Origin of the sequence: Burkholderia sp. 8Y, assembly GCF_902506145.1 — a bacterium.
Classification (GTDB): Bacteria; Pseudomonadota; Gammaproteobacteria; order Burkholderiales; family Burkholderiaceae; genus Caballeronia.
In genome coordinates, this window is sequence record NZ_LR733519.1 from 229156 (window position 1) to 286826 (window position 57671).

Annotated in this window: 52 protein-coding genes (2 of these 52 only partly in view); 39 read left to right on the forward strand and 13 right to left on the reverse strand. The window is 64.0% G+C overall.

All coding sequences use genetic code 11. The annotated features are described in order from the left end of the window. The 19 genes from panS to GV035_RS01100 form a co-directional block, all read left to right on the forward strand. Nucleotides 1-332 carry the 3' portion of a ketopantoate/pantoate/pantothenate transporter PanS gene (gene panS, locus GV035_RS01010; protein WP_159832689.1) on the forward strand. Its footprint begins 634 nt before the window's first position, so the window shows 332 of its 966 coding nt (coding positions 635-966); the start codon falls outside the window, past its left edge; it ends in the stop codon at nt 330-332. A gap of 125 nt (nt 333-457) precedes the next feature. Continuing rightward, nucleotides 458-1711 (forward strand): multidrug effflux MFS transporter, encoded by a 1254-nt coding sequence (locus tag GV035_RS01015; RefSeq protein ID WP_159832690.1) that lies wholly within the window; start codon nt 458-460, stop codon nt 1709-1711. Between the two features lie 608 nt (nt 1712-2319). Next, nucleotides 2320-2538: a hypothetical protein gene (locus tag GV035_RS01020; protein WP_159832691.1), complete on the forward strand. Its 219-nt coding sequence runs from the start codon at nt 2320-2322 to the stop codon at nt 2536-2538. Further along, nucleotides 2535-4343: a serine aminopeptidase domain-containing protein gene (locus GV035_RS01025; RefSeq protein WP_159832692.1), complete on the forward strand. Its 1809-nt coding sequence runs from the start codon at nt 2535-2537 to the stop codon at nt 4341-4343. The genes GV035_RS01020 and GV035_RS01025 overlap by 4 nt, the downstream gene beginning before the upstream one ends. A gap of 403 nt (nt 4344-4746) precedes the next feature. Continuing rightward, nucleotides 4747-6048, forward strand: coding sequence for a gallate dioxygenase (locus GV035_RS01030; protein WP_159832693.1), 1302 nt, complete (start codon nt 4747-4749; stop codon nt 6046-6048). 27 nt (nt 6049-6075) lie between these two features. Continuing rightward, nucleotides 6076-7425: an MFS transporter gene (locus GV035_RS01035; protein ID WP_159832694.1), complete on the forward strand. Its 1350-nt coding sequence runs from the start codon at nt 6076-6078 to the stop codon at nt 7423-7425. A 12-nt stretch (nt 7426-7437) separates the two neighbouring features. Next, a complete protein-coding gene (locus tag GV035_RS01040; protein WP_159832695.1) occupies nt 7438-8463 on the forward strand; it encodes an amidohydrolase family protein in 1026 nt (341 codons plus the stop codon). A gap of 2 nt (nt 8464-8465) precedes the next feature. Further along, nucleotides 8466-9149, forward strand: a complete 684-nt coding sequence (gene ligK, locus GV035_RS01045; protein ID WP_159832696.1) for a 4-carboxy-4-hydroxy-2-oxoadipate aldolase/oxaloacetate decarboxylase — start codon at nt 8466-8468, stop codon at nt 9147-9149. 14 nt (nt 9150-9163) lie between these two features. Then, nucleotides 9164-9865, forward strand: a complete 702-nt coding sequence (locus GV035_RS01050) for a substrate-binding domain-containing protein (protein ID WP_159832697.1) — start codon at nt 9164-9166, stop codon at nt 9863-9865. A 594-nt stretch (nt 9866-10459) separates the two neighbouring features. Continuing rightward, on the forward strand, nt 10460-11740 hold the full coding sequence (locus tag GV035_RS01055; protein ID WP_201303881.1) for a nucleotide sugar dehydrogenase: 1281 nt from the start codon (nt 10460-10462) through the stop codon (nt 11738-11740). Between the two features lie 31 nt (nt 11741-11771). Next, a complete protein-coding gene (locus GV035_RS01060) occupies nt 11772-14282 on the forward strand; it encodes a tetratricopeptide repeat protein (protein ID WP_159832698.1) in 2511 nt (836 codons plus the stop codon). Nucleotides 14283-14337: 55 nt separating this feature from the next. After that, the gene (locus GV035_RS01065; RefSeq protein WP_236572376.1) at nt 14338-16449 is read left to right on the forward strand and encodes a glycosyltransferase; all 2112 of its coding nucleotides are present in this window, start codon (nt 14338-14340) and stop codon (nt 16447-16449) included. 177 nt (nt 16450-16626) lie between these two features. After that, a complete protein-coding gene (locus GV035_RS01070) occupies nt 16627-17637 on the forward strand; it encodes a polysaccharide biosynthesis/export family protein (RefSeq protein WP_159832699.1) in 1011 nt (336 codons plus the stop codon). A 9-nt stretch (nt 17638-17646) separates the two neighbouring features. Continuing rightward, nucleotides 17647-18972, forward strand: a complete 1326-nt coding sequence (locus tag GV035_RS01075; protein WP_159832700.1) for an ABC transporter permease — start codon at nt 17647-17649, stop codon at nt 18970-18972. Beyond that, nucleotides 18951-19697, forward strand: coding sequence for an ATPase (locus GV035_RS01080; protein ID WP_442859509.1), 747 nt, complete (start codon nt 18951-18953; stop codon nt 19695-19697). Before GV035_RS01075 ends, GV035_RS01080 begins: the two co-directional genes overlap by 22 nt. Further along, nucleotides 19690-20850, forward strand: a complete 1161-nt coding sequence (locus tag GV035_RS01085; protein WP_236572377.1) for a sugar ABC transporter — start codon at nt 19690-19692, stop codon at nt 20848-20850. Before GV035_RS01080 ends, GV035_RS01085 begins: the two co-directional genes overlap by 8 nt. Then, nucleotides 20843-22891, forward strand: coding sequence for a tetratricopeptide repeat protein (locus GV035_RS01090; RefSeq protein ID WP_159832701.1), 2049 nt, complete (start codon nt 20843-20845; stop codon nt 22889-22891). The genes GV035_RS01085 and GV035_RS01090 overlap by 8 nt, the downstream gene beginning before the upstream one ends. Nucleotides 22892-22902: 11 nt before the next feature. Beyond that, nucleotides 22903-23997, forward strand: a complete 1095-nt coding sequence (locus GV035_RS01095; protein WP_159832702.1) for an SDR family oxidoreductase — start codon at nt 22903-22905, stop codon at nt 23995-23997. A gap of 77 nt (nt 23998-24074) precedes the next feature. Beyond that, on the forward strand, nt 24075-25211 hold the full coding sequence (locus GV035_RS01100; protein WP_159834903.1) for a polysaccharide lyase family 1 protein: 1137 nt from the start codon (nt 24075-24077) through the stop codon (nt 25209-25211). A gap of 27 nt (nt 25212-25238) precedes the next feature. On the opposite strand, the gene GV035_RS01105 is transcribed toward GV035_RS01100, so the two are convergent. The 3 genes from GV035_RS01105 to GV035_RS01115 form a co-directional block, all read right to left on the reverse strand. After that, nucleotides 25239-26795, reverse strand: coding sequence for a methyl-accepting chemotaxis protein (locus tag GV035_RS01105; RefSeq protein ID WP_159832703.1), 1557 nt, complete (start codon nt 26793-26795; stop codon nt 25239-25241). Between the two features lie 174 nt (nt 26796-26969). After that, complete coding sequence (locus tag GV035_RS01110) at nt 26970-27698, reverse strand: DUF2182 domain-containing protein (RefSeq protein WP_159832704.1); 729 nt, start codon at nt 27696-27698, stop codon at nt 26970-26972. Further along, nucleotides 27679-28440: a DUF899 domain-containing protein gene (locus GV035_RS01115; protein ID WP_159832705.1), complete on the reverse strand. Its 762-nt coding sequence runs from the start codon at nt 28438-28440 to the stop codon at nt 27679-27681. The genes GV035_RS01110 and GV035_RS01115 overlap by 20 nt, the downstream gene beginning before the upstream one ends. A 128-nt stretch (nt 28441-28568) precedes the next feature. Between GV035_RS01115 and GV035_RS01120 the strand changes: the two genes are divergently transcribed. The 4 genes from GV035_RS01120 (at nt 28569) to GV035_RS01135 (ending at nt 35151) form a co-directional block, all read left to right on the forward strand. Beyond that, on the forward strand, nt 28569-29789 hold the full coding sequence (locus tag GV035_RS01120; RefSeq protein ID WP_159832706.1) for a helix-turn-helix domain-containing protein: 1221 nt from the start codon (nt 28569-28571) through the stop codon (nt 29787-29789). A gap of 45 nt (nt 29790-29834) precedes the next feature. Continuing rightward, nucleotides 29835-30473, forward strand: coding sequence for a Vgb family protein (locus GV035_RS01125; protein WP_159832707.1), 639 nt, complete (start codon nt 29835-29837; stop codon nt 30471-30473). A 144-nt stretch (nt 30474-30617) separates the two neighbouring features. Further along, nucleotides 30618-32747: a hybrid sensor histidine kinase/response regulator gene (locus GV035_RS01130; RefSeq protein WP_201303882.1), complete on the forward strand. Its 2130-nt coding sequence runs from the start codon at nt 30618-30620 to the stop codon at nt 32745-32747. A 121-nt stretch (nt 32748-32868) separates the two neighbouring features. After that, nucleotides 32869-35151 (forward strand): putative bifunctional diguanylate cyclase/phosphodiesterase, encoded by a 2283-nt coding sequence (locus tag GV035_RS01135; RefSeq protein WP_159832708.1) that lies wholly within the window; start codon nt 32869-32871, stop codon nt 35149-35151. Nucleotides 35152-35173: 22 nt separating this feature from the next. Here GV035_RS01135 and GV035_RS01140 read toward each other — a convergent pair whose 3' ends face one another. Then, complete coding sequence (locus GV035_RS01140) at nt 35174-36115, reverse strand: LysR family transcriptional regulator (protein ID WP_159834905.1); 942 nt, start codon at nt 36113-36115, stop codon at nt 35174-35176. Between the two features lie 122 nt (nt 36116-36237). On the opposite strand from GV035_RS01140, the gene GV035_RS01145 reads away from it, so the two are divergent. Further along, nucleotides 36238-37260, forward strand: coding sequence for an alpha/beta fold hydrolase (locus tag GV035_RS01145; protein ID WP_159832709.1), 1023 nt, complete (start codon nt 36238-36240; stop codon nt 37258-37260). Between the two features lie 26 nt (nt 37261-37286). On the opposite strand, the gene GV035_RS01150 is transcribed toward GV035_RS01145, so the two are convergent. Then, nucleotides 37287-37466 carry a hypothetical protein gene (locus GV035_RS01150; RefSeq protein WP_159832710.1) on the reverse strand — a complete coding sequence of 60 codons (180 nt, stop codon included), beginning with the start codon at nt 37464-37466 and terminating at the stop codon, nt 37287-37289. A 428-nt stretch (nt 37467-37894) separates the two neighbouring features. Between GV035_RS01150 and GV035_RS01155 the strand changes: the two genes are divergently transcribed. From GV035_RS01155 to GV035_RS01180, 6 genes are all read left to right on the forward strand, one after another. Then, on the forward strand, nt 37895-38557 hold the full coding sequence (locus tag GV035_RS01155) for a CsgE family curli-type amyloid fiber assembly protein (protein WP_159832711.1): 663 nt from the start codon (nt 37895-37897) through the stop codon (nt 38555-38557). Between the two features lie 32 nt (nt 38558-38589). After that, nucleotides 38590-39036, forward strand: coding sequence for a curli assembly protein CsgF (locus tag GV035_RS01160; RefSeq protein ID WP_159832712.1), 447 nt, complete (start codon nt 38590-38592; stop codon nt 39034-39036). An 18-nt stretch (nt 39037-39054) separates the two neighbouring features. After that, nucleotides 39055-39975 (forward strand): CsgG/HfaB family protein, encoded by a 921-nt coding sequence (locus tag GV035_RS01165; protein ID WP_159832713.1) that lies wholly within the window; start codon nt 39055-39057, stop codon nt 39973-39975. 4 nt (nt 39976-39979) lie between these two features. After that, a complete protein-coding gene (locus tag GV035_RS01170) occupies nt 39980-40537 on the forward strand; it encodes a hypothetical protein (protein ID WP_159832714.1) in 558 nt (185 codons plus the stop codon). A 166-nt stretch (nt 40538-40703) separates the two neighbouring features. Beyond that, complete coding sequence (locus tag GV035_RS01175; RefSeq protein ID WP_159832715.1) at nt 40704-41693, forward strand: hypothetical protein; 990 nt, start codon at nt 40704-40706, stop codon at nt 41691-41693. 352 nt (nt 41694-42045) lie between these two features. Further along, the gene (locus GV035_RS01180) at nt 42046-42378 is read left to right on the forward strand and encodes a DUF2322 family protein (protein WP_159832716.1); all 333 of its coding nucleotides are present in this window, start codon (nt 42046-42048) and stop codon (nt 42376-42378) included. Between the two features lie 69 nt (nt 42379-42447). On the opposite strand, the gene kdgD is transcribed toward GV035_RS01180, so the two are convergent. Next, nucleotides 42448-43365, reverse strand: coding sequence for a 5-dehydro-4-deoxyglucarate dehydratase (kdgD, locus tag GV035_RS01185; protein WP_159832717.1), 918 nt, complete (start codon nt 43363-43365; stop codon nt 42448-42450). A gap of 196 nt (nt 43366-43561) precedes the next feature. Between kdgD and garD the strand changes: the two genes are divergently transcribed. The 4 genes from garD to GV035_RS01205 all read left to right on the forward strand — a co-directional run bounded on the left by garD (nt 43562) and on the right by GV035_RS01205 (nt 47607). Then, complete coding sequence (garD, locus tag GV035_RS01190; protein WP_159832718.1) at nt 43562-45151, forward strand: galactarate dehydratase; 1590 nt, start codon at nt 43562-43564, stop codon at nt 45149-45151. A 185-nt stretch (nt 45152-45336) separates the two neighbouring features. Beyond that, entirely contained in the window at nt 45337-46194 is an 858-nt protein-coding gene (locus GV035_RS01195; RefSeq protein ID WP_159832719.1) for an NmrA family NAD(P)-binding protein, read from the forward strand. Nucleotides 46195-46269: 75 nt separating this feature from the next. Then, entirely contained in the window at nt 46270-46974 is a 705-nt protein-coding gene (locus tag GV035_RS01200) for a glutathione S-transferase family protein (RefSeq protein ID WP_159832720.1), read from the forward strand. A 15-nt stretch (nt 46975-46989) separates the two neighbouring features. Next, the gene (locus GV035_RS01205; protein WP_159832721.1) at nt 46990-47607 is read left to right on the forward strand and encodes a TetR/AcrR family transcriptional regulator; all 618 of its coding nucleotides are present in this window, start codon (nt 46990-46992) and stop codon (nt 47605-47607) included. Nucleotides 47608-47609: 2 nt separating this feature from the next. Here the strand turns inward: GV035_RS01205 and GV035_RS01210 are convergent, their stop codons facing one another. Beyond that, nucleotides 47610-48251: a DUF1109 domain-containing protein gene (locus GV035_RS01210; RefSeq protein WP_159832722.1), complete on the reverse strand. Its 642-nt coding sequence runs from the start codon at nt 48249-48251 to the stop codon at nt 47610-47612. Continuing rightward, a complete protein-coding gene (locus GV035_RS01215; RefSeq protein WP_159834906.1) occupies nt 48238-48807 on the reverse strand; it encodes a sigma-70 family RNA polymerase sigma factor in 570 nt (189 codons plus the stop codon). The genes GV035_RS01210 and GV035_RS01215 overlap by 14 nt, the downstream gene beginning before the upstream one ends. 347 nt (nt 48808-49154) lie before the next feature. On the opposite strand from GV035_RS01215, the gene GV035_RS01220 reads away from it, so the two are divergent. From GV035_RS01220 to GV035_RS01235, 4 genes are all read left to right on the forward strand, one after another. After that, a complete protein-coding gene (locus GV035_RS01220) occupies nt 49155-49784 on the forward strand; it encodes a cytochrome b/b6 domain-containing protein (RefSeq protein ID WP_159832723.1) in 630 nt (209 codons plus the stop codon). A gap of 17 nt (nt 49785-49801) precedes the next feature. Next, a complete protein-coding gene (locus GV035_RS01225) occupies nt 49802-50578 on the forward strand; it encodes a molybdopterin-dependent oxidoreductase (protein ID WP_159832724.1) in 777 nt (258 codons plus the stop codon). A gap of 54 nt (nt 50579-50632) precedes the next feature. Then, the gene (locus GV035_RS01230; RefSeq protein ID WP_159832725.1) at nt 50633-50863 is read left to right on the forward strand and encodes a pentapeptide MXKDX repeat protein; all 231 of its coding nucleotides are present in this window, start codon (nt 50633-50635) and stop codon (nt 50861-50863) included. A 134-nt stretch (nt 50864-50997) separates the two neighbouring features. Continuing rightward, nucleotides 50998-52176 (forward strand): L-dopachrome tautomerase-related protein, encoded by a 1179-nt coding sequence (locus GV035_RS01235; protein WP_159832726.1) that lies wholly within the window; start codon nt 50998-51000, stop codon nt 52174-52176. 10 nt (nt 52177-52186) lie between these two features. Here GV035_RS01235 and GV035_RS01240 read toward each other — a convergent pair whose 3' ends face one another. From GV035_RS01240 to GV035_RS01260, 5 genes are read right to left on the reverse strand one after another with little or no spacing between them, the layout of a single operon-like run. Further along, entirely contained in the window at nt 52187-53638 is a 1452-nt protein-coding gene (locus GV035_RS01240) for an efflux transporter outer membrane subunit (RefSeq protein WP_159832727.1), read from the reverse strand. 23 nt (nt 53639-53661) lie between these two features. Next, a complete protein-coding gene (locus GV035_RS01245) occupies nt 53662-54633 on the reverse strand; it encodes an efflux RND transporter periplasmic adaptor subunit (RefSeq protein WP_159832728.1) in 972 nt (323 codons plus the stop codon). Continuing rightward, complete coding sequence (locus GV035_RS01250; RefSeq protein ID WP_159832729.1) at nt 54630-54839, reverse strand: DUF1656 domain-containing protein; 210 nt, start codon at nt 54837-54839, stop codon at nt 54630-54632. The genes GV035_RS01245 and GV035_RS01250 overlap by 4 nt, the downstream gene beginning before the upstream one ends. A 34-nt stretch (nt 54840-54873) precedes the next feature. Continuing rightward, nucleotides 54874-56985: an FUSC family protein gene (locus tag GV035_RS01255; protein ID WP_159832730.1), complete on the reverse strand. Its 2112-nt coding sequence runs from the start codon at nt 56983-56985 to the stop codon at nt 54874-54876. Beyond that, nucleotides 56982-57479 (reverse strand): MarR family winged helix-turn-helix transcriptional regulator, encoded by a 498-nt coding sequence (locus GV035_RS01260; RefSeq protein WP_159832731.1) that lies wholly within the window; start codon nt 57477-57479, stop codon nt 56982-56984. The genes GV035_RS01255 and GV035_RS01260 overlap by 4 nt, the downstream gene beginning before the upstream one ends. Before the next feature lie 155 nt (nt 57480-57634). Between GV035_RS01260 and GV035_RS01265 the strand changes: the two genes are divergently transcribed. Further along, nucleotides 57635-57671, forward strand: partial view of a YoaK family protein gene (locus GV035_RS01265; protein ID WP_159832732.1) — the 5' end (the start) only. Its footprint extends 737 nt past the window's final position; 37 of the gene's 774 nt are visible here — the first part of the coding sequence; its start codon is at nt 57635-57637; its stop codon lies beyond the right edge, outside the window.

Genomic DNA, 57671 nt, shown 5'->3' on the forward strand with positions numbered 1-57671 from the left:
TTGCGTCGGTCGGCCTGGTCGTCGCATTGGGCGTCGTCCTGCATAACGGCATCGGTTTGCTCGGCGGATACTGGGGCGGGCGTCTGCTCGGCTTCGACGAAGCCGTCTGCCGCACGCTCGCCATCGAAGTCGGCATGCAGAACTCGGGCCTCGCCGCGACGCTCGGCAAGCTTTACTTCACGCCGATTGCGGCGCTCCCCGGCGCGCTGTTCTCGGTGTGGCACAACCTGTCAGGTTCCATGCTCGCGGGCCATTGGGCGGGGCGTCCAGCAAAAGGATCGACGCGCGATGCGAACACGCAAGGCGTCGCCGCGAACCGGGGCGGTGCCTGACGGCCGTGGCCGCTTCGGCGTCATTGCGCGATGACAGGCAGAATACGCGCTGACGCCGCTTCCCAGCTTCATTCCACCTGGACCGGCGGGCGCCTCGTCACGGCGTCCGCCTTACCGTTGCTTCCATGAATCCTGCTCAACCCGACGGCACGTTCATTGCCGCGCGCCCCGCGAATTCCCCGCGCTTCTTGCTGTTTCTCGTGTGCCTCTTCGCATCGGCCGGGCAGCTCGCCATCGACATCTATGTGCCCGCGCTGCCCGCGATGGCGCGCTTTTTCGCAACATCGCCGCAAGCGATCCAGTCGAGCGTGTCGGGCTACATGGCGGCCTACGCGCTCGGGCAACTGACGCTCGGACCCGTCGCCGATGCTTATGGCCGCAAACGCGTGCTGGCCTTCGGGCTCGTGGTCTTCACGCTCGGCTGCCTGCTGTCGCTCGCCGCGACGAATCTGGAAACGTTCCTTATCGCGCGTTGTCTGCAAGGCTTCGGCATCGCAGCGACCAATCTGCTTGCCAAGGCCATCATCACCGATTCATTCTCGGGCCATGCGTTGATCCACGCGTTCACGTACATGTCGATCGCGTGGGGCCTCGCGCCGATTGTCGCGCCCGTGATCGGCGCGCATCTGCAAACCCTGTTCGGCTGGAAGGCGTGCCTCGTTTTCCTGCTCGTCTACTCCATCGTGATGTGGGCGCTTGTCTGGCGTTATCGCGAAACCCTGCGACGGCCAGTGCGGCTGGAGCCGCGCACGCTGATGGCGAACGCGGGCAAGGTGCTGGCGAGTCCCGTGTTTCAGAGCTGCTTTCTCGCGCAGGGCCTGTGCTACAGCATTTTGCTCGTGTTCAATATCGTCGGACCGTTCATGGTGCAGAACACGCTGCATAAGCCGCCGACGTACTTCGGCTATCTCGCGCTCGGCATCGGCATGATGTACTTCTTCGGCGGCCTGTCGAACCGCGTGCATGGCCCGCGTCTGCCGAGCGCGGAAGAACGGCTTCGCATCGGCTCGTGGGCGATGGCGGCATCGGCGGTCGCGATGCTTCTGCTTGCGTTGATCGTCGGCCTTCGCGTGTGGACGCTCGCCCTGCCGGTGCTCGTGATGGGCTTCTGCGCGGGCGCGATGTATCCGACGCTCATGGCGAAGGGCAATTCGCTGTTCCCGCACATCGCGGGTCTGACGAGCGCGATTCTGGGTTGCGCGCTCTTGCTCGTGTCGTCGGCCATGATGGGACTTGCGGGCTTCGTCTCCGTGCAAGTCTTGACGCCGCTTGCCGCGTTTTTCCTGCTCGTGGGGCTTACCGTCGTGTGGATGGTGGGAAAGCTGCTGCGATATCTCGAGGCGCAGAACAGCGCAGAGCCAGCGGGGCGGGGCCATTGAGCCGGTGCTAACCCGGCTGATTGAGTGCGGTCGATCAGGTATCCGAACTAAATGACGACGGCGAGTTCACTTTGGGCTCGTGCACTCGCCGATAAGCGGCTATGACGCGTCCAGGGACTTCGTCGCGATTCTGATCGTGGCAGTGTGAGAAACGGGAAGTCTGGCAGGTTCAGTGCTTGACCTTACTTGTTGAAACGCCTGCTGCTGACTTGGCGTGAGCCCGCCCATTGCGATAATCGTCAGGCAATACCTTCGATTTTTTCGAGCAAAAAAAATTCAATTTCGCGTTGCTACGAACGATCGTTTCCCTTACTTTGCGGATAACGCGTGCCGGTACATCGCTCACTGGCAAGTAGAAACCCTACAAGATCGGAGATACGTCATGCACCGCAATCATCGACCGTTGTTCTAGACAGCCCCTTCCGTCCACGGCTTCCAACAGACGCACTGACAGGGCGCGAAAATTGCACGCGTCATATCGACGGTAGCCCGCATTTCATTCCATCGCCACGTGGAGCGCGATGTAATCGCTGACCGAAGCAAAAGACCTCGGCGGCTTCGTCCCGGCTCGCAAGGGACGCTTCATTGGTAGAGACACGGTGCGTAACATGTACTACGTTGATTTGACCCACGAAGCCGCGCTGGACCGGTCCAGCGGCGACGAGCAGGCGTCGCGATACATGCGGCTCTTCACGGTGATTCCTCCCTTCGGCACATTGGTGTGCGGATACGACACCCGTGGCGTGAACAATGCGCTGACTGACATCAAGCACGCCATCGCCCTCACGCCGATGTCTGTCGTTTCGAGCGGCCGGTTCGACTCATGACGCCCATCGCCTTCAAAGGACGTTTCGGTTGGCTCCATGTCGGCCATGCTGAACGCGGCGTCGTGTTATGCAACCCCTTCGGGCATGAGTGCGCGTGGGCCCACAAGGCCATGCGTTATCTGGCCGATGAACTGTCTTATCAGGGTTTCCCGGTCTTGCGCTTCGACTATCTCGCAACGGGAGATTCCGCCGGCCTCGATGACGACAACGACAGACTCGACCATTTCGTGGCGGATATCGGTGAGGCGATCGACTGCCTATGTAAAGAGACGGGCGCAACGAAAGTCACCTTGTGCGGCCTGCGTCTCGGTGCATCGCTGGCGGCGCTGGCGTCGCATGATCCCCGGGTGGATTCGCTTGCAATGCTCGCACCGGTAACGAGTGGGCGCCGCTATCTGCGCGAGCTTACGGCCTTGCGGAAAGCGTGGATCGAGCATCAGCCCGTCGCCGTACGCACCTTGCAGATCGGCGCGCCCTTCAACGTACTGGGGCAGTCTTATAACGAAGCGTTTCGCAGCCGCTTGGCCGCGTTTGATCTTGCTAGGGCCATGAACAGCCTGCCCGCGATGCTCAAGCGCGTTTTCGTGGCCGATGCGCCCCCCGGCGCCAGCCAGTCGCTATGCGCCGTGTTGCTGGACCGAGGTGTCGACGTCCGGACGGACACGTTCGATGACTACTACGATTTCATGCAGGACACGGCATGGTCCGCTCTCCCCGAGAGAACGCTCAAAGGGACCGCGCAGTGGATAGCGGAAGGCGCGGCGGAAAGCATTTCCGAGAGTCTCGCGCCGGATCTGGTGAGCAAGGCCACGCGGCCCCGCATGTTGAACGATGTGGTCATCAAAACGCCGGAGGCGATCGAGCGTCCAGTGCTGTTCAGTACAGCCGGGCTCTTCGGCATCCTGTGCGAGCCCCGTGAGCGGCCCAGGCGCGGCCCGGTGGTCCTGATCACCAACACGGCGGCCACCGCGCATCAGGGCGACAGCCGCATCTCGGTGCGGATCGCGCGGGAATTGGCGCGGCGTGGCATTGCGTCGATGCGTATCGACGCTCGCGGCATCGGCGATAGCCCGCCGCTCTCGCCAGATGCGGCATCCGACGCCACGCTGTCGATTCATGCGGCAAGCATCATCGAAGATGTTTCGTCAGCGGCTGCATGGCTCAAACGCAAGGGCTACGATACGGTCGTCGCGTTCGGCATCTGTTCGGGTGCGTATAGCGCGTTGCGCGCTTCGCTTGCAGAGCCGGCCATCTCGGCGGTCATCGCGCTCAATCTCCAGCGCTTCTACATACCTGAACAGATGACGCTGCCAGAGCTGAGGGATGAGATGAGCAACACGATGGCGCGCCTCGCGCCTGCAATCCTGAAGCCGGCGAAGTGGTGGCTGGTGCTGAACGGAAAGCGTGAGCTCAAGCCAATCGCCAAGGCGTTCGCATCGCATGCGGCGGCGCGGCTGAATGCTCAGGTGATCGGTGTGAGCCGGCAGGCGGCGCCTGACGTCGACGCAAGATTGCTCGAACATCCGCATGATGTCATTCAGAGGCTCGAACAGAAGGGTGTTGACACGCTTCTGCTGTACGGCGTGGGCGACGACGGTCTCGATCAACTCAACGCGCACTTCGGCAGGCACGGAAAAAAGCTATCGCGCCTTGCAAGAGTGAAGGCTATGGTCTGCAACGATATCGATCACTCGCTTTACGATCCGCGTGCGCTGGCGAAGGTGATTTCGCTGTCCGCGACGTTCATCGGGGAGCTGCACTGCGACGGCTCGCCCTTCGAGGAAGCGGTTTCGAACGGTGATTGACATCACGGATACCGCACCTTGATCAAGGTCAGTCGTGAACGGTGTCGCGCAGTTCAACGATCGCGGCGATAACGAGCGACGGCAGTGCGTCGAGATGTCCTGTCGATCTCTTTCTCTTACTTGCCAACACCACGCCCCGGCAATCACCCTTGCGTCCTTTTTGTCGGGCCATCGATTTTGTTTATGGGCCCGCATGTTTGATGACGGCGAAACCAAGCCCGCAAACCCGCGCCGGCTGGCGCTCCATCATCTTCGCTGCGCCGGACCGCTTCGCGACTCATGGTTTACGCGCAGTACCGTGCGTGCCTCGCGGGCCGTATCGTCGGCTTCGTTCTCGCCACACACCGGGCCGCGTGCATTCGACGAGCGCCTGACTGCCCGGCACCTCACGGAGCACCTCGACATGGCCCGCATCATCGGTGGCATCGCCGCCTCCCACACGCCCACTATCGGTTTCGCGTTCGACAAGAACAAGCGCGACGATCCGGTCTGGGCGCCGATCTTCGAAAACTTCGCGCCGCTCGCCAACTGGCTGGAAGAAAAGCGCCCCGATGTGATCCTGACCATCTATAACGATCACGTCACCTCGTTCTTCTTCGACCACTACTCGGCTTTCGCGCTGGGCGTCGGCCCGGAATGGCACGTCGCGGACGAGGGCGGCGGCGCGCGCGATCTTCCGCCGATCAAGGGAGATCCCGCGCTTGCCGCGCACATCGGTAGCTCGCTGATGACCGACGAGTTCGACATGTCGTTCTTTCAGAACAAGGCGCTCGATCACGGCTGCTTCTCGCCGCTTTCCATGCTGTGCCCGCACAAACCCGAGTGGCCCGTGAAGATCGTGCCGCTGCAAATGGGCGTGCTGCAATTGCCGGTGCCGAGCGCGCGACGCTTCTACAAGCTCGGTCAGGCGCTGCGCCGCGCGATCGAAAGCTATCCGGAGGACATCAAGGTCGCGATTCTCGCGACGGGCGGTCTTTCGCATCAGGTGCATGGCGAACGCGCCGGCTTCAACAACACCGAATGGGATCAGCGTTTCCTCGATCTCTTCGAACGCGATCCCGAGCAGCTCGCGGAGATGACGATCGCCGAGTATGCGGAACTGGGCGGCTACGAAGGCGCGGAAGTCATCATGTGGCTCACCATGCGCGGCGCGCTGTCGTCGAACGTGGTCTGCAAGCATCGCAGTTACTACCTGCCTTCGATGGCCGGCATCGCAACCGCTATCTACGAAGGCGAGGACAGCGAGACGAAGCCCGCGATCATCGAGCGGCATCGTCAGCGCATGGCGGTCGAATTGACCGATGTGGAGAAGCTGCAAGGCACCTATCCGTTCAGCATCGAAACGGCCGTGCGTGCGTATCGCATCAACGATTATCTGCATCGCATGGTCGAGCCCGCGCATCGCGAGTCTTTTCAGCGCGATCCCGAAGCAAGCTTCGAAGCCGCCGGTCTCAGCGATGAAGAACGCGACATGATTCGCCGCCGCGACTGGCGCGCTCTGCTGCATTACGGCGTCATCTTCTTCATGCTCGAAAAGCTCGGCGCGGTAACGGGCGTGTCGAATCTGCACATCTATGCGGCGATGCGCGGCCAGACGCTCGAAGAGTTCCAGAAGACGCGCAATGCGCCGGGCGCGCTGTATTCGGTGGCGGGCAAGAGCGGCGGCAAGCTCGACTGGGACAAGGCGGAGCAGGGCAAGCAATAAAACGACATAGACGCACGGAGACAACACATGACTAGCGGCAAAACCATCGACATCAAGGGCTTCATCGACGAGCGCCCCATTTCTGCCTACCAGTGGCTACTGGTGGCGCTGTGCTTTCTCGTCGTGACCGCCGACGGCATGGACGTCGCCATCATGGGCTTCGTTGCGCCGTCGATCATCGCGGACTGGCATATCTCGCGGCCAGCGTTCGGGCTCGTGATGAGTGCCGCGCCCATCGGACTCGTGATCGGCGCGCTGGCCGCGGGGCCGGCGTCGGATCGGATCGGAAGAAAAGGAGTGCTGATTACATCGGTGTTTCTGTTCGGCGTGTTCACCATCGCCACGGCCTTCACCAATTCGCCGACGAGCATGGCCCTGCTGCGCGTGCTGACGGGCATTGGTCTCGGCGCAGCAATGCCCAATACCACGACGCTGCTCTCCGAATACGCGCCGCAACGCAAGCGCGCGCTGCTCATCACCATCATGTTCACGGGCTTCAATCTCGGCTCGGCGCTGATCGGCTTCGTCGCGGGCTGGCTCATTCCGACGCATGGCTGGCGCTCGGTGCTGGTTTTCGGCGGCGGGCTTCCGCTGGTGCTGATTCCGCTGCAAATCTGGCTGCTGCCCGAATCGGCGCGTCTGCTCGCGGTGCGCGGCGCGACGCAGCAAAAGATCGGCAAGGTGCTGGGCCGTGTCTGCGGCGTGCGCTTCACGGGCGATGAAACGTTCGTCTCGACCGAGCCGCCGCTGCCGACGAAGCGGCCGATCGGCGTGCTGTTCTCGCACGGCTACGGGCTCCTGACGGCGGCGCTGTGGGTCACGTATTTCATGGGCTTGCTCGTGATCTATCTGCTCACCGGCTGGCTGCCAACGTTGATGAAGGACGCGGGCCTGACCGTATCGGCGGCTGCGAACATCACGGCGATGTTTCAGATCGGCGGCACCATCGGCGCGATTCTCGTCGGCTGGATCATGGACCGCGTGCGGCCCGCGCCCGTCATCAGCGCGGCCTATCTCGGCGGCGCGGTGTGCGTGCTGGGTCTTGCGTGGATCGGCGCGCTGTCGTCGTCGCTCGCGATTCTTGTGTTCGCCGCGGGTTTTTGCATGAGCGGCGCGCAGACGGGTCTCAACGCGTTCGCGCCGGGCCGCTATCCGACCGTCGCGCGTGCCACCGGCGTGAGCTGGATGCTCGGCATGGGCCGCTTCGGCAGCATCTTCGGTTCCGCGTTCGGCGGCGCGTTGCTGGGCCTCGGCTGGCAGTTCGGCGCGATCCTCGCGATGCTCGCCGTTCCCGCGACGCTCGCCGCCATCGCCATTCTCGTCGCGCAGCGGGGCCGCACGGCCGATGCCGCTCCTCAGACCACCGCCGCACATTAGTACGGAGTCACGATGATTATCGACATACACGGCCACTACACGACCGCGCCCAAGGCGCTGGAGGCATGGCGCAACCGGCAGATCGCCGGCATCAACAGTCCGTCGGAGATGCCGCGTCCGTCTGAACTGCATATCAGCGACGACGAATTGCGCGAGTCCATCGAAAGCAATCAGTTGCGGCTGATGCGCGAGCGCGGGCTCGACCTGACCATCTTCAGTCCGCGTGCGAGCTTCATGGCGCATCACATCGGCGACTTCGACGTGTCGAGCACGTGGGCCGCCATCTGCAACGAGCTGTGTTATCGCGTAAGCCAGCTCTTTCCCGACAGCTTCGTTCCAGCGGCGATGCTGCCGCAAAGTCCCGGCGTCGATATCGCGACATGCATTCCCGAACTCGTGAAGTGCGTCGAGCAGTATGGCAACGTGGCGATCAACCTGAATCCGGACCCTTCCGGCGGGCACTGGACGAGTCCGCCGCTTTCGGACCGCTACTGGTACCCGATCTACGAGAAGATGGTCGAGTACGACATTCCCGCGATGATCCATGTGAGCACGAGCTGCAACGCGTGCTTCCATACCACGGGCGCGCATTATCTGAACGCCGATACGACCGCGTTCATGCAGTGCCTCACGTCCGACCTGTTCCGCGATTTCCCGACGCTGCGCTTCGTGATTCCGCATGGCGGCGGCGCGGTGCCGTATCATTGGGGACGCTTTCGAGGCCTCGCGCAGGAACTCAAAAAGCCCTTGCTTAAGGACCATTTGCTGCACAACGTGTTCTTCGACACGTGCGTCTATCATCAGCCGGGCATCGACCTGCTCACGCGTGTGATACCGGTCGACAACATCCTCTTCGCCAGTGAAATGATCGGCGCGGTGCGTGGCATCGACCCGGAAACGGGGCATTATTTCGACGATACGAAACGTTATATCGAAGCCGCGTCCATGCAGCCGGATGCGCGCTACAAGATCTACGAAGGCAACGCACGCCGCGTGTATCCGCGCCTCGATGCCGCGCTCAAAGCAAAGGGACAATGAACATGGTTGAACTCGGAGTGGTGTATCGCAATATCGATCGCGCGAATGGCGACGCGGCAACGAAGCTGGGCGCACTCGGCTCGGCGACGGTTCACGAAGCAATGGGCCGTGTCGGCCTGATGAAGCCGTATATGCGCCCGATCTACGCGGGCGCGCAAGCGAGCGGCACAGCCGTGACGGTGCTCCTGCAGCCGGGCGATAACTGGATGCTGCACGTCGCGGCCGAACAGATACAGCCGGGCGATATCGTCGTGGCCGCCTGCACCGCCGATAACACCGATGGCTTCTTCGGCGACTTGCTTGCCACGAGCTTCAAGGCGCGTGGCGCGCGGGCGCTCATCATCGACGGCGGCGTGCGCGACGTGCGCGTGCTGACCGAGATGGGCTTTCCGGTATGGAGCAAGGCGATCTCCGCGAAGGGCACGGTGAAGGCGACGCTCGGCTCGGTCAACATTCCGGTCGTGTGCGCGGGCGCGCTGATCACGCCGGGCGATGTGATCGTCGCGGACGATGACGGCGTTGTCGTCGTGCCGTCGGCATCGGCGCAAAAGGTGTTGGAAAAGGCCACGGCGCGCGAGGCGCTCGAAGGCGAGAAGCGCGCGAAGCTGGCGGACGGCGTGCTCGGTCTCGACATGTACAACATGCGCGAGCCGCTGCAACGCGCTGGCCTGCGTTATATCGACTGATGCAAGAGCTCGCGATGAACGACACCGCCACGCCGATCGCGGTCATTTCCTCGATGGCGACACGCCAGGTCCTGAACGATCTCGCCGACGCCTACATGCGGCGCTCCGGGCAGCACGTGGCGGTCGAATCGGTCGGCGGCGTGGCGGCGGCGCGGCGTATTGAGGAACACGAAGCATTCGATGTCGTGGTGCTTGCCTCGGACGTGATCGCGCGGCTGGCGGCAGCGGGGCTTGTCGATGCGGCGAGCCGCGTGGGCATCGCGCGTTCCGGCATTGCGGTGGCCGTGGCGGCGGGCGCGGCGCGTCCTTCGATCGACAGCGGCGCGGCCGTGCGTGAGGCGGTGCTCGCCGCGCGCAGCATCGGCTATTCGACCGGGCCGAGCGGCGCGCATCTGATACGTCTGTTCGAAGACTGGGGCATCGCGGAGCTGATCGGTCCGCGCATCGTGCAAGCGCCGCCAGGCGTCCCCGTCGGTGCGCTGATCGCGCGTGGCGAAGTCGAGCTGGGGTTTCAGCAGATGAGCGAGCTGATCGGCGTGGCGGGCGTGGACATCATCGGTCCGTTGCCGGAAGACATTCAGGCGATGACCGTCTTCGAAGGCGCCGTGTGCGCGAAACCGCGTGCGCCCGTTGAATCGAGGGCGTTGCTGGCGTTCATGGACTCGCCTGAGAGTGGTGAAATCAAGCGACGGTATGGGATGGAGCCTGCGCGGTAGGGGGGGCGTTTCTTTGGCGACGATCCGCCGCGCTAGGGCACTGCTCGCGCCAGGCTGTAAATCGTCCCGGCGGCGCTCACGCCCATCGAGCAATGCCATTCCAATATCTGTCGACTCGCAATACACAAAACAAACCCGCTCGTCTGCTCTTTACTCATTTAGGGATGCATTTCGAGAGCGATTGATATTGGCCGAAGAATCTAATAAGTCAACAAACGGTCTGAAACGGCGTCTCGCTTTTAAGTCGCGTCCTATTTACGGTGCGACTAATTCCGCGCTCGGCGAGTGCATGTGACTAGACGCCGCTTCGCAGAAGCTCTCTCAATAGCAGCCGCAGAGTCCAAAAAGATACCTCAATCGTAATTTAATGTTATCTGAAACATTGTTTCGAACATTATCTATATCCCTTGCGCCATAGTTGCCACCTCGTTAGGATTCGCTGCCAAATCGCTGCGGTCGAAATACTCACTGTGAGTTATTCAGATCCACGGCGAATATCAGTCTCAAAAGGCAGTTATCTGCCGACGGTGATGTTGCAACAAGGCATTCAGGTGCCGCAGTCCGCGCTGATTAGCCGGGCGTCAGGGGAATTTCGTGTCAGTCAGAAAAATTGCAGTATGTGGTCTGGGCTATGTGGGCCTTCCCGTGGCGGTCGCGTTCGCGCGCCGCTACGACGTAATCGGATTCGACGTCGACCGGCGTCGTATCGAGCATCTCAAATCGGGCGAAGACTGGACGGGCGAAATCGAGCGCGACGTGTTGCGCGCGTCGACGATGCGCTTCACGGACAACGCAGCGGATGTCGCCGACTGCGACTTCTTCGTGGTCGCGGTGCCGACGCCCGTCGATGAAAAGTGCATCCCCGATTTCTCGCTTCTCGTGAGTGCCTGCCGCACCATCGGCCCCGTGCTGCGCCCCGGCAGCATCGTCGTGTTCGAGTCCACCGTTCACCCCGGCGCGACGGAAGAAATATGCGGGCCGGAGCTGGAAAAGGCATCGGGCTTGCGCTGCGGCATCGACTTCAAGCTGGGTTACAGTCCCGAGCGGATCAATCCGGGCGACCGCGAGCATCCGCTCGAGCGGATCGTGAAGATCGTGTCCGGCCAGGACGCCGAAAGCGCCGACATCATCGCTGAAGTGTATGGCGGCATCATCGACGCGGGCGTGCATCGCGCTTCGTCTATCAAGGTGGCCGAAGCGGCGAAGGTGCTCGAAAACACGCAGCGGGATATCAACATCGCGCTGATGAACGAGATGTCGAAGATCTGTGATCTGGCCGGCATCTCCACAACCGAGGTGCTCGAAGCCGCGGGCACGAAGTGGAACTTCCTGCGCTTCACGCCGGGCCTCGTGGGCGGCCACTGCATCGGCGTGGACCCGTACTACCTGACGTCCAAAGCGCAGGAGATGGGTTATCACCCTGAAGTCATTCTGGCGGGGCGCCGCATCAACGATGGCATGGCGCAGCACGTCGCCGCACGCATCGTTCAGATGCTCGCGCGCAAGCACCGTCTGGCGGGATCGACGCGCGTCGGCATCCTCGGCATGACGTTCAAGGAGAACGTGCCCGACATCCGCAATTCGAAGGTGGTCGACCTGTACCGGGCGTTGCAGGACTACGGCATCGCGCCGCTCGCGTTCGATCCGATGGCGGACAAGAGTCAGATGGAGCACGAGTACGGCATCACGCTCGTCGACAAATCGCAGCTCTCGAATTTGGATGTCGTCATTCTGGCCGTGCCGCACCGCGACATCATGGCCACGATCTGGCAGGACTTGCCGCACATGTTGAAGGACGGCGCCTTGCTGTGCGATCTGAAGTCGTCGCTGGACAAGACGCGCCTGCCCGCGAGCGTCGAGTACTGGGCGCTGTGAGACGGCTCGTCCACGCCAATCAAGATTCAGCATGAGCCAATCCAAGCTGCTGGTCAGTCCCATCGGGACATGCCGCATCCATACGCCGTTGCGCAAGGGCACCGCGCGCTATCCGATCCAGGCGCAGAGCGCGCGCAACTACGGGTTCGTCCATACGAGCGCGGAGGCGCTTCAGCAACTGCGCTTCATGTGCGGCCAGCAGTCGATTCCGGCCGAGATCGAAACGCTCGTGTTCCGGCCCGGCGTCGCGTCGGCGACTTATGAAAAGCCGTGGGTGCCCGCGGACCTGTACATCGTGGAGTTGTCGTCACGCAAGTTGTTGACGGTGGACGGCTATCCGATCCAGATCAACTACATGGGCCGATACTTCGCGGATTTCTTCGCGGACCGTGCGCGCTCGCGGATGTTCTGGTCGATGGCATCGGCGAAGAAGATGGCCGAACGCCGCGCCTGGCTGGATCAGGAGCCCAACTTCAGGCGCCTGACGACGGCCGATCAGGCGTTGCTCGCGCGCATTGTGCGCAGCGAGCAATCGGACGAGGCTATCGAACGCGACATGCGGGAGATTGCCGCACTCGCCGGCAGCGACAAGCTCGTCTTCGTCACGCACGTGGACGCCGCCCCGCCCGATAGTCCGGTGATCGAACAGCGGCACCGCCTGATCGAAGCCGTGTCTGCCATCTCGCGGCGCATGAACGTGCCGTGCTACGACCCGACGCTGCTGATGCATGAAGCCGGACAGGCGAACGCGATGGAGCAGGGCGGACTCGACCTCACGCACTTCACGGATGCGTTCGCCGATCGCCTGGTCGATGACTGGCATCGGCGCTTCCTCGCGGCTCGGATCGCCGCATCGGGCCTGCGCGACGGCGGCGCACGGTTGCAGAAAGAGGCGGAGCCGGTCGATGAAGCCGCGAACATCGAATCGGCGTGGAACGAAGGGCGGCTGTGCGAGGCGTCCCGGCGCGTGCGCGCGGTACTGCGCGCCGACAAGACGCGCACGGACCACGGACTGCTTCTCGCGCGCATGCAATGCGAACTGGGCGACTACGAAGGCGCGATCAGCGCGCTCAAGGCAATCGACGCTGATAATGGTCCCAACGACCACGCAGATCGGCTGCTGATGCGCTGCTGCTTCGAACTCGGCGACTTTCAGCAAGCGTTGGCGCTATCGACCGCAATGCTGGGCGATGAGGTCGAAACGCCGGAGCTTTTGCGCATCAGCGCGAGTGCCGCGACGCGCCTTGGCGATGTCAAAACCGCGCTCGCAAGCTGGAAACGCCTGTTCCGCATCAGCAACGACAACGCCGAGGCGGCGAGCGCCGTGCTTTCGCTGCTGGAATCGGCAGGCGATCTCGATGGCGCCGAAGGCTGGGCGGAAGAAGTCCGCGCCACGCTGCCGGGTCACGCGCCGAGTCATGCGCTGCTTTGGAACCGGAAGCTCGATGCGGGCGATCGCGCGGCGCTGATGCGGCTCGCCAATGAGCCGCTGCGCCTGCATGCGCGTGAGGCGCTGGCGCTCGCGGAACGCGCGGCAGCGGAGGGCTTCGCCGCGCCTGCGGCCGCACTGGCCGTATCGCAGGCATTCGCCCGGAACGAGGATTCCGACGTTGCCGGCTGGCTGACACGCCAGGTCACGCAATGGCTCGCCGAAGGGCAAGCGGCAGTGGCGGCAGGCGAGTTGCGCGTCGCTGCCGACCGAATCCAGGCGGCCTCGTCAGCCGAGCCGGACAATCAGGACGCGCTGCGTGCGCGCCGCGCGCTGGAGCGGCATATGCGCCAGGCGGCTCGCGCGGGCATCGTCGCGCAGGACTTTGATGCGACGGTCGGGATCATCGACATCGCATTGCAGACGGGCATCGCGTTCCCCGACCTCGACAGTCTGCGCGGACGCGCCGCAGAAGCACTCGGCGATACCGCCACGGCGCTTCGTCATCTGCGCCTAGCCGCGGACGAACCCGGCGCGCCGGTCGCGGCACGCCTTCATCTCGCGCGCGTGGCCGTGCGGGCCGAACGCTATACCGAAGCGATCGAGGCTTTCTGGCAGATCGCCACGAACGACGAGACGGAGCCGTCCATGCGCGACGACGCCGCGCGTCAGATTTCGATGTTGCGAGGCCGCGCGATCCGCGCCGCCCGCGACATGCTGGCTCGTCAGGAGTATGACGCGGCGTGGGCGCTGCTCGGTCTCATCGAAAGGGCCGACCCGTCGAACGCCGATGTCGCCGTCGAAAAGAAGCGGGTCATCACGGCGCTGCGGGCTCAGCTGCGAGGGCTCGACTCCGCGAGCGGCGAAGAACGGATGGCGCTCGGCGAAGCGATTCTCGGCCTCATGCCGGACGATCCGGTCGGCTTGAAGGCGGCAGCATCGGGCGCCATGCGTCTGCATCGCTTCGCGCATGCGCTGCCGTACTGGGACGCGCTTCGCAAGCAGTCGGGCGATGTCGAGCAGATCGACGCCAACATCCGCAAGTGCCTGCTGTGGATCGAACGCGACAAGCGCAAGACCTCGACGTCACCGGATCCTGCAAAGACCGCATGACACGGCATTCGCTCCCCACGCGCTCGCGTTCTACAAGATGGTGGCAGTCCTAACGATGAACGAAACAAAGCACGCAGGCACCGCAGCGGCGGCCGCGTCGGTGGCATACGCCGCTGGAATCGAACCCATACCGGCTCAACGCGGGATGAGCGTGGCCGCGCCGTGCAGCCAGGATGCCGACGCCGTGCGAGCCGAACTCGCCCGGCTTGTCGTCCAAGCGAAGACCGCCCGCCTTGCGCAGGACGCGCTCGCCGAGGCGCGAACCCTCGCGGGCGATGGCGCCCAAGACGCCGAGACGCGCTTCCTGCTCTTGCAGCTGATGGAGATGTCCGGCCAGACTGAAGGCATGCTGGACGCATGGCATGCGCTGTCGGCGGATTGGCCGGGGCACGCGGGCATCACGCGCGGTTACGCGTTGCGGCTCGTCAAGGAGAAGAAAGCCGACGCAGCGTTGGCGCTTATCGACCGATGCATGCCGGACACGCCCGACGACGCGTCGGCGGGTCTCGCACGCGCCGAAGTGCTCGCGGATGTGCGAGCGCACGAGGCGTCGGATGCGTTGTTCGAGCGCCTCATCGCGCGGCACGACCGGCGGGATATTCGCATCGCTTTCGCCAAGCGGCTGAAGAAGCGCGGGCGGCTGGCACAGGCGGTCGCCGTGCTGCAACCGATCGCCGCGTCGCTGGCGCCGGGCAGCAAGGCGGCCCAACTCGCGGCGGCACTCGCGAGCGACCATGCGTTCTTTCGCCAGTATGAAACCGAGGCGGCGCTGGCGGGCGCTGACATCAAGATTGTCGCGATGAAGCACGCGATCCTCTCGTTCCGTGAGCGCGTGTTGCCGAAGACGGACGGTGGGCGCGCGAAAGCCATCGCGCTCGTGACTGGAAGCCTCGGACCAGGCGGCGCCGAGCGCCAGTTGACGCGGCTCGCCTGCCATCTGCACAAGCCTCAGGGTCAGGGTGCGGCAGCCGTCAGCCGCGTCGAAGTGCTCGTCAGGCAACACACGGAGACCGCGGGCTCGCCGAGCGGTCAGCGGCTCGACTTCTATCTCGGCGCGTTGAACGAAGCGGGCGTCCCTGTCACCGAGATCAATGACTTGCCCGTTGTCGCCGCAAGCCATCAGAGCGTCGCGGACGCCGATCTGTCGCGCATGCTCGGGCATCTGCCGCCGCCGGTCCATTACGGCGTGGGGCGCCTCGCACCGTACTTTCGCGAGGGCCGCTTCGATGTCGTCAGCCTGTGGCAGGACGGGACGTGTCTCTTCGGCGCGCTCGCCGCGCTGCTCGCGGGCGTGCCGGTGATTCATCTTGTGTTCCGCGGCTTGCCGCCGAATATCCGCCGCGAGCGTGACCGGCCCGAATACGCCGTGCTCTACAAGGCGCTCGCCGAGGTGCCGGGCATCCACTTCGTCTGTAACAGCCGCGCCGGAGCGCAGGCTTACGCGTCATGGCTCGATTTGCCGCTCGCGCGGTTTCATATCCTCTATAACGGCGTGCCCGAGCTCGACACGGCCGGCTCTCACGAAGACGTGCAACGCTGGGAGGCGTTCGCGAAGACGACTGCCGACGCATCCGAGACGATCGGCGGCGTGTTTCGCTTCGAGCCGGACAAGCGGCCGTCTTCGTGGATCAGGCTCGCCGCGAAGTACCTGAAGAAGCGGCCGCTCGCGCGCTTCGTGATCGTCGGCGACGGGCGGTTGCAGCAGAGCGCAGTGGAACTCGCGAACGAATTGGGCATTTCGAGCCGGCTTCTGTTCGCGGGTTTGTCGTCGCATGTGGGCTACTGGTATTCGAAGATGGACGCCAAGGTCTTGCTGTCCCGTTTCGAAGGACTGCCAAACGTGCTGATCGAAGCGCAGATGCTGGGCGTCGCGACCCTTTCGACGCCGGCGGGCGGCGCGGGCGAGTGCTTCGTGGATGGCGTGACCGGGCACTTGCTCGAATGCGCCGATCAGCCGGACTTGCAGTCGGCGTGCGACAAGCTCGCCAATCTGGTGGAGCACTACAAGGCACATGAGGCGACGCGCGAACATGCGCGTCAGCGGGCGCGCATGCTGTTTTCGGTCAACGCGATGATCGGGAAGTTCACGGACTTGTGCTGTTCGACGGTATCGGGAGTCGAGTCGATCAGGCAAACCGGCGAGCACGAAAACTCGCTCGTTGCCTGATGCATCCATGAAATCAGGCGCGCATAGGCCGATCGTTAAGAGAAGGAAGCGATGAAATCGTTGGCTCGTGGATTATCCCCGGCAAACATCAGCCGCTCGCGACAGTGTGCGGCGTTGCTGCTTGGCGTCGCTTGCGCGTGCCTTTTACAGGGCTGCGGCTTGCCGCGCAGTGGGCCGATGGTGAGCGAGATCAACGCATCGGACGCGAGCGGAGAGATCGTGCTCGTCCCGGCGACGGCGGACATCGTGCGTGCCGGCCGGGCCGCGCGTCATGCGACGCTGCCGGTGGCATTCACGCACGCGCCCGCATTCGATTCCGAGCGCCTCGCGCCGGGCGATGGCATCGACGTGACCGTGTGGGAGCGCGACGGACTCGCCGTCTTTCCCGCCGGGCAGAACGGCGCCTCGGATCTAGGCGAGATGATCGTGGACCGCGCAGGCGACATCTACTTCCCCTATGCCGGCAGAATCCGGGCGGAAGGGCTGACCGTCGCCCAGATGCGCGACGCGATCATGCGCCGCCTGAGCCGGCTCATGACGGCGTCAGATGTCGTCGTGCGGCCCACGACGCGCCGCGGTCAGACAGTCACGGTCCAGGGCGATCTGCAGAAGCCCGGCGTGTATCCGCTTGGCCGCGACATGTCGCGCCTGAGCGATCTCCTCAGCCTCGCCGCGCCCAGCCAGGTCAATCCCGAACAGTTGGCTATTTCGGTTCGACGTCAAGGCACGGAAGCCACGATACGGCTTGCCGACGTGTATCGCCACAGTGCTAACGACATCCCGTTGCGGGCGGGAGACTCCATCGTCGCGCACAATGTGGTCGAGCAAGTGGTGGTGCTGGGCGCAGCGGGCGTGCAAGGGCGTGTGAAGGTGCCCAAGCGCGACTACACGCTTCTCGATGCGCTCGGCGATTCGCGCGGTCTGAACGACGCGCTCGCGAATCCACGCGGCGTCTATCTCTTGCGCCAGGCCGAAACGAGCGAGCGTGAGCGGCGCGACGCGCGGCCCGTCGTCTATCAGTTCGATTTCACGCGGCCCGAGCAGATCGCGCTCGCGGGCCAGTTCGTCGTGCATGACGGCGATGCCGTGCTGGTATCCGACGCTCCGTTCACGCAAGTTCAGAAGCTGTTGTCCACGTTCAGCGCCTCACTCGGCACCGCGCGTTCGGTCAGCGCGCTGGCGGATTAGCGCCGCGTCATGAGCAATCAGGGCAGGATAAACAACTGGCGAGCGCGTCGGCGGGCCGATGGCTACGAGATCGGCGCGGGCATGTCGCGCGAGGCCGCCGCGTCGTCCAGCACGCCGACCGCGCCCGCGACCACGCTCGACCACATTCTCGCGGCGTTGCGCCGGTCGCCGCGCGAGACACCCGTGCAGCGCCGGCAAGTGTACGAGGCGCTACAGGCGCGTCTCGACAGCGACACCTTCGGCGCGGACGACGAAACGCTCGACTTGCTGCGGCGTCGACTGCGCACGGCGATTCGTCTTGTCGAACAGGACATCCGCGCGGGCGTCGACGTTTTCGCTCCCGGCTATGCACCCGCGACGCTCGCGCGTGACGAAGCGCATCTCGCCGATGCACACGAGAAGCGCGTGCGCCGCCGTCGCGAAGAAGAAGCGCGCGACGCTCGCCGCCATGCGTCGCGGCAGGACCGCGCGCTGACATCGGAACTGGCCGCCGGCGAAGCCAACGACCTGGCCACGCTCAGGGCGAACATCGCTTCGCTTCATGCGACACAACGGCTGCGGACCACGAAAGCAGGCCGCTCGAATGTTTGCGCGCTCTTACCGATGCTGGTCCTTCAGTTGCACACGATTCAGGGCGAGAGCCGCTTCGCGCTCGCCTGGGCGCTTTTCGGACCGGCGGTGCTGCTTTCGCTGATTTCCTCGCTGTACTTGCTGACGGGAACCCAGTTCATCCTGGGAATGGACGTGCCGACGTTTTCGCTGCTCGGCGCGACGACGTGGATCATGTTCCGGCAGATCATTTTTCGCAGCAGCACGAGCTATATCTCCGCTCGCGGATTGCTGAACCTGCAGGGCATCACGCCGCTTTTGTGCGCAAGCGTGCAGGCCGTTCTGTATCAAGCCATATTCGTTCTCGTCTTCGCGACGTTGATTGTCGTCGGTCACGCGTTCGATCTGATCAGCCTGCCGACGAGCTGGCCCGCGTTCCTCGTCTATGTGATCGCGATGGGATTCGGCGGCGCGTCGATGGGCGTGCTCTTCGGCGCGATCGCGAGCAAATGGCGCTTCTTTCTGCGGCTCGCGACCGCCATCGAACGCTTGCTCGAAATTTTCAGCAGCGTGTTCTTCGTTTCGGAACAGTTGCCGGAGCAGTATCGCGCATGGTTCTTGTGGTCGCCGTTTGCGCACGGCATGCAGTTATTGCGCTCGGCGTACTTCGAAAGTTATCGCTCGACCGATGCCCGTCTGTCGTACTTCGTCACCTCGCTCGTCCTGCTTGCGGGCGTGGCCCTCTGCGCAGACCGATTCGCCCGATGCAACGTTCAGCCGATGTGACCGACATGATCCGCCTGCACGCCGTCACTTGTTCATCGACGATCTCCGGCTCGCGCACGCCGCTTCTGTCGAGCGCCGACCTCGACATCGAACAGGGACGCTACGCGCTGCTGTCGCGAACGCCCGAAGCGCACCGCGCGTTGATCGACGTGCTGGCCGGGCTGCGCAGGCCGGACCGCGGCTTTGTGGAGCATCGCGGCCGCGTGTCGTGGCCGCTTGGCCGGCAGGGCTTTATTCGCGGCAAGGCGAACGGCGTGCGCATGATCGAGTTCGTGTGCGCGCTGCATGGTCTCGAGGTCAAGGCGGCTGTCGAACTCGTGGCCGACCTGATCACGAACCCCGATCATCTCGAACTGCCGATGGAACACTGGCCGCTTGCGACGCGCCAGGAAGTGTCGTTCGCGCTCGCGCTCGCGCCCGACTTCGATGTGTATGTGATCGACGGTTCCATGCCGTTCGAAGCCAGCCGCTTCGCACGCCTGTGGCGCGCGCTCTTCGACGAACGTCTCGTCGGGCGCACGCTCATCCTTTCAACTTACCGTCGTCAACACATGGCGGACTATTGCGCCAAGGGTTTGGTCTATGAAGGAAGTCGCCTTCGAATCGACGCCGATATCGACGAATGCATCCGTCGATTCCCTCCACGCCGGTCGAGCAGCGACATTGTCGCAAGCGCCGATGACAACGGATTCGACGCCGGCCCCGGCGGGCCGTTCGATGTCTGAGCCTGCATCGGTCATCGACGCGCGTCGCCGTGAACGCGAGACGGCCAGGACAGCACGGCGGCGGTCGCGCTGGATCATGCTCGCGCTGGTTCTCGCGCCCGTCGCGTTGAGCGCGGCGTATTCGATGTTCATCGCGAAACCGCGCTATTCCGCCGAAGCGCGCTTTTCGGTGCGCGCCAGTTCTAGCGCCGGACCGCTGGCGGGCGGCGCGGCGAGCCTGTTTTCGACCGGGGGAAATCCGGGCGTGGCCGCCGGTTTCGTGGATGGCTGGGCCGTCAGCGACTTTCTCGCCTCACGCGACTGCATGCGGCAGCTCGAAGAGAGAATAGGCTTGCGCCACCGGCTCACGCTGAACAGTCTTGATTTGCCCAATCGCTTGCCGTCGAATGCGTCCGAGGACGATCTATACCGCGCGTACCGTTCGTCCGTGAAAGTGTCGTACAACATCATGGAGCAGGTGGACGTCATGCAGGTGAGCGCCTACTCGCCCGCTGACGCGGAATTGATCTCCGAAGCATTGATCGACCTCGCGCAAAACTTCGTACAACGAATGGATGAAAAGGGCGTGACCGATGCGCTGAAAGTGAGCCGGCAGGCGGTTGCGCTCGCGCAGAAAGAGGCGCAGTCCGCACGCGCCGCACTGACGAAGTGGCGAATCGTCAATCAAAACCTCGATCCCGCCGCGAACGCGACGATGCTGCTCAATCTCTCCGCGCAACTGGAGACCGAGCTCAACACGGCACAGATCAATCTCGACAAGATTCGCGCGCTCGGCAATCCGCAGCATCCAATGCTGGCTCCAGCAGCGGCACAGGTGCAGGCATTGACGGAGCGGCTTGCGCAGACGCGCGAGCGCATCAACGGCAAAGGGAAGACGCAGGCGAGTCAGCTGGGCGACTACGAGTCGTTGAAAAATGCCGAGGCGTTCGCGGATGCCAATCTCACCGCGACCCAGCAGAGCTATCAGCAGGCATTCACGGATACGCTCAAGCTTCAGCGATATCTGACCGTCATCACGCGGCCCTTGCCGACGGACCGGCCGACCAGCCCAAATACGCCGCTGCTGTTGCTGGAGGCGTTCGCCGTGGGCCTCGCGCTCGCGCTTTCCGTGCGCGTGGCCATGTCGATCGGCCGTGAGTTCTTCAATGGATAAGCCGACGCTTGGGCCGCAATGCGACGCGAAAGGCGCGGCGCTGTTCGATGCGTGCAAGTCGCTCGTCAGGAAGGGCGAGTGGAATGCAGCTCTTGCCGCGTATGCCAGCGCGGTCGAAGCCGGCGCGACGCCCGACGCTGCCGCGCGCGTGTATCGCGCCATCGCGCAGATGCGCTCCGGCTCCGATGCGGCAGCCGCGATCACGACACTGGATGCGTCCCTTCTACGCGAAGCCGATGCACGGATCGACCTGAAGCGTCTCGTGGTGTCGCCGCTCGTACGGGACGGCGCGCTCAGCTCCGCCGCCGCTGTCCTGCACGCGCTGGTGGACGCATGGCCACGGTTTGCCGACGAACGGCGTATGCTGGCCAGCGTCCTAGGCCGCTTGCGGCGTTGGGACGAAGCCGTGACTCATGCCGATGCAGCGGCGCTTATCGAGCCGGACGCGCCGGCTGTGCGCGCCGCGTGCATCCAGTTGCGTCTGCAGGCGGGGCGCGTTGACGAGGCGGCGGAGTTGGCGCGCGCAACGATCGACATGGCATGCGCGCATTCGGATCACGCGCACGCCTGGCTCACCGCGCTGACGCGCGCGCGGCAGACGGACCTCGCGGCGCATCTGGCTTCGGGCCTCGATGCAGCGGCCTTGCCCGACGACCGTGCGGCGGCCGCCGTCGTGCAGGCCCTTGCAAACGATAACCGTATCGAACACGCGATCAACGCCGGAGAAGCCGCGCTGCGCGCTGGACTCGATGGTGCTGCGCTACGTTCGCAACTCGGGCAGGCGCATCTGGCGAACGCCAGTTCCGATGGCGGCCATGCGCGAGCACTTGAACACTTTGCGCGCGGCGTGGCACTGTCGCCGCAAGACATGCGGCTCATGACGCTCTACGGCGAGACGCTGTTGCGCGCGGGCCGCCATGAAGACGCCATCGCGCATTTGCAGACGGCGTGCGAGCTTGGTCCTGATCTCGCGCACACGCGCATGCTGCTCGCCCGCGCATTGCGCTACACCGGCCGCCACGCGGAAGCGGCGGATCACTTGGTGACGCTCGCCTCCCAGCGTCCGGACGATGAAGGCGCTCAGCGTCTGACCATCGCGGCGCTATCTCAGGCAGGGCGAAAGGACGAAGCCTCGGAGCTCTATCGCCGGCGTCTTGGCGCACGGCGGGACCGGCTGCCGCGCAGCTTTGCACAGGCATTGGCACAACTCGACGATCGGATAGAGAAGATAAGCATCCCGAAGGAACGGCTGGATTGGGCCTGGGCATTGCGCGCCCCTGACGACACCATGTCGCGCGAGCGATGGGAGCGGGCGGCTCGCTGGGGACATCTCGCGGATCATCTGATGCTCGAGTGGCTCGAATGTCGCGATGACGCCATCGAGGAAGCCATGATCATCCTCGATGACCTCGACGAAACCGAGCGCCGCTTCGCCCCCTTGCTCGCGAAGGGAAAGGGCGTGGTGGTCGCCACCGCGCATGTGGGTCCGATGTATGCCGGACTGATGGTGCTGGAACTGCTGGGCATTCCGTCGCGCTGGGTGGCGAGCATGCCGGGCGTCGCCACGGCGCATTACGCGTCCGCGTTGATCTCCACGGCGGACCAGACCGAGGCGCAAGTCGCACGGCAATGTTTCCGCGCGCTTCAGTCGGGCTTTGCGGTGTGTATCGCGGTCGATGGTGCCCCGAACCCGGCAGCGCCTCGCATTCCTTTCGCGGGTCAGGAGATCACCTACTCGTCGTTCGCGGCGCGCGCCGCGCATCGGCTCGGCTCGCCTTCGGTCTTTTACGCGCCGCGATGGCGAGACGGCAAGATCGTGCAGACGCTGGAAGTGCTGCCCGCCGTCGAGCCCGGTGAAGATGTCGAGGCTTACGCGCTTCGATGGCAAGAGGCTTATCTCGGCCATGTGCGCGCGTATCTGGCCGGCGCGCCGGAAGACTTGCGCCTGAGCGGCGGACTGTGGCGCCATGTGCGTCCGGTCGATCGCTCCGCGCATGCAACGCGCGACGCGCGTGACCAAGACCTTCCATGTATCAATTGAACAGAACTCCTATGCATATCGAAACATCGTCTAATGAGATCAACCTGCCTGCTTGGCTGCTGCACGAAACGCAGCGCGACCTGCGCGACGCGCTGACGGCAAACCGCTTTCAATGGCTCGTGACGGGCGCCGCGGGCTTCATTGGGTCGAACCTGATCGAAACGCTGCTGATGCTGGGACAGGACGTGCGCGGCCTGGATAACTTCGCGACCGGCCATCAGCGCAATCTGGACGAGATCCGGTCCCGCGTGGGCGAGGCTCGCTGGAGCCGCTTCGACTTCCACGAGGCGGATATCCGCGACGTGGCTGCCTGCGACGCGGCAGTGGCCGGCATGGACTTCGTTCTGCATCAGGCCGCGCTCGGATCGGTGCCGCGCTCGGTGAAAGATCCGCTTGCATCGCACGATGTAAACGCGACAGGCTTCCTAAACATGCTGGATGCGTCGCGGCGGGCAGGCGTACGCCGTTTCGTGTACGCGGCGTCCAGTTCCACTTACGGCGACGAACCGAACCTGCCCAAGCGCGAAGAGCGCATAGGTAATCCACTGTCGCCGTATGCGGTCACCAAGCTCCTGAACGAAATCTATGCCGGCGTGTACGCGCGCACTTATGGATTCGCGTCTATCGGACTGCGGTATTTCAACGTGTTCGGGCCGCGTCAGGACCCGGACGGCGCTTACGCGGCCGTCATTCCGAAGTGGATTGCGGCGATGCTGTCAGGCGACGAAGTGCAGATCAACGGTGACGGCGAAACGAGCCGCGACTTCTGCTATGTCGGCAATGTCGTTCAGGCGAATCTGCGCGCGGCGCTTCAAGCGGATCTGGCTTCGAGCGAGGTTTATAACGTCGCGGTGGGCGGACGCACGACGCTCAACGACCTGTTCAGTGTAATCCGCGAAGGTCTCGCGGGACTGGGGCATACGTATCACAAGGAACCGGCATTCCGCGATTTTCGCGCGGGCGACGTGCGCCATTCGCAAGCGGACGTATCGAAGGCACAGCGCGAGCTTGCCTATGCGCCGCTCGTCGATCTGCGTGGCGGAATGAAGGACGCGCTGCCTTGGTACGTAGATTTTCTGATGAACGCGCGCCCCGCGCGTTCATGAAGACGATGTGCTGCAACACAAGGCGCGTTCTTGTGGCGCTATCAGCTTGCGTCGTGCAGGCGATCGCCGGTTTGTCGATGACGGCATTCGCCGCACCGCCCCACGCCTGCGAGATGGCGAACACCGATTGCGCGATGGTGCCGGAACTTCTGAAGCACCGAGAGGGCTATGGCCGCTCCGCGACCGGCGGACTGCACGGCAAGGTCGTGTACGTGTCGTCGGCGGTGGACGCCGGGCCTGGGTCGCTGCGCGACGCGCTCGCGCACGCCCGTGGGCCCACGTGGATTCGCTTCGCGTCGGACCTCACGATTCCGCTCGCGTCGATGCTTCGGGTGCCGTCGAACGTGACGATAGACGGGCGCGGACACAACGTCCGCTTGCTGGACTACGGCTTCGGCATCTACGGCAGCTCGAACGTGATCGTGTCGCATATCACGATAGACGGACGGCTGCGCACGTTCGCGCAGGCCATCGACATCGCCAACGGTTCGCGCGATGTCTGGATCGATCATCTGGACCTCTCGCGGTTCGCGGCGCGGCTCGTGAACGTGAAGAACGGCTCGACCGATGTGACGATCTCGTGGGTGAAGTTTCACGATGACGACAAGGTCATGCTCGTCAACAACATCACGTCGGACAATCTGTTCGCCAACTACGCGCGCGATTCGATCGCGCGCGTGACCATTCACCACAGCTACTTCGTCGACACCATGCAGCGCAACCCGCGCGCGCAGTTCGGGATGGTTCACCTCTATGACAATCTCATCGAGAACTGGGACTTCTACGGCATGAGTTTCAGTCTCGAGGCGAAGGCGCTTGTCGAAGGCAATATCTTTTCGAACTCCGCGCATCGGGCTTGCACGGAGCCGGCGTACTTCCCGACCGTCGAGGGCGTCGACGCCAACTATTGCCGCTATATTCCGCAAGCACCGGCGCGCAGCGCGCTCGTGAACGGCGAATCGGACCGCGCACATTACGAGCGCACGAAGTCGCTATACGGCTACACGCACGGCTATCAGGCGTTTCTCTCGGTACGCGACAACCTGTATCTGGGCGACGCACAAGCCGTGCTGCAAGACGCGCAGCCCGACAAGGTACCGAAGCCGCCTTACTGCTATTCATACGAAGCGCCCTCCGCCGAACTGGCCGAGCGCATCCGCCACCATGCGGGCAATACGCGCGACGATGACGCGGCCGGGCGCTGCGGCCAGTAAGACCGCCGCGCACGCCGCCATGCGCCATCAAGCAAGCACCCGTATCCCTTCCTCATCCAGCCTGAACGTCTCCACCGCCGTGCGCAGCGCCGCCGCCTGATCCTCCAGCGATTGCGCGGCCGCGGCCGCTTCCTCGACGAGTGCCGCGTTCTGCTGCGTCACTTCATCCATCTGCGTGACGGCGCGCGCGACCTGGTCGATGCCGCTGCTTTGCTCTTCCGATGCAGCCGCAATCTCGCCCATGATGTCGGTCACCCGCTGCACCGCGCCGCTGATCTCGGTCATCGTGCGGCCGGCCTCGTCGACGAGCGCGCTGCCCGACTGCACGCGCTCCACCGACGTGTCGATCAATTCCTTGATCTCCTTCGCCGCCGCTGACGAACGTTGCGCGAGCGAGCGCACTTCCCCGGCGACGACTGCGAAGCCGCGACCTTCTTCGCCTGCACGCGCCGCTTCCACTGCCGCGTTCAGCGCGAGAATGTTGGTCTGAAACGCGATGCCTTCGATGATCGTGATGATGTCGGCGATCTTCGCGGAGCTATGATTGATCTCGCCCATCGTCGTGACGACCTGCGAGACGACATGGCTGCCCTTGCTCGCAATCTCCGACGCGTTGGCTGCCAGCATGCTCGCCTGACGCGCGTTGTCGGCATTCTGTTTGACGGTGCCCGTGAGCTCATCCATGCTCGATGCCGTTTCCTGCAACGCCGAAGCCTGCTGTTCCGTGCGCGACGACAAGTCGATATTGCCCGCTGCGATCTCTTTGGTCGCCGACGCGATCGACTCGCTGCCCGAGCGCACCGAGCGCACCGTTTCGATGAGGCTCGCCTGCATCGTCGAGAGGCCGCGCAGCAACTGGCCCATTTCATCGTTGGAGCTCACGGTCACTTCGCGGCGCAGATCGCCCGATGCAATCGCGCTGAACTGCGTGAGCGCGGCATCCAGCGGGCGCGCGATCCGGCGGCGCAGCGAGGCCCATGAATAGATGGCGGCGGCCACGCCCGCGAGAATCGCCGCGATGCTCAACAGGCGGAACGTTTCGAACTGCGCCTGTCCCGCGTCGTAGGCGCGTTGCGCCGATTCGAACTGCAGCTTGCGCAGCGCGACGCCGGTCTTCGCGAATTCGTTGAATGCGGCCTGCATCACGCTCGCATCGGCGGTGATTTTTTCCTGATCTTTCGCGCGCACATCGGCATAGCCTTCGTCGATGAGCTTTTGCATCGCGACGCGCTGCTGATTGAACTTCTCGCCGAGCGCCTTTTCTTCGGGATCCTGCGGCAGCGATGCATATTTCGCCCACGCATCGTCGGATGTCTTGCGCATGAGCGCGCCGCGCCCGATGGCGTCTTCAGCCGCGCTCGTGCCCACGTTCAGCGCCGCGCGGTCGAAGCTCAGACGTTCGCGCGCCATGAACATCTCGGCGTTGCCAACCGAAACGGCGCTGGGCATTTCATTCGTGAACAGGTCGTGGGTCACGACATTGGCGCGCGTCATGCCGATAAGCCCCAGCACGCCGATCCCGATCAGAAGCGCGCTCAGCAGCATCATCGCCAACGCGAGCCGCCCTTTGATAGTCGAAAACATGTCTTCCCCGAAATGGCTGCATCGCGTCATTCGCGCGGCGGCTGCGATGCTGCGCCTGCTGCGCGGCCGAGGGAATCCGTCGACCCTTGTATATCGACACCGGCGAGCCGCGCTTGAGATACGGGAAAACGTGGATACGAAAAGCGAACGAACGATCGCTTCGACGCGACCGCGTTACGTGACCGCGTGAAGCATCCACGCGATGCCGGATGCAATCATGAGCGCACCGATGCCTTGCGCTATGCGTTCTCCGCGCGGCAGCAGCCTTTCGGCGGCAATGGCGAGCATGACCGTCGCGATGGCGCTCGCGTCCATCATGCCGACAACGCATAAAGTCACGGTCAGGCCCGCGCAAGACGCAATGCACTGCATGCCGTGCTGCAAGCCATGACGGTACGCATCGCGCATGGTCACGCGATGGGCAATCAGCGACCGGCAATGGGCGAGACGCCGTGCCTTCCATCGGCTCGCTTGCACGATGCCGGCAAGCACGATGACCGCACCGCTGGCAACGGGCTTCGCCATGGCAAGCGTGCTCCACCGTCCGCCGAGCGGATATAGTGCGATGCCGGCGATCGACCATGCCGTGACGTAACCGGCCGTCATTAACGCGAGAGGCGCCGCGCCCGACGCGCGGCATCGCCATAACGTCTGCGCAAACGACGGCAGCATCATCGCGGTCATCATGACGGTCCACATCGCGACGAACGCCGCCGCCGCGCCGAGCGCCGTCTGACCGCAAGGACGCGACGAGTCCATCGACGGCATCCACGCATGGCACGCGACGATGATCGCGCCGCTCAGCGCGAACGCGACGACGCGCAGCATCACGAGCCCGCGCCGTTCGTCGTCCTTAATAACGATGCCGCCGTCCACGGCCCGCTCAATCGGCGTACTCGTCATGGCGCTTCCACCAATTGCCGCTTTCGTTGCGGCCTTTGGGCGCGCGGTCGAGCCATTGATACATGCCCCATAGCGCGTCCAGCCCGCGCGCATAGGCCGAATACGTGTGATAGACAACGCCGTCTTCCATCGCGAACGCGCTCATGCCGGGGCGGTCGCGCGTGAACGTCGGCGCGTCGGTGCCGCAATCGGCAGCGAAAGCCTTCACCGGTTCGGGCGCGTCCTGCATTTCCATCGCGTGGCCGCCGCGCGCGAAGTTATATTCGAAATCGCCCGCGCGCTGCTGCGCTTCCGTGAACGACACGTTGAAGTCGTAGTTGAAGTCGCCGTTTTGCGCGGACGCCCACGGAAAGCGCCATCCCATGCGCTTTTTATAGGCGTTCAATTTGTCGATGGATGCGCGCGAGGCCGCCCACAACGCGACATCATGATGCGCGAGATGAATCGCGAAGCCATCGAAGCCATCCGCAATCGACGAACACGACGGGCAGCCCGCGCTCCAGTCCGGCCCGAACATGAAGTGATAGACGAGCAGTTGCGAGCGGCCGCCGAACAGGTCCGCGAGCGTCGCGACACCGGCCTCCGTATCGAACCGATATGTTTTGTCGATGCGAACCCACGGCAATGCCTGACGTTGCCGCGCGAGTTCATCGCTTCGGCGCGTGAGCTCCTTCTCGGCTTTCAACAAATCGAGCCGCGCGGCGAGCCAGTCGTCGCGGTTTGCAGTCGTGTGAGTCGTCATGTCGGTTGCCTCCGTGATGCCGCGCGGCGTGCGCAGCGGTTGGAATGCTTCGCGGACATCGCAAAACATGGTGTTAGATTAGTGCCGGGCATCGGATGCGGGGGAGTGACAAGCGTGTCGGGATTCGCATGGATTCGTTGATGACGGCGGCGGCGCGTTCGCTCGCGGCGGGCGATGCGCTCGGCGCGCTGAACCGCGTCGCCTTGCGCGACGATGCGCCCGCGCTCGCGCTGCGCGGCATCGCGATGGCGCAGCTCGGCGACTTCGCGCGTGCAAAGGCGCTTCTGCGGCGCGCGGCCCGCGCGTTCGGCGCGAAGGAAGCCGTGGCGCGCGCCCGATGTGTCGTCGCCGAAGCGGAAATCGCGCTCGCCTCGCGCGAGCTCGCGTGGCCCGCGAAGGCGCTGGATCACGCCCGCGCGACGCTCGAAGCGCACGGCGACCGCATCAACGCGGCGCACGCGCGGTATCTCGACGTGCGGCGTGCGCTCCTGATCGGGCGCATCGACGAGGCCGAGCAGACGCTCGACGCGCTCGATTCGTCCGCGCTGCCGCCCGCTTTGCACGCGGCGCACGAGTTGATCGCGGCGGGCATCGCCATGCGCCGTCTTCGTGCAAAAGCGGCGCGCGGGGCGCTGGAGCGCGCAAGGCGAGCCGCGCACATCGCAGGCATTGCCGCGCTGTCCGCCGAAATCGATCATGCCAGCGCGACGCTCGATACGCCTGCTGCGCGGCTCGTTGCGCACGGCGGCACGCGTCTGCTCCTGCTCGACGATGTCCAGGCACTATTCGCATCGGACACGCTCGTCGTCGACGCCTGCCGCCATGCCGTGCGCGATGCCGATACGGTGATCTCGCTCGCGACGCGCCCGGTGCTGTTCGCGCTTGTACGCCTGCTCGGCGAAGCATCGCCCAACGACGTGCCGCGCGAGGCGTTGATTGCCCGCGCGTTTCGCATGCGTCATCCGGACGAGACGCATCGGGCGCGGCTGCGGGTCGAGATGGGGCGCTTGCGCACGCTGCTGCGCCCGCTCGCCGATGTTCGCGCCACGCGCGACGGCTACGCACTCGCGCCGCATACCGCGCCGAACGTGGCCGTGCTCGCGCGGCCTGTCGAGGACGACCACGCGCCGCTCCTCGCCTGCCTGGCCGATGGCGAAGCGTGGTCGAGTTCCGCCCTGGCCTTGGCGTTGAACGCGAGTCAACGCACGGTGCAACGCGCGCTGGAAACGTTGGCCGCCTCGGGCAAGGCGCAGTGTTTCGGGCGCGGACGCGCGCGCCGCTGGCTCGCGCCGCCCGCGCCGGCATTCGCGTCGGCGTTGTTACTCCCCGCCGATCTCGCGAGCGGCTAGCATCATCGCCATGCATCGCATGATGCGCGACCAGAGGACCGAGCCATGAAACGCGCGAAAGCAGAAATCATCCGTGAATACGGGCCTTTTACGGATGTGGACGGCGTACACGGGGTCACGTTCGATGGTCACGCCGTCTGGTTCGCGTCGGGCGATACGCTCAACGCATTCGATCCCGCGACCGGCGAGCCGCAACGCAAGCTCGATGTCGCGGCGCATGCAGGCACGGCCTTCGATGGCGAGCATCTGTATCAGATAGCGGAAGACCGCATCCAGAAGATCGATCCGCAAACGGGCCGCGTGCTCTCGACGATCCCGGCGCCCGGCGGCGGCGCGGACTCGGGCTTGGCGTGGGGCGAAGGCACGCTCTGGGTCGGCCAATACCGCGAACGCAAGATTCATCAGATCGATCCGGCGAGCGGCGAGATTCTGCGCACCATCGAGTCGAACCGGTTCGTGACCGGCGTGACATGGGTCGATGGCGAGCTTTGGCATGCCACATGGGAGGCCGACGAAAGCGAGATCCGGCACGTCGATCCGGCCACCGGGCATGTCATCGAAAGGCTCGAAATGCCTGCGGGCGCGAGCGTGTCGGGGCTCGAATCGGACGGACAGGACCGTTTCTTCTGCGGCGGCGGAAGCACGTCCAAAGTGCGTGCCGTGCGCCGGCCCAAGGCGCGATAGCGCCGACGATATTCCGCACGTTCCCCGCGTTTGACGCGGCGCGCGTCATTCTTGCGCGCGGAAAAGCATTAGGCTATATGCTCTCGACTTCGCGCGGCTTCGAGAAAGCCGCGCCTGCGTGATTCACCAGACCTAAGGCCGGCCTTGAGTTCCAACATCACCGATTCAGTTCAGTTCGATTCATGGGTCGGCGAGACTGCCCGCGCCATTCGCGATTTCAACTGGTCGACGACGCCGCTCGGCCGTATCGACGAATGGCCGCAGGCGCTGCGCTCCGTCGTGCAGATCATGCTGCGCAATGCGTTGCCGATGGCCGTGCTGTGGGGCGAAGAAGGGACGCTGCTCTATAACGACGCGTACGCCAAATTTTCCGGCGTGCGGCATCCCGCCATTCTCGGCTTGCCGATCGAAAAGGCCTGGCCGGAAGCGTCCGAGTTCAACCGCAATGTGGTCGACTGCGGTTTGCGCGGTGAATCGCTGTCGTATCGGGATATCGGCTTCGTGCTCGCGACAAGCGGGCAACCGGCGCAAGTGTGGCTCGACTTGCACTACAGCCCCGTCGCCTCGGACGACGGCACGCCGGCGGGCGTGCTCGCCATCGTCGTCGATACGACGGAGCGCGTGCTGCTCGAACATAAGCGCGCGGTCGCGGAGGCCGCGTTGCGCGAGGCCAACGACCGCATGAATCTTGCGCTGACTTCCGGCGCGGTGCTCGGCGTGTTCGTGTGGGAGATCGCGCAGAACCGCGTGTCGGGCGACGAACGCTTCGCCCTCACGTTCTCCGTTCCTGCCGATGACAGGGCCGACGGCTGGCCGCTCGAAGGGGCGCTCGAACTCATTCATCCGGCGGACCGCGCGCATGTGCAGGCGCTGATCGAGCGCACCGTGCGCAGTGGCGTGCCGTATCGCGCGGAATACCGCATCCGCACGGCGAACGACGGCTGGATGTGGATCCTCGCGAGCGGCCGCTGCGATTATGACGAGCGCGGCCGGCCTTTGCGCTTTCCCGGCGTGGTCGTCGATATCCATGACCGCAAGATCGCGGAAGAAAGTCTCAAGGAACTCACGCGCGGCCTCGAAAGCAAGATATCGGAGGCCGTGGCGGCGCGCATCGCGGTGGAAGCGCAACTGCGCCAGAGCCTGAAAATGGAGGCGCTCGGCGCGATGACAGGCGGGGTCGCGCACGACTTCAACAACACGTTGCAGGCAATCAGCGGCAACCTGCAATTGCTGCAATATCTGCCGCCGACGGACCCGCGCGTGCCCGAGCGCGTGCACGCCGCGATGGAGGCCGTGCAGCGCGGCGCGAAGCTCGCGTCGCAACTGCTGTCGTTCGCGCGGCGGCAGCCGCAATCGCCGGTGGTCATCAATCCGCGCCGGCTGCTCGATGAAATCCGCGAACTGTTGCAGCATGCCGTGGGCGCGTCGGTGTCCATCGGCACGCACTTGCCGGACGCTCCGTGGAATTTCTGCGTGGACCGCAATCAACTGGAAAACGCGCTGCTCAATCTCGCGATCAACGCGCGCGACGCAATTGGCGGCGACGGCAAGTTCACGCTCACATGCTCGAACGAAGTGCTCGACGCAGCCGCGTGCGAAGGCCACGACGTGCGTCCCGGAGAATACGTGCGGCTGTGTGCATCCGACACCGGATCGGGCATGCCCGCGCATGTGCTCGAACGCGCGTTCGAACCGTTCTTCACGACGAAGCCCGAAGGTCACGGCACCGGCCTCGGACTGAGCATGGTGTTCGGCTTCGTCAAGCAATCGGGCGGACATATCGACATATCGAGCACCGTGGGCGCGGGCACGACCGTGGAGCTCTATTTTCCGCGCAGCTTCGGTCAGGAGACCCTGCTTGCTCCCGGCAGCCCGCTCGCGACGCAGACGGGCGGCGCGACGGTGCTCGTCGTCGATGACGACGCTGCCGTGCTCGCATCGACGGTCGCCATTCTCGAAGCGATGCACTACACAGTGCTCAAGGCCGCGAACGGCGATGCCGCGATGAGCGTGCTGCAAAGCGGCGTCAGCGTGGACCTGATCCTCACGGACGTCGTGATGCCGGGCAAGACGAAGTGCGCCGACCTCGCCGAATGGGCGTTCGCGCAACCGCGGCCCGTGCCCGTCATTTACGTGTCGGGCTACACGCGCGATATCATCTTGCGCGATGGCGTGCTGCGTCCCAACGTGACGTTGCTGAGCAAGCCGTACCTCGCCGAGTCGCTGGCGAAGGAACTCGCGGCTGCGCTACACGGCGCGCCCCTCGCACACTGAAACGCGCGCGAAGGCACGCCTTACCGGATGTCGGCAGGACTTCGCCCGACTCAAGACTTTCCCGATCGCGCCGTTAAGCAGCGAGGCAAGGACGCACTCACGGCGGAAAGGGACTACGGCAGTGCAGCAGAGAGCGAGCGATTTTCTCGGAACGATTGGCGACGCCGTCGCGCGGCGACTGCCTTATGCGGAACGCGCGCGCCGGTTCGACGCACTCGCGCTGGCGGTTCTGGGCGCGGTGCTCGTCGCGTGCGTGACACCTTTCGTGCCGCATCCGTTCAGCATGTTGTTGAGCGCGGCGTGCGCCGCGAGCGTGGCGGTCGTTCATTGCATGCTGCAATCGAAGCGGCAGCTTTTCGCCGCGCAGCAGTTCTCGAACGGGCTCCTTTCGATCGCTGAAGACTGCATCAAGCTGCTCGATCTCGAAGGCCGCGTGACCTGCATCTCCGAGGTCGGCACGCGGCTTCTCGAAGCCGCGGATGCGCGCGAAATTGTCGGCATCGACTGGCTCGCGCTGTGGGACGGTCCCGCCGCGCGGGCGGCATTCGAACGCGCGAAGGCGGGCGAATCAGTCTCCTTTTCGGGCGCCTGTGCGACGATGACCGGCGCCCCGAAGTGGTGGACGTCCACGTTCGCGCCCGTCTACGGCGAGGAAGGCTGCGTCGTCGCCGTGCTCTGCAAGTCGCGCGACGTCACGGCGGAAGTCCATTTGATCGAGGAATTGCGCGGCAACCTGCGCGTGCAGAAGGACATGGAAGATCACGTCGATGCGGTGTTCTGGACCGCAAGCCACGACTTTCAGGATCTCATGCACGTGAGTTCCGCTTTCGAGCGCATGTGGGAAATGCCCGTGGCCGCGCTCGAGGCCGACAAGACCGCGTGGATGCAGCGCGTGCATCGGGACGACATGCCCGGCTTGCGCGGCAAGATGCGCGATGCCGTGAATACCGGCGCGCCGTCGCAGAGTTATTTCCGTCTATGTCTTGCGGGCGAGCGCACGCGCTGGGTCCGCGCGGACATTTATCCCGTTAGCGAAGATGGCGCGGTGTCGCGCGTGGTGAGCGTGTGCGTCGATGCAACCGAGGAGCGCATGCATTTGCAGGCACTGCACCGCCTCGCGAACACCGACAGCCTCACGGGACTCCACAACCGCAACGCGATGATGCATGCGCTCGTCGAGCGATGCGCGTCGGGCGAGCCGTTTGCGTATCTGTTCATCGACCTCGACCGCTTCAAGTCCATCAACGATACGGCGGGTCACAGCGCGGGCGATGCCGTGCTCAAGGCCATTGCCGAACGCATCAGTCAAGCGATGCCGCAGGGCGCGCTCGCGGCGCGCGCGGGCGGCGACGAGTTCACCATCGTGCTTCCCGGCGCGTTCGATCAGGAACGCATCGAGCGCGCGTGCAGGCGGCTTGCGCTTGCCTGTAGCCGCCCGATCAAGGCCGGCTGCAAGACCGTCAACATGACGTGCTCGATCGGCGTCGCGATGTATCCCGAGCATGGCCGCACGCCCGAGGCGCTGTTCATCAGCGCGGACATGGCGATGTACGCCGCGAAGCGCGCGGGCCGCAACGCGTTCCGTGTGTTCGGCGAGCGCGAGAAGGACGACCTTGCGCGCGCGCATCTGGAAGCCGAACTGCACGACGCCATTCGCGACAATCAGTTCGTGCTGCACTATCAGCCTCAGTACTGCATGCATACGGATGGGCTCATCGGCGTCGAGGCGCTGTTGCGCTGGCAGCATCCGCATCTCGGCCTCATTTCGCCGGCGGCGTTCGTGCCGGTGCTCGAAGACAGCGGGCTGATCGTCGAGGCGGGGCATTGGATCATCCGCGAAGCCGTGCAGGCGGCGGGTCGCCTGGCTGCGTCCGTGCCCGATGTGCGTTCGGTCGCAGTGAACGTGTCGCCGAAGCAGTTGCGCGATCCACGGCTCGCTTCCGTGCTTCAGCATGTCATCAGGCGATCGGGCATCGACTCGCATTGCATCACGCTGGAAATCACCGAGTCGGCGCTGATCGAGAACGTCGACGACGCGCAGGAAGTGTTGTTGAACCTGCGCGCGCTGGGCGTGCTTATTGCCATCGACGACTTCGGCACCGGCTATTCGAGCCTCAGCTATTTGGCGCGCTTCAGGCCCGACGTGCTGAAGCTCGACAAGTCCTTCGTCGATAACATCGCCACCGACGCGATGATGCGAACGGTGGTCGAAGGCGTGATCGATCTTGCGCACAAACTCGGCGTGATCGTGGTGGCCGAAGGCGTCGAGACGCACGAACAACTGGAGCACCTGAAGCAAGCCGGATGCGACAAGATGCAGGGCTTCCTGCGCTCGCGGCCGGTCGCGTTGGAAGCATTGATGGAACATGCCGCCTGCATCATGGAAGCAGACGTCGCACGCTGAACGCTTGCGCCGTGTGATCCGATCACTTCGCGCCGCGCGTTCGGCGCTTCTCACGTGGCGCGAACATCGGCATCTTGTCGAGCATCCATGTGAGCAACTCCTGCGGCCCCGCCGCGAGCGGTCTGCCTGCCTTCAACAGCACTCGCGCCTGTATGTTCTCGAGCACGGGATGCGCAATCGGCACGGTCTTCATTTCGCCGCTTGCAATCTCGCGATACGCGGCGAACGCGCCGATCAACGTGACGAAGCTCCCCGCGCTCACGATGCGCTTCAACGCAGTGAGCGAGTTCGTCGTCAGCGTCGCGCGAATGGCGATGCCCTCGGCCATTTCGAGCATCCGAACGACATGGCCAATGCCGAACGACGACGGCATGAGCGCGAGCGGATAGCCGAACAGATCGTCGATGCGTGCTGCGCCGCCGCGCTTGACGAGCGGATGATCGCGCCGCGCGAGCAACACGACGGGCTGCGCTGAACTCGCGCGGACTTCGATGCGCTCATGCGGCGGCGGATTGTACGCGAGGCCGACATGCGCGCGGCTTTGCGCGACTTCCTCGATGATCTGATCGACGGCGAGCATGTCCACCGCGACATCGAGGCCGGGATAACGCGCGCAGAACGGTGCGAGAACGTCGTCCACCAGAGTATCGACGTAGCCCTCGCTCACGGCCACCCTGATCTGCCCTTGGTGCAGGCCTTTCAGCGCATGGAGCTGGTCTTCGAGCCTCTCCTGTTGCGAGCGATACCCGCGCCAGAATTCGAGCAGATGAAACGCTGCTTCAGTGGGCCGAACACCGCGCGCCTGACGCTCGAAGAGCGTCGTGTCGAGTTCGTCTTCGAGTAGCTTGATCTGCCGCGCGATCACCGACGGCGACGTGTTCAGATGATCCGCCGCGCCGCGAATCGTGCCGTGCGCCAGCACTTCGTTGAAGTAGCGCAGCCGCTGCTGATTGATCTCTCGCATCCTCATGTCCCCGTTCGTGAGCGTTGTCCGCAAGGCAACGATACGTGAACTTTGTTGCTCTTGCTCGGCGGGCGCCGCGCGGACATCATGCCTTCATCGACGACACGAAAAGGAGAAGGACCATGACGGAGCACATCAACGGTTCGCGCCGCCGCTTGCTGGGCGCGACGATCGCCGGCATCGGCGTGATGCAGCTAGGCTTGAGCGGTCTCGCTCGCGCTCAGTCCGTGGCGGCAACGAGCGCGGCGTCCTTCGGCGATATCCGTCAGATCAATGCGGGCACGCTCAACATCGGCTATGCGCAGACAGGCCCCGAGAACGGGCCGCCGGTCATTCTTCTTCACGGCTGGCCCTACGACATTCATAGCTTCGCCGACGTAGCGCCGATGCTCGCGGCTGCGGGGTATCGCGTGATCGTGCCTTATCTGCGCGGCTACGGCTCGACGCGATTTCTCTCGGCGGATACGCCGCGTAATGGACAACAGGCGGTCGTCGCGGTGGACATCATCGCGCTGATGGACGCGCTGCGCATTCAGAAGGCGCTCATCGCGGGCTTCGATTGGGGGGCGCGCACGGCGGATATCGTCGCCGCGCTGTGGCCGGAGCGTTGCAAGGCGCTCGTGTCCGTGAGCGGCTATCTGATCGGCAGTCAGGAAGCGAACCGCGCACCGTTGCCGCCGAAAGCCGAATACGCGTGGTGGTATCAGTTCTACTTCGCCACCGAGCGCGGCCGCGCGGGCTATGAAGCGAACCGCCGCGAGTTCTCCAGACTCATCTGGCAGACGGCCTCGCCGCAATGGCATTTCGACGACGCCACGTTCGAGCGTTCAGCCCAAGCGTTCGACAATCCGGATCACGTCGCGGTCGTGATTCACAACTATCGCTGGCGTCTGGGGCTCGCCGAAGGCGAGTCGCAATACGACGCGCTCGAGAAGCGTCTCGCCGCCGCGCCGCCGATCACCGTTCCAACCATCACGATGGAAGGCGACGCAAACGCCGCGCCGCATCCGAGCCCATCCGCCTATGCGAAGAAGTTCACGGGCAAGTATCGGCATATCGACGTGGGCGGCGGCGTGGGACACAATCTGCCGCAAGAAGCGCCCAAGGCGTTCGCCGATGCGGTCATCGGGGTGGACCGCATGTAACGCAGCCCCCGCGCCGGCAACACGGACTAATAGCAAACGTAGGAGTTTGAAACGAATTCGCATTGCCCCGAGCCGATCTCGTGCAGCATCTTGACCGTGTCGCCGATGGCCTCATTCACGGTCTTCGCGCCGCCCCGTACGTCTTTCATTGCGTCGCGTTCGAGTTCCTCCATAACCGGCAGGTCCTTGATGTCGAGTGTAGTCATGGCAGTGCTCCTTGAGAGTGAGGTGGTGTGACGCATGTTGTCACGCTCATCTCAATGCACTGGTTATGCCAACGAGCCTTGTCGTTGCCGCGAAGCCCGGCGCGGCAGGGCTTTGCGCGCCTTCAAAGCAGAATCTCAGTCGCGCTTGCCCTGGCATGTGTCGCTATTGCGCCAACATAGCAAACGTTATCCGCATGACGTGTTGCGACAGAGCCGTGCTCGCAAACGTTTGGATTACACAAAGGCGCTCAAACGCCTTTCGCGACGGGTTTCAACAACGTTTCGCGCTCTGAAACTTTCGTCAGCTGAATGTGGCGGACGCCACATATCGACGCCCCGATTTTGCGCAAAATTCGTTCCGTCTAACGAATAACAACAAGCAACGCCTGAAGGCAGCACCATAGCGGCCAAGGGCATACGGGGAAGTCATGCAGCGAGAGAGAAAACAGCCCGTCAAAGGGCGTGCAATCGCAGTGTGCATCATTGCTTCATCGGCAATCGCGAGCCAGGCGGTTGCTCAGGACGCCGAAGCGGTGTCGGCCGTGCATGCGCAGTCGTCGAACGCCGCGCAGCCGCTCATCTCGCTTCCGACCACGCCGACGCCTGACCCGGTCGGCAAGACCACGCCGCTGCCTGCCGCCAACGGTGCGCCGCTTTCGCCGCGCGGTACGGTGAACGCCTCCGAGTCGCTCGAAAAGAGCGCGACGCTCGCCGGCACGCCGCGAGCCCGCACCGCCGATGTCACCGGCCAGAAGCCGCTCGACGATGCGCTCGGCGGCGTCGTGACCACCGACACGGTGACGCTCGCGGGCCAGGACTTCTACAACTGGTTCGCGCAGGCGTGGAGCGCCATTCCGTTGAGCGAGCGTTACATCGTCTCGGTGCACGAGCGCCCTTCGGCGCGCTACGGCAGCCTCGTCTGGGTCGAGTTCGGCCAGCGACGCGTTTTCCAGGCGTTTCTGCCGATTGCGCGGGCCAACGTGCGGCCCGTCGCCGAAGGCGCGGCTCAGGTGGCGTTTCAGAACGTCATGCAGGCCGACCTCACGCGCCTGCTCTTTCGCGACGCCGACATGGCGAACGACGAACTCTAATAAAAGCAACACGGCCAATTACGGGGAATACGATGAAAACCAATGCGCTTGTCCGCAGCGCGATGCTCGCCTGCGCGCTCTCGATGCCGCTAATCATGTCGACGGCCGCTCACGCGACGGCGCTCGTCTATGAGCCGGTGAATCCCAACTTCGGCGGCAATCCGCTGAATGGCGCGAACCTGCTGAACGAAGCGAACGCCCAGAACAAGTACAAGGATCCGTCGACGGACAGCCTGACGAGCGGCCAGTCCACGCTAGACCAGTTCAACACGCAGTTGCAGCAGGCCATTCTGTCGCGTGTGGCGTCGTCGATTTCGAGTTCGATCGTCGGTACTGACGGCACGCTGCATCCGGGCACGATCAACACGGGCAACTTCTCGATTGCAATCACGCAAGTCACCGGCGGCAATCTGCAAGTGACGACGACGGACAAGACGACTGGTGCATCCACCACGTTCATCGTCGGTAACGGCCAGTAAGACGAGCGCACATAAGCCATGAACAAGAACACACTCAGGACCGCCGCGCTCGGCGCCGCGCTCGCCGCCGCGATGCTGCTGACCGGCTGCGTGACCGCGCCGATGCCCTCCGCAGGCAACGCGACGCTCACGCCGCCCACGCGGGTCACGCGCGACCTCACGCATCTGCCGCCGCCCAAGGGCAAGATTTTCGCGGCCGTGTACGGCTTTCGCGATTTGACCGGGCAATACAAGCCGTCGCCGGACAGCTCGTTCTCGTCGCAGGTGACGCAGGGCGGCGCGTCGTTCCTCGTGAAAGCGATGCGCGATTCCGGTTGGTTCCAGCCCGTCGAGCGGGAAAACCTGCAAGATCTGTTGACCGAGCGGAAGATCATGCGTGCGCTCGAAACGCCCGACGACAAGAAGAACGCGATTCCGCAGATCGGCGCGTTGGCGCCCGCGAACATCGTGCTCGAAGGCGGCATCGTCGGCTACGACTCGAACATCCGCACGGGCGGCGCGGGCGTCGCGTATCTCGGCATCTCGGCGTCGCAGCAGTATCGCGTCGACCAGGTGACGGTGAACTTGCGCGCGGTCGATATCCGTAACGGCACGATCCTTAACAGCGTATCGACCACGAAGACGATCTATTCGATTCAGGTCGATACGGGCGTGTACCGCTTCATCGGCTTCAAGGACTTGTTGCAGGCGGAGATCGGCATGACGCGCAATGAGCCGCAACAGTTGTGCGTGAACGAGGCGATCGAATCGGCGCTGGTGCATCTGATTGTGCAGGGCGTGGCGAACCAGACCTGGGCGCTCAAGGACATGAAAGACTGGTACGACCCGACGATGCAGCGATATCTGCAGGAGAACCAGGGCTACGCGGCGACCATGGAAGACGTGAACCCGCCGTATAGCCCGGTGAAGATCGATCCGCCTAAGACAATGGGAAGCTGATTCCATGAATAAGGATAACGAAATGATGCCGCCGCGCGCGCCGTGGCGTGCTTCGAAGGTCGCGCTATGTGCGGCGGTTTTCGCGGTCGTGAGTCTGTCGCTCGCGGTCTTTGCCGCGGATTTGTCGCCGGTTTCGGACTTTGGCCCGGCGGAGCCGGGTTTTGGCGGCGCGGCACAGGTTGCACGCGTCGCGCAGCATGGCACGAACAATCGCGTCACTGGCGTTCAGGCGGGGCAGAACGGCCTCGTCGTGAACCAGACGGGCATCGCGAACGTCGCGGTGACGGCGCAGGCAGGCAACGACAACTGGTCGGTCCTGCAACAAAGCGGCAACGCCAATCAGTACAACGGTTATCAGGCTGGGCAGTACAACCGGTCGATTGCAGTGCAAAGCGGTAGCGGCAATGAGGCGACGGTGACGCAGACTGGAATCGCGATGTCGTCACAAGTGACGCAGCTCGGTAGCAACAACGCGGTTTCGATTTTGCAGAGCCGTAACGGTTCCGGCTTGTCGGTCACGCAGACGGGCAACGGAGCGCGGGCTGCGGTCCTCATGAAGTAGGCAGTGTTTCTCGTCCGGTTTGTCACCGGGGTGCGAGGAGACCAGTAGGTGGGGTTGAGGTGCAGGGGAGTGGGATCGTATCCGACGGAGAGGGCCGGATACGATAAGGGTAACTAAACGTAGTCAGTCGTCGTATCTAAAATATCTATCAACGAGGCAAATAAAAATGAAAGTCAAGGCAATCATCATCGCTATGGGTCTGGCAACGCTGGCTTCGACGTCGGCTTTCGCAGTGGACGGTTCCACCGGCGAGAAGGCGTTTGTGTCGCAGTTCGGCGGGAACAACACGGCTAACGTCGATCAACAGAAGTCGAGCTACGACAACGTGACGGTTCTGCAAAACGCGAACAGCGCTAACGCGGACGTCGAGTCGAAGAACGGCGGCTACAACACGACGACGATCCAGCAAAGCAGCGCGCAAGCCAATTCCAACGAAACGGCGACCGTGAAGCAGGACACGACCGTCGGTAACAACACGACGATCACGCAGACCGTCGGTGCGGACAAGGCGCTCGTCGAAACGACCGGCGGCGGGTTCAATACCATCGCGATCAATCAGGCCGGCACGTTTTCGGGCACGGACTCGCACGTCAAGCAGACGAATGAAGTGCATGACAACGTGATGATCAAGCAAACCGGCGCGGCCATCGCCAACACGGATTCGAGCAACGGCGGCTACAACACGACGACGATCAGCCAGAACGCATCGCCGAACGTGAACCTCGCTACCGTGCTTCAAATCGGCGCGACCGGCGAGACGACGTACATCTCGCAAAGCGGCGACGGCTACGGTCATGCAACGGTGAACCAGCACTACTCGTCGAATGACCAGGCTGGCATCGTGCAGAACGGCTACGACCAGATCGCCTCGATCGACCAGAACTTCGGCACGAGCAACAAGGCTGGCGTGCTCCAGGTCGGCAAGAAGAACGAAGCGCACCTGGATCAGGAAGCCTCGTTGGAATCCACCTTGCTGGCCGCTCAGTTCGGCGATGCGAACTACATCTCGGCGTCGCAAACCGGCTACGACAACTACGGCCTGATCGGGCAGGGCGGCATCGCCAACACGGCGACGGTCACGCAAGCTGGTACGGGTAACGTCGCGATCGTGTCGCAAGTCGGCTCGGGCAACAAGACGACCATCGCGCAGCACTAAGCACGCGTAGAGCTTCGTCGGTCGTGATTCGGGCGGTAACGGCTTCGAGCCGTTACCGCCCGTTTTTTGCTTGCTGTCGCGAAGACGGTAGTCTTTCGATGCTGCAATTCACCGGAATGCGCTCGGCACGACCTAGAACTTCACGATGCGCACATCTGCTCAAGGCACAGCGGCTTTCGTGCGCAATAGCGCGAGCTGTACATTCTCTATGTCCGCCACGCCGCGCGATCCAGACGCCAGCACGAGCACACCCTCGCAGGCTTTTCGCAGACCAGCGCGTCTGTCGGCCTCATGCCAGTGGATCGATTAAGATACTCCGCCTCAATTCACCGACCATGACGGAGCGTCTTTCGTGATGCAGCCGAGCTACGTATTCAAGGACAATCTGGCCCAACTGCCTTCGATCGAAGGCATCGAGCGTATCGACCTGATCGATGCGAAGGGCGATGTCCTCGCGAGCATCGAAAACAAGCCGGGCAAGCAAGGCTCGCTCGCGGTGTATCACTATCTGAAGCAGGCGTTCGGCACGCTGAACGCGCAGGCCGCGGAGCACGGTCTCGCGGGCTTCGCGGAACATACGGCGGACGCGCGCAATCGTCCGGGGGCGCATCCGAATGTGGATCGTCTGCTCGAAATCGCTGCGGGCGGCGATGCCGTCGAAATGCGCGTGATCGCGGCTTCGTGAGCGCCAGCTAAAACGCCCCGACCGTCGGAGCACTGTCCGACGCCCGTGGCGCGTTCTAAAGCGCGGGCGTTATTGCGCGCCGAGCTTCTTGATCAACGCATCGAGCTGGCTTATTTCTTCGTCGTTCAGATCCGTGAGCGGCGCGCGCACCGGACCGGCGTCGTGTCCGACGAGCTTCGCGCCCGCCTTCACGATACTCACCGCGTAGCCCGGGCGACGATTGCGGATGGCCAGATACGGCAGGAAGAATTCGTCGATCAGCTTGCCGGTCGTCTCGTGGTCGTTGGCCGCGATCGCGCGATAGAACTCCATCGCCGTCTTCGGGATGAAGTTGAACACCGCCGACGAATACACCGGCACGCCGAGCGCCTTGTACGCCGCCGCGTAGACTTCCGCCGTCGGCAGGCCGCCGAGATACGAGAAACGGTCGCCGAGACGGCGGCGGATCGTGACCATCGCCTCGATTTCACCGACGCCATCCTTGAAGCCGATGAGGTTCGGGCAGCGATCCGCGAGACGCTCCAGCATGTCGGCGTTCAGCTTCGAGTTCGCGCGGTTATAGATGATGATGCCCATGTTCGGCACGGCCTTGCACACCTGTTCCGCGTGCGCGGCGATGCCTTCCTGCGAGGCTTCCGTCAGATAGTGCGGCATCAGCAGAATGCCTTGCGCGCCGTTCTTCTCGGCTTCCTGCGCAAACGCGATGGCCGTGCGCGTCGGGCCGCCCGCGCCCGCCAGAATCGGCACTTTGCCCTTGCAGACTTCGGTGGCGGTCCGCACGATCTGCGAATATTCAGGTTGCGTCAGCGAAAAGAACTCGCCCGTGCCGCCCGCGACGAACAACGCAGACGCGCCGTACGGCGCGAGCCATTCGAGCCGCTCTGCATACGTATCGGCGCGGAAGTTGCCTTGCGCGTCGAAGTCGGTCACGGGGAAAGAGAGCAGGCCCTCGGATACGATCTGCTTGAGTTCTTGCGGTGTCGTCATGATCTATGTCTCGTTTGGCAGCGTCCGGCGAATGCAGAGCTTATAGGTCATCGTACAACATGATCGCGCGACGGACAAGCGGTTCGGCATTCTTTCGCACGATGAAGGGGTAAACACCAAGCCAAACCGCGCCGTTGTGTTGTAGGATGACATAACTCTAGCGGCGCTCGCCGTCTTGCACGAAGGACTGTCCAGAATGAATCAGCCACCGCTCTATATCCGCGTCCACCCCGAAGATAACGTCGCGATCGTCGTGAATGACGGCGGCCTCGGGGAAGGCGCAACCTTCGCCGATGGTCTCGTGCTGCGCGAGCGCGTGCCTCAAGGTCATAAAGTCGCGCTCACCGATCTCGCGGAAGGCGATGCCGTGCTCCGCTACAACGTGGTCATCGGTTACGCGCTGAAGGATCTCCCGAAGGGGAGCTGGATCAACGAGCACGTCTTGCGGATGCCGACGCCGCCCGAACTCGACGATCTGCCTATCGCGACCATCAAGGCGCCCGACACGTCCGCGCTCGAAGGCTTCACGTTCGAGGGCTATCGCAATGCGGACGGCACGGTCGGCACGCGCAACATCCTCGCCATCACGACGACCGTGCAGTGCGTCGCGGATGTCGTGCAGCACGCGGTCGACCGCATCAAGGCCGAACTGCTGCCGCGCTACCCGAATGTCGACGACGTCGTGAGCCTCGGTCATAGCTACGGCTGCGGCGTGGCGATCGAAGCGCCCGACGCGATGGTGCCGATCCGCACCGTGCGCAACATCGCGCTGAATCCGAACTTCGGCGGCGAAGTGATGATGGTGAGTCTCGGCTGCGAGAAGCTCCAGCCCGAACGCCTGATGCCGCCCGGCACGATACCAATCGCGGCCGCCGCCCTCGACGACGCCATCGCCGATATCGGCGACATGGAGAGCGAGGCGAACGGCGGTGCCGTCGTGTTGCAGGACGAGGGACACGTCGGCTTCCAGTCGATGATCGACTCCATCATGCTCATGGCCGCAACGCATCTGAAGCGGCTCAACAATCGCCGCCGCGAGACCTGTCCGGCGTCCGATCTCGTCGTCGGCGTGCAGTGCGGCGGCAGCGATGCGTTCTCCGGTCTCACGGCGAATCCGGCGGTCGGCTTCGCGACGGACCTGCTCGTGCGCGCGGGCGCGACCGTCATGTTCTCGGAAGTGACCGAAGTGCGCGACGGCGTCGCGCAACTCACGGCGCGCGCCGCGAACGGCGAAGTGGCTGCTGCGATCATCCGCGAGATGAAGTGGTACGACGAATACTTGAAGCGCGGCGGCGCGGACCGCAGCGCCAACACCACGCCCGGCAACAAGAAGGGTGGTCTGTCGAATATCGTCGAAAAGGCGATGGGCTCCATCGTCAAGTCGGGCAGCTCGACCATTTCAGGCGTGCTTTCGCCGGGCGAGAAGGTCAAGCAGAAGGGCCTGATTTACGCGGCGACGCCCGCTAGCGATTTCATCTGCGGCACGTTGCAACTGGCTGCGGGCATCAATCTGCATGTGTTCACGACCGGCCGCGGCACGCCGTACAGCCTCGCCGAAGTGCCCGTCATCAAGGTGGCGACGCGTTCCGATCTCGCGCGCCGCTGGCACGATCTGATGGATGTGAACGCGGGCACTATCGCCACGGGCGAATCGAGCATCGCGGACGTGGGCTGGGAACTGTTCCATCTGATGCTCGATGTCGCGAGCGGGCGCAAACAAACGCGCGCCGAGAAGCTCAAGCTGCATAACGCGCTCGTGCTGTTCAATCCGGCGCCGGTGACCTGAAACACGCGTCGTCTCGATGCAGCACGCAAGCCCCGTTCGCGGCAATGTCGCGAACGGGGCTTTCTCATTCGTGATTCCGCGTCATCAATGTAATGACGCGGGCGGCATTTCACCAGCGCAGTCCGCGACCTACCATGCGAGTCGTCGAAGGAAGACATCAACCGATTCGCAAGGAGGAAGCAAGCATGTACGCCATCACGGGAATCAGCGGACAAGTGGGCGGCGCGCTCGCGAATGCGCTGCTGCAGGCGGGACACGAGGTACGCGCGGTCGTGCGCGATGCAAGCAAGGGCGAGCCCTGGGCCGCGCGCGGCTGCGAAGTCACGCACGCGCTGATGAACGATGCCAACGCGCTAGCGCAGGCATTCGAAGGCGCTGACGGCGCGTTCATTCTTCTGCCGCCGGAATTCGATCCGTTGCCCGGCTTTCCGGAAGCGCGCGAAGTCATCGACGCGATCGTCTCGGCCGTGAAGCGCGCGAAGCCGCGCAAGATCGTGTGCCTGTCCACCATAGGCGCGCAGGCGACGCAAACGAATCTCCTCACGCAGCACACGCTGCTTCAAGAGGCGCTGACCTCGCAGCCGATACCGGTGACTTTTCTGCGCCCCGGCTGGTTCATGGAAAACAGCGCATGGGACGTGCAATCGGCTCGCGAAGAAGGCGTCCTTCATTCGTTTCTGCAACCGCTGGATCGCGCGATCCCGATGGTCGCCACGGAGGACGTAGGCAGAACCGCCGCGCAGTTGCTTGTGGACGAGTGGAACGGCACGCGCGTCATGGAGCTCGAAGGCCCGCGACGCGTCAGCCCGCGCGACATCGCGGCGGCATTCTCGGCCGTGCTCGGCAAGCCGGTCAATGCGCGCGCCGTGCCGCGTGAGCGTTGGCGCAATCTGTTCGAGCAGCAGGGCATGAAGAATCCGATGCCGCGCATTCGTATGCTCGATGGCTTCAACGAAGGGTGGATCGACTTCGAAGGACACAGCGACGAGATCCGCAAGGGCGGAGTCACGATCGAGGCCGTTATCCGCAAGCTCTGTGAGTAATGTAAAAGGGCGTCGTTGCGTGTTTTGGAGCGATCGATCTAAAATGGTCCTCTGCCCAAACCGGAGCGCGCCCGCATGATCCACTTTTACTTTCACCCCACGCCCAACCCCGCAAAAATCGCGCTGTTTCTCGAAGAAGCGGGATTGCCTTACGAGCTGAAGCCCGTGGATACGAGCAAGGGCGAGCAGCATGCGCCCGAGTTTCGCGCGATCAATCCGAACGGCAAAGTGCCCGCCATCGTCGATACGGAAGGCCCGGGCGGCAAGGAAGCCGTCGTGTTCGATTCGACCGCCATCCTTCTCTATCTCGCCGAGAAGACCGGGCAGTTCCTCGGCGCGCCGGAGGACAAGCCGCAGCTTCTGTCGTGGCTCATGTTCATCGCGACCGGTCTCGGTCCGTTCTCCGGGCAGGCCGTGCATTTCCAGCACGCAGCGCCCGAAGGACTGGACTATGCAGTGAACCGTTATCGCAGGGAAGTGGACCGGCACTATCAGGTGCTGAACGATAGGCTCGCGGGTCGCGAGTACATCGTCGGCGAGAGCTTCACCATTGCCGACATGTCCGCGTGGGGCTGGATCGACCGTGCGGCGCGCGTCTTGAAGACGACCGAGGCGCCGCTTGCCGCGTATCCCGAGTTGCAGCGTTGGTTCGCCAACATCGACGCGCGGCCCGCCGTCGCGCGCGCCCGCGCGTTGAACAAGCGGCATGCGTTCAAGATGGTCAACGACGAAGAAACACGCCGCGCGTTGTTCCCGTCGAACTATCCGAAGACGGCTTGAAGGGGAATTGCAACCATGCCGCGTCCCCGTGAATTCGACGAGGAGGCCGCGCTCGATGCGGCCACTGCGCAGTTCTGGTCGCGCGGATACGAAGCGACCTCCGTGCGCGATCTCGCCGCGACGATGGGGCTCACGGGCGCCAGCCTCTATAACGCGTTCGGCGACAAGCGCGCGCTCTATGAACGCGCGCTGAAACGCTACGTGGAGCACGGCTTTCGCGATCGTGTGCGGCGCTTCGAGCATCAACTCGCGCCGCGCGACGCGATTGCCGCGTTCTTCGCGGAGATCATCGAACTGTCGGTGCGCGATCCGCATCGCAAGGGCTGTCTCATCGTGAATTCGGCGCTCGAGCTTGCGCCGCACGACCGTCAGATTCATCGCGCGTTGAGCGGCGTGTTCAAGGAGATCGAAGGCTTCTTCCTGCGTTGTGTGCGTGCAGGGCAGGACGACGGGACGATAGCCGCGACCTTATCCGCCGAGGACATGGCGAAAGCGTTGCTCGCTTCGCTCATGGGCCTGCGCGTGCTGGCGCGCGTGAATCCACGGCGTGACTTGCTCAAAGGCGCAGCGCGCCCCGTGCTCGCCTTGCTGGACGCAAACAAGGGCCGATCAAGCGCACGCCGCGCGAACTAGCGTTACCAGCGCAGCAAGCGCGGCCCGAGCCATGCGCCGATGCAGGCTGGCAATACCATGCCGATGGCATACCAGACGCTCCAGAACGCCGGGCTCATCTCCGGGCAGTGCAGGCAATAGGCGATAGTCGCGAGCCCGCTCGACAGCAGGCCGGCGACCGCGCCTGCCATGCGCAGGTCCGTGGGCGCGAGACTCCTGACCGCCCAGAACGCTGCGGGGAACGTCGGCACCGATAGCAGCACGATGTTGAACGGGCACGTGCGCCAGGACTGGCCAAGCACGAGCGGCAGCCGCTCAGCGGGCACGGCATGACTGAGCACGAGCGAGCCCGCAATCCACACGGCGACGAAAGGCAGCACGATGATCGGCCACGCATGACCGCCGCGCATGCCGGGCCGTCCGAGCCGCATCACGGCGACAAGCGCGCCTGCCGCCACGCACAGCGGAAACGCGACCTTCGCCCAGAAGACGGCCGTTTGCGCGACGCTCGCCAAATCGCGCCGCAGTCCAAAGACGGCGAGCATCAAGAGCACCGAGCCGATGAAACCGAGCGGCAGTGCCTGCGCGAAACGCCGCGTGACGGCCGCGCGATCGACACGCACATCGCCGGTTGCGAGCAGGTCGATCAGATCATCGGTTCTCATCGGATGCCTCGCTTCGAGCGCCACGAATGCGCGCGGCCAGCGCCTTGAGCCCGCGATGCACGCCCACTTTCACGGCCGATTCCGACAGCCCCGTGATCTGCGCGGTTTGCGCGACCGACAATCCTTCGAGCTTGACGTGAACGATCGGCAACCGCTGCTTGTCCGGCAGATGTTCCAGCAGCTTGCCGATGTCATGGCGCGCTTGCGCGGGTTCATCGTCGGTGATGGCGAAGAGATCGTCGTGATCGTCGAGGGAATCGTTCAGCGACTCGTGACGCGAGCGTGAACGAAAGAAGTCCATCAGCTTGTAGCGCGCAATGGCATGCACCCACGCGGTCAGCGGTTCTTCCACGCGATAGGTGTGACGCGCGTTGTGCACTGCCAGCAGGATCTCCTGAATGAGGTCTTCCACATCGTCGCGATAGTGTGGAATGCGCTTGCGCAAGTAGCCGCGTAGGTGCCGCGTCAGCGCCTGCAGGAAACCGCGATAGGCGGTCTGATCGCCTTCGAGGCCGCTCGTCAGCAGTGTTTTCAGGCGTTGTTCCGCGTCATGCAAGGCGAATCCCGTGAAGGCGAGGCGACGGAAGGACGATACGAGCGAGCCCGGCGCGATGCGAACAGCAAGCGCAGCGTAAGCCCGGTCGCGTTTTAGATCGATCGTTTCAGAATAGCCGAAGCCGCGCCGCGCGGCAATCGTTGCGCTAATCGTCTTCATTGTGAGTGTCGCCGGGGAAGTGAGTCGAGTCCTTCAGTCGAGTCCTGCGTACGTTAGTTCGCTTGAAAGCCGCGCGCGGTTACAGCCGCATCGTCGAACGGACGTTAGAAAAAATCTTCAACGCGCGATGTAACCGGAGCCGCGCCGCAAGCGAATTCACGAGTACATCACCCCTATCGGCAACGATCATGGACACGACACTCAACCCGCCGCGCGACACGCTGCAACTGAGGCATCCGATACATCCGCTGTGGCTGCGCATCACGCATTGGCTCAACGCCGTGGCCGCGCTCATCATGATGTTCTCGGGCTGGCGCATCTACGACGCATCGCCCGTATTCGCGCATATCGTCATCCCGCCTTCCATCACGCTCGGCGGATGGCTCGGCGGCGCGCTGCAATGGCACTTCGCCGCGATGTGGCTGCTCGTGTTCAACGGCCTCGTGTATCTCGCCTTGAACATCGCGAGCGGACGCTTCTTCTCGAAGTTCTTTCCGCTGTCGCCCCGTGCAGTCCTGCACGACCTGCTTGCGGCGATGAGCGGCAAGCTCTCGCACACGAATCTGCGCGAGTACAACGCGGTGCAGAAGCTCGCGTACCTCGTAGTCGTGCTCGATCTCATCGTGCTGGTTTTGTCCGGTCTTGCGATCTGGAAGTCCGTGCAGTTTCCTCTGCTGCGTGAACTGATGGGCGGGTACGACAACGCACGCGTCGTTCACTTCTGCGCGATGGCGGTCATGGCGGCGTTCGTGGTCGTTCACGTCGCGATGGTCGCACTCGTGCCGCGTTCGCTTCTGACCATGCTGCGCGGCCGCTGAACGAAGGAGCACACGCCATGAAGACCCAAGCAAGAAAGATCGCCACGCTGGACCACGCATCGGTGCTCGCCGATGCCACACGCGAACTGGCCATGCCGTCGCGACGCCTCTTTGGCAAGCGCATGCTCACGCTCGGCGGGCTCTCGTTGCTGACCGGCTGTTCGATTACCGACGACGCCTCCGTCAACACGTTCCTCGGCGCCGTATCGCGGCTGAACGATCGCGTGCAGGCGTTGCTCTTCGACCCGACGCGCCTCGCGCCGACGTACAGCGAAGCGCAGCTTACGCGGCCTTTTCCGTTCAACGCGTATTACGGCATCGACGACGTGCCTCATGTGAATGGCGCGGATTACCGGCTGAAGGTGAGTGGTCTCGTGACGGGCCAACGCGTGTGGACGCTGCCGGAACTCTACGCGCTGCCGCATGCCGAGCAGATCACGCGGCACATCTGCGTCGAAGGCTGGAGCGCGATCGGGCGCTGGGGCGGCACGCCATTCCGCGAATTCCTGCGCCGCGTAGGTGCCGATACGACGGCGAAATACGTCGGCTTTCGCTGCGCCGACGATTACTACGAAAGCATCGACATGCCCACGGCGCTTCATCCGCAGACGCTCCTCACGTTCGAGTACGACGGCGAGCGTTTGCCCGCGAAATACGGCTATCCGATGAAGCTGCGCATGCCGACGAAGCTCGGCTACAAGAACCCCAAGCATATTGTCGAGATGTTCGTCACGAACACGTACCCCGGCGGCTATTGGGTCGATCAGGGCTACAACTGGTTCGGCGGTTCGTGATCGCCGTGCTCTTGAATCCGGTTTCCCCACGCAAGTCCACCAAGGAGAAAGGCAATGAAAAGACTGATGACGGCACTGTTCGCGGCGGCCATGGCAATCGGTGCACCGGCGGCGCACGCGCAGGCAAGCGGCGCGATGTCCAACGATGCGATGTCGCACGATTCGATGAGCAAGGACGCCATGTCGCACGACAGCATGAAGAAGGACTCGATGAGCAAGGACAAGATGAAGAAGCACGACGCGATGAGCAAGGACCATCCCGCTTCCGGTGCAATGTCGCAGTAAGCCGTGCTTCGCAAGCGGACGTGTGACGAACACGCCCGCTTGACAGGCGTTTGCCGCGTACCTAGCATCAAAGCACTCCGATTGATTAATCGCTTACAAACGCTTAAGCGACAAGCGGAGACGAGGAACGCGCGATGAACCACAAGCATTCCCGGCAGCGCATGCGGCGGCATGTTCTCGCATCGTTAGGCGCGGGCATGGTCGGCATCATGGGCTCGCCTCTTTCCGCACGCGGCGCGACCGAACGTGAGCCGCAGCTCGAAACGGTGGCGACGTTCGACGACGACTTCAGGCTCGTCGGTATCGGCGTATCACGGCAGGGGCGCGTGTTCGCGACAGCGCCGGCATCCGTCAAACGCTCGCGCTACAGCATGGTCGAAGTCGATACGAAGACCGGCGCGCTCACGCCCTTTCCCGATGAAAGCTGGAACGTGTACAAGCCCGACGACGATGGCTCGCATCAATGGACCTCGGTGCAGGCGTTGTGGGTGGATGAACACGATCATCTCTGGGCGCTCGATTCGTCGCTGACGTCCGTCGATCAGACCCGTCAGCCGCCGAAGCTCATCGAATTCGACCTCGCCACACGCAAGATCGTGCGTCGGTTCGACTACGGCAAGATCGTCACGCCGAAGGATTCGATCAACGATATCCGCATCGATCATAAGCATAGCTACGCATTTCTCAGCAACGCGGGAAATCAGGGCGGCGTCGTCGTGACGAACCTGAAGAGTGGCGAATCGCGGCTCGTGCTGGCGGGCGATCGCTCGAGCGTCGCCGATCCGAATGAGCATCTGATGTTCGGCGATCGTATCGCGCGCAAGCTGGATGGCAGCGTGCTCGTGCTGCAAACAGACGGCATCGCGCTGTCGCCGGATCGGGAGTGGCTTTACTATCGGCCCTTGACGGACCATCACTATTGGCGCGTGCCGACGGCCGCGCTGATCGATACATCGCTCTCGGCGCAAGACCTCTCGCGGCGCGTGCAGTTTCTCGGCGACGGCGCGGAGACGGGCGGCCTCATCATGAGCGGCGCGGGCGTGCTGTACGGCGGCGATCTGGAGAACCGCACCGTGGTCGCGTTCGATATCGTTCAACGTGACGGCAAGCCGGCGCTCGTGCAGAAGACGTTCGTCGGCAAGCATCCGCAGCTTTCATGGGCCGACGGCTTCGCCATTGGGAACGGCTACCTTTATATCGCGGACTCGCATCTGCACGAGCTGAATTTTTCGAATGGCTATCCCCGCGAAGGTAAGCTCGCGATCTTTCGCGTGCGCTTGCCGAGGCAACCGGCGCACGGACTGGCGGGATAGCGTCAGGCGATCATTTGCGCTGCGCGTTCGCGACATCTTCGTCGCGTTCCCAGCCGCCTCCGAGTGCCAGGAAGAGGTTCACCTGATCCACCGCCACCTGGCCTTCGGCGGCGGCCACTTGCGCGGCCACGCTCGTCAGCGTGCGCGTGGCATCGAGATCCGCGACGAACGATTCGCGCCCGGCCGAATACAGCCGATGCGTCTCGTCGGCCGATTCGATCGCAGACCGATACGCGGTGCGCAAGTTGTCCGCACGCGTGGTATCCGACGCATACGTCGCGAGACTGCTTTGCGTTTCGCGCAGCGCGTTCAGCACGACGCCGTCGAAATGCGCGAGCGCGCCGCCCGATGCCGCTTCCGCCTGCACCACGCGGGCGCGTTGCCCATTGATCGGAAAGCTCCAGTTGATGAGCGGCCCGAACGCCCAGCGATTCGTCGTCGCGCCGAACAAGTCCTCGGCGACGCCCACGGAACCAACGGACGCGCCGAAGCTCACCGACGGATACAGCGCGGCCGTCGCCACGCCGATGCGCGCCGTCGATGCCGCGAGTTGCCGCTCGGCCTGGCGCACATCGGGACGGCGCTTGAGCAGGGCCGCGCCGTCGCCGACAGGGATCGGCTCGCGCAGTGTCGGCAGCTTGTTGCACGCGAGCGCGGCGGGCGGCAACGCGGACGGCGCACGCGCGAGCAGCATCGCCAGCCGATACTGCGCCACGCGGCGGCGCGCGACATAGCGCGGAATATCGGCGGCGAGCGTTTCCGATTGCGTCTGGCCGCGCGTGACTTCGGATTGATTCCCGCGGCCCGCTTCACGCAGGCGTTGCGTCAGGCGCACGCGTTCCCTTTGGAGTGCCAATGATTTCTGCGCGATGCCGAGCTCTTCCGCCGCCGAGCACGATTCGACATAGGCGCGCACGACATCGGCGACCACCGTGATGCGCGCGAGATCGGCGGCGGCTTCGACGGCTTCGTCGTCGGCCTGCGCGGCTTCCACGCCGCGCTTCAGCTTGCCGAACAGATCGAATTCATACGACACGCTCAGTTCCAGCGCGCCTTCGTTCACGACCGGCAGCTTTTCGGTCATCAAGTACTGTTCGGCCGATTCCTGCGCCCGCTGGAACGCGACGGAACTGCGGCTCGAAAAGCCGCCTTGCTGGTTAGCGAATTGCACTTCGGCACGCGATCGCGCGAGGTTCGCGGCGGCCACGCGAATATCCGCGTTCGAGATCAACGCTTCGGTCACGAGTTCATCGAGCGCGGGATCGTCGTAGAGACGCCACCATTTTGAAGGGGCGGTGCCTTGCGTGACGGGCGCCCGGTCCGCGCCGTCGATCGGTGCATTGGCATAAGGCGCGTTGACCGCCGCGCCTTCGGGCAGCGTGTAGTTCGGGCCGACGGTCATGCAGCCGCCGAGCACCAGCATCGACGCGATCAGCGTCAGGCCGAGGCGTGGGCTTCTCATGCGTGTCATGCGTGGCGTGCGCTTCATTGCGATGCACCCGAAGCCGGCACATGCGCTGCCACTGGCGATGCAGGCGCGGTCGCGGATGCAGGCATGGTGCCCGGCGCGGCACGCGAACCGATGGTGGGACCGACGCCGCGCACGGAGACGGTGGCCGTGCGCCCCGCGATCATGCGGAAGTCGGCGGGAATTTCATCGAGCGTCACGCGCACGGGAATGCGCTGCGCGAGCCGCACCCAGCTGAACGCGGGGTTCACGTTCGGCAGCAGGCTCGCGCTCTGCTGGCGGTCGCGATCCTCGATGGCCGCGACGATGCTCTGCACGTGACCGCGCAACAGGTTCGGCTCCCCCATCACCTTGATATCGACCGGCTGGCCGATATCGATGCCATGCAGTTTCGTCTCTTCGAAGTAACCGTCGACGCGAAACGAATGCATATCGACGACCGACAGCACCGCGCGCCCCGCCGATACGAATTCGCCGATGCGCGGCGCGCGATCGTTGAGATAGCCGTCGACCGGACTCACGATCTGCGTGCGCTGCAAGTTGAGCCGCGCGGTGTCGATGGCGACTTCCGCATCGGCGAGCGCGGCCGTGGCCTGCTCCACGCGCGAGTGCGTCTCTTCGACCACTTCGCGCGCCACGAGATTGCCGAGCGAGCGATTGCGCGCGTCTTCGCGGCGCGCCTGATCGAGCGTGGCGCGGCGTTGTTGCGCGGCGGCCTCGGCATTGCGCAGTGCGAGCGTATAGCGCGCCTGATCGATAACGAAGAGCACGTCGCCACGCTTCACCTGCTGGTTATCCACCACCTTCACGTCGGTGATGAGGCCGGACACGTCGGGCGCGACCTGAATCACGTCGGCGCGCACGTGACCATCGCGCGTCCACGGCGCGAACATGTAGTAATCGACCAGCTTCCACAGCACGACGGCTGCAATGGCGACGACGATGAGCGTGAGCAGAATCTGCCCGACGGAGAACCAGGTTTTTTTCACGTGATAAGCCGATGCGAAACGATAACGACAAGCCCCAGCACCAGTACATAGATGCCGAGATCGAAAACGGAGCGATGCCACACGAAGCGATAAAAGCCCACGCGCGCGAGCACGGTGCGGATAACGAGGTTGAGCAGATACGCGACGAACATCAGCGCGAGAACGGCCGGCACGAAGACGCCGAGAATGTCGATTTCGCCGATCATGCGAGCGATTCCGGTGATGTGGATTGAATGAGCATCAGGCGGGTTCTTGTCGTGGCGCGTCGCCGCGTGCGGCCGGGCGCGCGTCCGTTGCGGGCGGATGCAGCGACAGACGCACGCCGATGAGCGCATGCAGCGTGTCGCGCAACAAACGTTCCCCCGGCAACGCGGCCTGCCCGTGCTTTTCCGCCTCGGCGATGGTGTGCGCCGCGACCTGCGCGACGGCATGATCGATCGCGCGTACCAGCGTGGACGGCACGGGCTGACGCTCGCGCCGCTCGATGCAGTGCCCGAAGTAGTCGCGCACGCCCGCGAGCACGTCATCGATCGACGCCTGAACATCGGACGTGAGCTTGCGACGCGCGCGCCGCAGATCGAGCGCATTCAGTGCCACGCGAAAGTCGCGGAAGCTCTCGATGGACGGATGCCGGTGCGAATCCGTTGCGGCTTGACGCGGCAGCACTTGCATCAGCCGGTCGAGCATGCGCGAATAGAGATTGCGCTGATCGTCGAGCGTCGCCGTGGAAGAACACGCGACGATATCGCGCCATGCCGAGCGCGTGAGCCGCGCGACGGCCAGTTCCGCGCCGAAGGGCCGCGTCACGCGCGTCCACACGAAAGCGAAAAGAAGGCCGCCCACGCCCGCGAGATTGCTGTTCAAGAAGACGAAGAAGTCCGCTTCGTAGGCGCTCTGGATGCTGATGAACGTGGCCGTGTTCACCGCGACGAGCATAGTGATGAGCGTGAAGCGCGGCTGCGGAATCAGCGTGCCGATGACGAGGAACGGTCCCGCGAAGATGATGACGAGCATCGCGAAGTCATGCACGTGCGGCAGCACCGCGAACACATAGAGCCCGGCGAACACCACGCTCATGCACGTCGCCAGAAAGAAGACGAACACTTGCGGCGCCGGTTCATCGAGCGCCGCGAAGAAGCAGCACGCGACGGCGGCGAGCGTCACCGCGCCCGCGCCGTCGGCCCAGCCCGATTCGATCCACAGCGCGCACGCGACGATGATCGCGCTGACCGCGACGCCCGTCGAAAACAGCATCATGCCGCGGTCGAAGAAACGCTCGGTGCCGCCGAGCCGCCAGTGGCGAAACCGCGGACGCCAGTCGTGCTCGTCGTGCAGCATCGCGGCGCGCAGCGTGCGGATGTCCTGCCATACGTCGATGACCTGCGAGAGACGCCACAGCGCGCTCGACAGCAACGCGCCGTCTTCGCTCGCGAGCGCCTGTGCCGATGGCCGCATCGCCGCGATACGTTCACGCAGCGCATCGGGCTCGCGCTCGGACTCGGCGGCGTCGTGCAACTTCGGCGCGGGCAGCGACACCCATTTGGCAACATCGGCGAGCAATGCTTTGAGCCCTTCCGGATGCTTGCCGCGCTTGTCGACGAGTTCGATGAGCGGATCGGCCAGCGACGATATCAGCGGCAGAAAGATCTGCATGCGGCCCTGCAAAGCGCGCGCGCGCCGCACGATATCGGGGCGCGCGTGGTCGTAAGTCAACTGGCTCAACAGCACTTCGAGACCGTTGACGGTCGCCGCGAGCCGCTGACGCGAGGCGGACACAGCCGCACCCGCGAGCCGGCCCGACAGCGTTTCGCTTGCGTAAAAGGCGGCGTCGCGGAACCAGGCATCGGTACGTTCGACGAGCGTGGGCGCAAGACGGCTCGGAAAAACGACGCTGCCCATGATGCTCGCGACCACGATGCCGAGCAGAATTTCTTCGGTGCGGGAGATGGCGAGATCGAAGACAACCGCCGGATTCGTCACGGCGGGCAGCGCGATCATCGGCAGCGTGTAGCCCGCGAGCAGGAAGACGTAGCTGCGCGCGGTGCGGTCGAACATCGAGAGAAAGAGCAAGGTGCCTGTCCATAGCGCGACGATCACGCTGAACAGGAAAGGCGATTCGACGAAGGGCGGCACGATCAGCACCGCGCCCGCCGCGCCGATTGCCGTGCCGAGCGCGCGATACAGCGCCTTGGAGCGCGTCGCGCCGACGAACGGGTTGGAGACGATATAGACCGTGGCCATCGCCCAGTAAGGACGCGGCAGTTCGAGCGCGAGGCCGAGGTACAGCGCGATCATCGCGGCCGCGAAGGTCTTGGCCGAGAAGAGCCACTCGCGTGCGGACGGAAAATTCATGACGCGCGGGCCCGGCGCTTGCCGCCGGTCAGCGCGCTCGCGACGGCGTGCGCGTCGAGCGACGCATGCGAGACAGTGAACGCATTGAGCACGCGCAGCGTCGTTTCGAGGTCCTGGCGGCTCACGTCCTCCAGCAAACGGGCGCGCAGCGAGACGAGCCGCTCTTCCATGTGCGCGGTGACGGCGCGGCCCTCGTCAGTCAACGTGATGGTCTTGGCGCGCTTGTCCTCGGGATCTTCGTCGCGCCGCACGAGGCCCGCCGCGCATAGCTGATCCAGCAATCTGACGAGCGACGGCCCTTCGATGCCGACATGCTCCGCGAGCGTGACCTGCCGCACCGCTTCGCCGAGCCGGTTCGCCGTGAGCAGCGGCACCGCGCACGCCTCGGATACGCCATACGAAGCGAGCACATCGTGACTGGTGCGACGCCAGCGGCGGGCTGCGAGCACGAGCGTGCTGCTGACCGACCGGCGCAGGAGATCAATGGAAGTCATGGGCCGGCATTATAACGACAGTTTCATTCGTTAGCCTGCTATCAATCGGTGTATCGATGCGTCCGGCAACGCGTGCGACGGCGCGTGTTAGCGCACGAACGAACGGCGGAATTGTCGTGCTATCTTCTCGACTCGATCAATCTGCACGGCCCGTCATGCCGATCAGCACGCTCCGCGGCCTCACCTCGCCCA

What these genes read in the sequence shown, in the direction of transcription:
- GV035_RS01015 (WP_159832690.1), top strand. Translation starts at nt 458, where the DNA reads ATGAATCCTGCTCAACCCGACGGCACGTTCATTGCCGCGCGCCCCGCG.
- GV035_RS01020 (WP_159832691.1), top strand. Translation starts at nt 2,320, where the DNA reads ATGTACTACGTTGATTTGACCCACGAAGCCGCGCTGGACCGGTCCAGC.
- GV035_RS01025 (WP_159832692.1), top strand. Translation starts at nt 2,535, where the DNA reads ATGACGCCCATCGCCTTCAAAGGACGTTTCGGTTGGCTCCATGTCGGC.
- GV035_RS01030 (WP_159832693.1), top strand. Translation starts at nt 4,747, where the DNA reads ATGGCCCGCATCATCGGTGGCATCGCCGCCTCCCACACGCCCACTATC.
- GV035_RS01035 (WP_159832694.1), top strand. Translation starts at nt 6,076, where the DNA reads ATGACTAGCGGCAAAACCATCGACATCAAGGGCTTCATCGACGAGCGC.
- GV035_RS01040 (WP_159832695.1), top strand. Translation starts at nt 7,438, where the DNA reads ATGATTATCGACATACACGGCCACTACACGACCGCGCCCAAGGCGCTG.
- ligK (WP_159832696.1), top strand. Translation starts at nt 8,466, where the DNA reads ATGGTTGAACTCGGAGTGGTGTATCGCAATATCGATCGCGCGAATGGC.
- GV035_RS01050 (WP_159832697.1), top strand. Translation starts at nt 9,164, where the DNA reads ATGAACGACACCGCCACGCCGATCGCGGTCATTTCCTCGATGGCGACA.
- GV035_RS01060 (WP_159832698.1), top strand. Translation starts at nt 11,772, where the DNA reads ATGAGCCAATCCAAGCTGCTGGTCAGTCCCATCGGGACATGCCGCATC.
- GV035_RS01065 (WP_236572376.1), top strand. Translation starts at nt 14,338, where the DNA reads ATGAACGAAACAAAGCACGCAGGCACCGCAGCGGCGGCCGCGTCGGTG.
- GV035_RS01070 (WP_159832699.1), top strand. Translation starts at nt 16,627, where the DNA reads ATGGTGAGCGAGATCAACGCATCGGACGCGAGCGGAGAGATCGTGCTC.
- GV035_RS01075 (WP_159832700.1), top strand. Translation starts at nt 17,647, where the DNA reads ATGAGCAATCAGGGCAGGATAAACAACTGGCGAGCGCGTCGGCGGGCC.
- GV035_RS01080 (WP_442859509.1), top strand. Translation starts at nt 18,951, where the DNA reads ATGCAACGTTCAGCCGATGTGACCGACATGATCCGCCTGCACGCCGTC.
- GV035_RS01085 (WP_236572377.1), top strand. Translation starts at nt 19,690, where the DNA reads ATGTCTGAGCCTGCATCGGTCATCGACGCGCGTCGCCGTGAACGCGAG.
- GV035_RS01090 (WP_159832701.1), top strand. Translation starts at nt 20,843, where the DNA reads ATGGATAAGCCGACGCTTGGGCCGCAATGCGACGCGAAAGGCGCGGCG.
- GV035_RS01095 (WP_159832702.1), top strand. Translation starts at nt 22,903, where the DNA reads ATGCATATCGAAACATCGTCTAATGAGATCAACCTGCCTGCTTGGCTG.
- GV035_RS01100 (WP_159834903.1), top strand. Translation starts at nt 24,075, where the DNA reads ATGACGGCATTCGCCGCACCGCCCCACGCCTGCGAGATGGCGAACACC.
- GV035_RS01105 (WP_159832703.1), bottom strand. Translation starts at nt 26,795, where the DNA reads ATGTTTTCGACTATCAAAGGGCGGCTCGCGTTGGCGATGATGCTGCTG.
- GV035_RS01110 (WP_159832704.1), bottom strand. Translation starts at nt 27,698, where the DNA reads ATGACGAGTACGCCGATTGAGCGGGCCGTGGACGGCGGCATCGTTATT.
- GV035_RS01115 (WP_159832705.1), bottom strand. Translation starts at nt 28,440, where the DNA reads ATGACGACTCACACGACTGCAAACCGCGACGACTGGCTCGCCGCGCGG.
- GV035_RS01120 (WP_159832706.1), top strand. Translation starts at nt 28,569, where the DNA reads ATGGATTCGTTGATGACGGCGGCGGCGCGTTCGCTCGCGGCGGGCGAT.
- GV035_RS01125 (WP_159832707.1), top strand. Translation starts at nt 29,835, where the DNA reads ATGAAACGCGCGAAAGCAGAAATCATCCGTGAATACGGGCCTTTTACG.
- GV035_RS01140 (WP_159834905.1), bottom strand. Translation starts at nt 36,115, where the DNA reads ATGCGAGAGATCAATCAGCAGCGGCTGCGCTACTTCAACGAAGTGCTG.
- GV035_RS01145 (WP_159832709.1), top strand. Translation starts at nt 36,238, where the DNA reads ATGACGGAGCACATCAACGGTTCGCGCCGCCGCTTGCTGGGCGCGACG.
- GV035_RS01150 (WP_159832710.1), bottom strand. Translation starts at nt 37,466, where the DNA reads ATGACTACACTCGACATCAAGGACCTGCCGGTTATGGAGGAACTCGAA.
- GV035_RS01155 (WP_159832711.1), top strand. Translation starts at nt 37,895, where the DNA reads ATGCAGCGAGAGAGAAAACAGCCCGTCAAAGGGCGTGCAATCGCAGTG.
- GV035_RS01160 (WP_159832712.1), top strand. Translation starts at nt 38,590, where the DNA reads ATGAAAACCAATGCGCTTGTCCGCAGCGCGATGCTCGCCTGCGCGCTC.
- GV035_RS01165 (WP_159832713.1), top strand. Translation starts at nt 39,055, where the DNA reads ATGAACAAGAACACACTCAGGACCGCCGCGCTCGGCGCCGCGCTCGCC.
- GV035_RS01170 (WP_159832714.1), top strand. Translation starts at nt 39,980, where the DNA reads ATGAATAAGGATAACGAAATGATGCCGCCGCGCGCGCCGTGGCGTGCT.
- GV035_RS01175 (WP_159832715.1), top strand. Translation starts at nt 40,704, where the DNA reads ATGAAAGTCAAGGCAATCATCATCGCTATGGGTCTGGCAACGCTGGCT.
- kdgD (WP_159832717.1), bottom strand. Translation starts at nt 43,365, where the DNA reads ATGACGACACCGCAAGAACTCAAGCAGATCGTATCCGAGGGCCTGCTC.
- garD (WP_159832718.1), top strand. Translation starts at nt 43,562, where the DNA reads ATGAATCAGCCACCGCTCTATATCCGCGTCCACCCCGAAGATAACGTC.
- GV035_RS01195 (WP_159832719.1), top strand. Translation starts at nt 45,337, where the DNA reads ATGTACGCCATCACGGGAATCAGCGGACAAGTGGGCGGCGCGCTCGCG.
- GV035_RS01200 (WP_159832720.1), top strand. Translation starts at nt 46,270, where the DNA reads ATGATCCACTTTTACTTTCACCCCACGCCCAACCCCGCAAAAATCGCG.
- GV035_RS01205 (WP_159832721.1), top strand. Translation starts at nt 46,990, where the DNA reads ATGCCGCGTCCCCGTGAATTCGACGAGGAGGCCGCGCTCGATGCGGCC.
- GV035_RS01210 (WP_159832722.1), bottom strand. Translation starts at nt 48,251, where the DNA reads ATGAGAACCGATGATCTGATCGACCTGCTCGCAACCGGCGATGTGCGT.
- GV035_RS01220 (WP_159832723.1), top strand. Translation starts at nt 49,155, where the DNA reads ATGGACACGACACTCAACCCGCCGCGCGACACGCTGCAACTGAGGCAT.
- GV035_RS01225 (WP_159832724.1), top strand. Translation starts at nt 49,802, where the DNA reads ATGAAGACCCAAGCAAGAAAGATCGCCACGCTGGACCACGCATCGGTG.
- GV035_RS01230 (WP_159832725.1), top strand. Translation starts at nt 50,633, where the DNA reads ATGAAAAGACTGATGACGGCACTGTTCGCGGCGGCCATGGCAATCGGT.
- GV035_RS01235 (WP_159832726.1), top strand. Translation starts at nt 50,998, where the DNA reads ATGAACCACAAGCATTCCCGGCAGCGCATGCGGCGGCATGTTCTCGCA.
- GV035_RS01240 (WP_159832727.1), bottom strand. Translation starts at nt 53,638, where the DNA reads ATGAGAAGCCCACGCCTCGGCCTGACGCTGATCGCGTCGATGCTGGTG.
- GV035_RS01250 (WP_159832729.1), bottom strand. Translation starts at nt 54,839, where the DNA reads ATGATCGGCGAAATCGACATTCTCGGCGTCTTCGTGCCGGCCGTTCTC.
- GV035_RS01255 (WP_159832730.1), bottom strand. Translation starts at nt 56,985, where the DNA reads ATGAATTTTCCGTCCGCACGCGAGTGGCTCTTCTCGGCCAAGACCTTC.
- GV035_RS01260 (WP_159832731.1), bottom strand. Translation starts at nt 57,479, where the DNA reads ATGACTTCCATTGATCTCCTGCGCCGGTCGGTCAGCAGCACGCTCGTG.